Consider the following 57,671-nt stretch of genomic DNA (forward strand, 5'->3'; position numbering starts at 1 on the left):
GGTACCAGGACAAGGTAGCCAAAGAGGAAGAAGAAAGACAAATACAGCTGGGACTGGAAGGGTAGTGTTTAAGCCCCCTTTTAGGGGGCTGTGTCAAAGCCACCTGCTATGCAGGTGGTTTTTTACTTAGTCAGGCAATTTACTTCCGCAGTGGTTACAAAATTTCGCGCTGTGCTCATGCTGGGCCTGCTGGCATTGCGGGCATTTACGTTGCTGATTGCCTTTCTGAAAAGCCGTACTCATATGGGTGGTAATTAAACCGGTTGGAATCGCAATCACTGAATAGCCGATCAGGATCAGTACCGATGCCACGATCCTTCCCAGCGGCGTATGCGGCGTTATATCCCCATACCCGACGGTCGTCACTGTCACAATCGCCCAATAAACCGAAGCATTCAGCGTCGTAAAGCCATATTTCGGTCCCTCAATGAGATACATCAACGTTCCGAAAATAATCATGACGATGGCAATAAAACAATAAAACAAAATAAGCTGATGCCGGGCGCTCATTACCGCCTGCCAGAAAACACGCAGTGATGGCATAAAGCGCAGGAGTTTCAGGATCCGCAGAATACGAATAGATCGCATTGCCCGCCAGGCAAAAACATAATTGAGGCTCATTTCTGGCCACAACCACATGACATACAGTGGCAGTATGGTGATAAGGTCGATCATTCCCCAGAAACTGAACACATATTTCGCCGGATTTGGCCAGCTTAACAGCCGTAAAAAATACTCAATCGTGAAGACCGCGGTGACGATGAGTTCCAGCCAGACAAAAATATGCCATTCATCATAGGTCAGGTGATACTGCGTACCGAGACCCGATTCGATAAAAATAATCAGTACGCTGAGCAGCGCAAACAGTGCGCAGAATCCCTCTACCCGTCGTCCGGAGCGCGTATTTAAATCAAACAGACCATGATAAATTCGCCGGCGAAGCGATGATAATGAAAGCGACACGCTTAGTTTACCTCACTAACAATCAGGGCTGACACACTGTCAGCCCTTGCGATTATAACGGGTCTACTTTAAGGCAGGAAACCGCATGCCGGAAACTCCCCTCCAGTACCGGACGCGTTTTCGCACATTCTGGCCCGGCAATCGGGCAGCGGGTACGAAATACGCAGCCCGAAGGCGGATTAATTGGCGACGGAAGCTCCCCCTCCAGCAACTGAATCGTTTTGTTCTTTTCCAGATCGGGATCGGGAATTGGCACAGCAGACATCAGCGCTTTGGTGTAGGGGTGCAGAGGATTGTGATAAACCTCATCGTACGTCCCTAACTCCACCGCATGTCCCAGATACATCACCAGAACGCGATCGGAAATATGCTTCACGACGGCCAGGTCATGGGCAATAAAGATCAGCGACAACCCCATTTCCCGCTGCAGTTGTTGTAACAGGTTGACCACCTGGGCCTGAATCGACACATCGAGCGCGGAGACGGGCTCGTCACAGATAATCAGTTTCGGTTCCAGAATCAACGCTCGGGCAATGCCGATTCGCTGGCACTGACCGCCAGAAAACTCATGCGGATAACGGTTGATCAAATTTGGCAGTAACCCCACCTTCATCATCATCGCTTTCACTCTGTCACGTACTTCATGACGCGACAGTTTCGGATGATAAGTCCGCAGTGGCTCTGAGATGATTTCGCCGATGGTCATACGCGGGTTTAATGATGCCAGCGGATCCTGGAAAATCATCTGGATATCGCTGCGGACATCACGCCATTCATCGGGCTTCATGCCGAGCAGATCTTTCCCTAACCAGGCCACCCGCCCATCGGTTGCTTTGACCAGCCCAATAATCGCGCGGGCAAAGGTCGATTTTCCGCAGCCCGACTCCCCAACAACCCCCAGCGTCTCCCCTTCATACAGACGCAGCGTCACGCCATCAACCGCCTTCAGGGTTTTCGATGGTTGCCAGAACCACTGTTTGCCATCTTTAATATCGAAATGCACTTTGAGATCGGCGATTTCGAGGAGAACTTTTCGTTTTTCATCAACTGCGTTCATGCCAGATCCTCCACCGGTTTAAAGCACGCGCGCAGGCGGCCCGGACTGAACTCCTCCAGCGGCGGCGCACTACTGCATATCTCCATCGCATGCGGGCAGCGAGGCTGGAATGGGCAGCCTTTCGGCAGACGCAGTAAGTTCGGCGGGTTCCCCGGGATCGTCAGCATTTCTTCCCCCTCGCCGTCCAGACGAGGTACTGCATTAAGCAAACCAATCGAATAAGGATGAACGGGCTGATAAAAGACATCGCGCGCATTGCCGTACTCCATAGTACGACCGGCATACATCACCAGCACCTTATCGCAAATTCCCGCCACAACGCCGAGATCGTGCGTAATCATAATAATTGCGGTATTAAACTCACGCTTAAGCTCATTCAGAAGCGTCATGATTTGCGCCTGCACGGTGACATCCAGGGCCGTCGTAGGCTCGTCGGCAATCAGTAATTTTGGCCGACACAACAGCGCCATGGCGATCATCACACGCTGGCGCATACCGCCGGAAAATTCATGGGGGAACATCTTCATCCGCTTACGTGCTTCCGGCATTTTCACTGCATCCAGCATTCTGACCGACTCTTCAAACGCTTCAGCTTTGCTCATGCCTTTATGCAGCATCAACACTTCCATAAGCTGCTCACCGACACGCATGTAGGGGTTTAACGAGGTCATCGGGTCCTGAAAAATCATCGAGATCTGTTCGGCACGCAGCTTATTCAGCTCGTGCTCAGGCAGATTGAGGATTTCACGCCCACCAAACAGTGCTGAACCGCCAATCCGCCCATTTGACGCGAGCAGTCCCATCAGGGCAAACGCGGTTTGCGACTTGCCGGAACCGGACTCGCCAACGATACCCAGCGTTTCTCCCGCCCGCAGCGTGAAGTTCAAATCATTCACCGCCGTAACATCACCGTCCGGGGTGCTGAAAGTTACACGAAGATCTTTTACGTCCAGCAGTGCGCTAGCCCTTTGCTGCGCGAGCGGCGCGCTGGCCGTTTCAATTACGCTCATGGCTGCACTCCTTAACGGTCTTTCGGGTCGAGGGCATCACGCAGGCCATCGCCAATAAAGTTAAAACAGAACAACGTCACCACCAGGAAACCTGCCGGAAACAGCAGCAACCACGGCGAGACCTCCATCGAGTTTGCGCCATCGCTCAGTAATGCGCCCCAACTGCTCAAGGGTTCCTGTGTCCCCAGGCCAAGGAAGCTGAGGAAGGATTCAAACAGAATCATGCTCGGCACCAGTAACGAGGCATATACCACCACCACGCCCAGCACGTTTGGAACGATGTGGCGCAGAACAATACTGGCCGTCGATACGCCACCAACCTGCGCCGCTTCGATAAACTCTTTGCGCTTCAGGCTTAAAGTTTGTCCGCGCACAATACGCGCCATGTCCAGCCAGGAAACCATCCCAATAGCCACAAAAATCAACAGGATATTTTGTCCAAAGAAGGTCACCAGTAGAATGACAAAGAACATAAACGGGAAGGAGTTGAGGATTTCCAGCAAGCGCATCATCACAGAATCTATTTTGCCGCCCAGATAGCCAGACAGCGAACCGTACAAGGTCCCTACCACCACGGCCACCAGCGCAGCGGCGATACCCACCATCAGTGAAATACGCCCGCCAATTGCCACACGCACCAACAGGTCGCGGCCGGAGGAATCCGTGCCGAAATAGTGCCCGGACTCGATATCTGGCGCACTCGACATCATTCCCCAGTCGGTGTCGAAATAGGTAAACTGCGACAGCATCGGTGCCAGCGTTACAAACAGCGCAATGATGACCAGCACAACCAGACTGGCTACCGCTGCGCGGTTATGCATAAAACGACGGCGCGCGTCCTGCCACAAACTGCGCCCCTCGACCTCCAGCTTCTCACTGAAATTCTCCAGCGCGTCGCTATTTTTCTTACTTAACATCATCGCGAGCTCCAGTATCAGTAACGAATTTTCGGGTCGATCACGGCATACAGCACATCGACAATCGCATTAAAAACGATGGTCAATGTCCCCACCAGAATCGTCAGGCTAAGAACCAGCGAATAGTCACGGTTCAGCGCACCGTTAACAAACAGTTGGCCAATACCCGGCAGACCATAAATGGTCTCAATCACCATCGAACCGGTGATAATGCCGACAAATGCGGGTCCCATATAAGAAAGTACAGGGAGAAGTGCCGGTTTCAGCGCATGACGAAAAATGATACGACGCATCGGCAGCCCCTTGGCTCTTGCGGTGCGAATGAAGTTCGAGTGCAACACTTCAATCATCGAGCCACGGGTAATACGCGAAATGCTGGCGATATAAGCGAGCGATAATGCCACCATCGGCAGAATCATAAATTTCAGCGCCCCGCCGTTCCAGCCACCGCCCGGCAGCCATTTGAGAGTGATGGCGAAGATCATCACCAGCAGCGGCGCAACGACAAAACTCGGTATCACTACGCCGGTCATTGCCACCCCCATGACCGTGTAGTCCCAACGCGTGTTTTGCTTCAGCGCGGCAATCACCCCAGCGCTCACACCGAGGACAACAGCCAGCAAGAAGGCCGCGATGCCCAGCTTCGCAGACACCGGAAAGCTCGAGGCGACCAAATCGTTAACCGTATAATCTTTATATTTGAACGAGGGCCCGAAATCGCCGTGCGCCAGTTGTTTCAGGTAACTGAAATACTGGGTCATGATAGGGTCGTTCAGATGATATTTCGCTTCAATATTCGCCAGAACTTCTGGCGGTAGCGCGCGTTCCCCGGTGAAAGGACTTCCCGGCGCAAGACGCATCATAAAGAACGAAATCGTGATGAGAATAAACAGTGTCGGAATTGCTTCCAGACAGCGACGTATAATAAATTTCAACATTGCCCGTACCTTCTGGCGAGTGCCTTTACACCTTTTCACGCATCATTGCAGATGAGAGGTGTTAATAGTCGACGAAAAAGACACTGTGGGGCAACACTCGCTGCCCCACCCTTTGCCATTAATGCTTGATAATATACAAGTCTTTGACGTGGATATTATCCATCGGGTCTTTACCGGTATAACCACCCACCCACGGTTTCACCAGACGGGCGTTCACGTAGTAATACACTGGCACCATCGCGGAGTCTTTATCAAGCTGCTGTTCGGCTTTGGCGTACAGTTCAGTACGCTGAGCGTCGTCAGTAACTTTCAGTGTGTCAGCGATGATCTTGTCAAATGCCGGGCTCTTATAATGTGTTGTGTTGTTTGAACTGTCCGACAGCACCATGTTGAGGAAGGAAGTCGGTTCGTTGTAATCCGCACACCAGGCTGCACGCGCGACATCAAAGGTCCCCTGATGGCGCGTATCGAGGAAGGTTTTCCACTCCTGGTTTTCCAGTTTCACGTTTACACCGAGATTTTTCTTCCAGATAGAGGCGGCAGCGATAGCCAGCTTCTTATGTAAATCGGAAGTGTTATACAGCAGGTTAAAGGTCAACGGCTTATCCGCGGTATATCCAGCTTCGGCCAGCAGTTTCTTCGCTTCTTCGTTACGTTTTTCCTGGGTCCAGCCAAACCACTCAGGTTCAACCAGTTTCGCGCCGTCCGTGTACGGAGGTGTGAAGCTATAGGCGGGCAAATCGCCCTGGTTTTTCACCTTATTGACGATAATATCGCGGTCCAGCGCCAGCTTGAGCGCGGTGCGCACGCGAACATCTGTAAACGGTGCCTTCTGGTTATTAATTTCGTAATAGTAGGTGCACAGATACGGGTCGACATGAACTTCGTTCGGGATCTCTTTTTTCAGTTTCTGGAACAATTCAATCGGCATGTTGTTATAGGTCATGTCGATTTCACCACTGCGATAGCGGTTTACGTCCGTCACTTCAGACGAGATAGGCAGGTACGTTACCTGATTGATAACGGTTTTGGCGTTGTCCCAATAATTTGTATTACGCTCAAGCACAATGCGCTCATTGACCACCCAGTCTTTCAGCTTATAAGCACCGTTGGTCACAATATTGGCAGGCTGGGTCCATTTCTCACCAAATTTCTCAACCGCCGCTTTGGGAACCGGAGAAACGGATGAGTGAACCAGCAGCTTATAGAAATAAGGAACAGGCTCGCTCAGGGTCACTTCAAAGGTATTATCATCGATAGCTTTAACGCCCAGATCGGTGACAGGTTTTTTACCGGCGACGATATCGTCAATATTGACGATGTGACCGTACTGTAAATAGCTGGCGTACGGTGATGCGGTATTCGGATCGGCCAGACGCTGCCAGCTATAAACAAAATCATGGGCCGTAACGGGAGAACCATCGGACCATTTTGCATCTTTGCGCAGATGGAATGTCCAGACTTTAAAGTCTTTATTTTCCCATTTTTCCGCGACGCCCGGAGACGGTTTACCGTCAACGTCGCTGATTAATAAACCTTCGAACAGATCGCGGCTAACGTTAGATTCCGGTACGCCTTCGATTTTATGGGGGTCGAGGGACTGAACTTCCGAACCATTATTGCGCACCAGAGTCTGCTTTTCCGCCAGTTGAACGCCTGCCGGAACAACCGCCGCCGTAGCAACATTTCCGCCGATTAGCGCAGTGAGAATTCCTGCAGCCACTAAACTTTTTTTCGTGTTGGTCATTGTGTTTGTACTCCCTCATTATAATTACTGGTTTTATCACCAGCCTGTTAATCCCGTCCGGGATCTCTGAACAGCTCCGGAGACGTTCTGCTGTCAGATCGTTTACTGCCTGCTATCACCGACTTTATTTATTCTGACGATTCGAATGACCGCCTTACGTCGATTCTTGATGCCTCTCCCCTGCCGGAGACGCATTAAAAATGTGTCTTATTGCTTAGTTGATATTTATTCTCATCAACGTGCAATCTGCTGCAAAATGAACTGTCGGAAAGTAGCAAATGCGTTTCTGAACCGCCAATACAATTTACAGATTTGTTAAGCAATTCTCTTTTAGCGAAAAAAAACCGCTCCCCCTGGACGTTCCCGAAAAAGAATGTTTAAAACAATTCATTACTAATCATGCAATTAATAATCTCCTCTTCAGCCGAAGTCGTTCGAACCGTTGAAAAGCGCCAGAATGCACAAAAAATTAACAATTGGTTATTATTTAGCACATTCATCTAAGAGGTCATTGAAATAACTAATAACATTTCGATTATTCTTCATCAAGTCCAGGATCATGATGTGAACAATTTAACATGCTGGCGCATGTTGAGGATTTTAAAAATACAATAATATCAACGTGTTAATTATGGGATATTCCTGATGGGTATTCAGGTTTAATCGAAGGCTTTAGCTGAAAAGTAAGAAAGGTGACGTCCTGGGGCAGAAAACGGAGCCACGCACGACCCCGTTGACTGTTTCATATGAAAGGAAATTAACTCAGCAACCCGGGGAATATGGCCTTAATACCGGTTACGATAAACTCGATGCCCAGCGCCATTAATAGCAGACCCATGATACGCGTAATCACGTTAATTCCTGTCTGGCCCAACACGCGGACTAACCACGGCGCCATGCGGAATAGTCCCCAACAGCACAGGGCAAAAAGCGCAATAGCGACAAAGAAGCCAAGCAGATACATCACGCTGTGAAAACGCGTGCCCCAGACAATGGTTGAACTGATAGCCCCAGGCCCGGCCATCAGCGGTAATGCTAACGGAACGACCCCGACGCTTTCACGAATCGCGGTTTCTGATTTTTCCTGTTTGTTCTGCTTATCTTCACCCAGTTTTCCGCTAATCATTGACATAGCGATCGTCACGACGAGGATCCCGCCTGCAATCCGGAATGAGTCAATGGAAATGCCAAAAAGTTGAAGAATGCCATCGCCCAGAAATAAAGAAGTCCACAAAATAATGGCCACAGACAGGTTGGCAGTCAGGTTCGTTTTGTTACGCGCTGCCGCCGTCTGATAACTGGTCATACTGATAAAGACGGGAATAATCCCTACCGGGTTAACTAACGCAAACAACCCGATGAAAAATTTAAAATAAACAGGAAAATCGAAGAGCGTTTGGATCACGGTTAGCTCCGAAGCGTTAGCCGTATAAAGTTAGTCAAAGTTCACAGGTCAAAACCGTGCTGAAGATACGCCTTTTCGCAGCACATTTCACCTGGGCAAAGTTAAAATTGCCTCCACTTCCGGACGTTATTAATATGTTTTAATTATGATAATTTTAATTACATTCACTATTACAATTAATCCACACCTCGCATTTAGGGTGAAAAGCGCCTGCTGAAAGGTGTCAGCTTTGGAAAAATTTGATCTGCGTCACATAATATCTACTCAGAAGTGAGTAACCTTGCTTACGCCACCTGGAAGAAACGCGTTAGGGTGAGATAACGCTGACGCATAAGCTCTTTTAGTAAATCAGAGCGAACTGGACGTTAATTAACCATTTGATTTTCTGGCTGTTATACAAATTAGCGCCCGCTGTCTATACTCACGTATCGAGCAGATGATTTACTAAAAAAGTTTAACATTATCAGGAGAGCATTATGGCTGTTACTAATGTCGCTGAACTTAACGCACTCGTCGAGCGCGTAAAAAAAGCCCAGCGTGAATATGCCAGTTTCACTCAAGAACAAGTTGACAAAATCTTCCGCGCCGCCGCTCTGGCTGCTGCAGATGCTCGAATTCCTCTCGCCAAGATGGCCGTTGCCGAATCCGGCATGGGTATCATCGAAGATAAAGTGATCAAAAACCACTTTGCTTCTGAATACATCTATAACGCATACAAAGATGAGAAAACTTGTGGCGTTCTGTCTGAAGACGATACCTTCGGGACCATCACGATTGCTGAACCGATCGGTATCATCTGCGGTATCGTTCCAACCACTAACCCAACCTCTACGGCAATCTTCAAATCGCTTATCAGCCTGAAGACCCGTAACGCAATCATCTTCTCCCCGCATCCACGTGCGAAAGACGCGACCAACAAAGCAGCCGATATCGTGTTGCAGGCAGCCATCGCTGCGGGCGCGCCGAAAGATCTGATTGGCTGGATCGATCAACCGTCTGTCGAACTGTCTAACGCGCTGATGCACCACCCGGATATCAACCTGATTCTGGCAACCGGTGGTCCAGGCATGGTTAAAGCGGCTTACAGCTCTGGTAAACCTGCTATCGGCGTAGGCGCGGGTAACACCCCGGTAGTTATCGATGAAACAGCGGATATTAAACGTGCTGTTGCCTCTGTACTGATGTCAAAAACCTTCGATAACGGCGTGATCTGTGCTTCTGAACAGTCCGTAGTTGTTGTTGATTCTGTTTACGACGCAGTTCGCGAACGTTTCGCCAGCCACGGCGGTTACCTGCTGCAGGGTAAAGAACTGAAAGCCGTTCAGGATGTGATTCTGAAAAATGGCGCGCTGAACGCAGCTATCGTAGGTCAGCCGGCATACAAAATTGCCGAACTGGCAGGCTTCTCTGTGCCGGAAACCACCAAGATTCTGATCGGTGAAGTGAAAGTGGTTGATGAGAGCGAGCCGTTTGCTCATGAAAAACTCTCCCCTACTCTGGCGATGTACCGTGCGAAAGATTTCGAAGATGCGGTAGATAAAGCGGAAAAACTGGTCGCAATGGGCGGTATCGGTCATACCTCTTGCCTGTACACCGACCAGGATAACCAGCCAGAACGCGTTGCTTACTTCGGTCAGATGATGAAAACCGCGCGTATCCTGATCAACACCCCGGCTTCTCAGGGTGGTATCGGCGACCTGTATAACTTCAAACTCGCACCTTCCCTGACTCTGGGTTGTGGTTCCTGGGGTGGTAACTCCATCTCTGAAAACGTTGGTCCAAAACACCTGATCAACAAGAAAACCGTTGCTAAGCGAGCTGAAAACATGTTGTGGCACAAACTTCCGAAATCTATCTACTTCCGCCGTGGCTCACTGCCAATCGCGCTGGATGAAGTGATTACTGATGGCCACAAACGTGCGCTCATCGTGACTGACCGCTTCCTGTTCAACAACGGCTACGCTGACCAGATTACATCTGTACTGAAAGCGGCAGGCGTTGAAACTGAAGTCTTCTTTGAAGTTGAAGCTGATCCGACTCTGTCCGTCGTACGTAAAGGCGCAGAGCTGGCGAACTCCTTCAAACCAGACGTGATTATCGCGCTGGGCGGTGGTTCACCGATGGATGCCGCGAAAATTATGTGGGTTATGTACGAACATCCGGAAACTCACTTCGAAGAACTGGCGCTGCGCTTTATGGATATCCGTAAACGTATCTACAAGTTCCCGAAAATGGGCGTGAAAGCGAAAATGGTTGCTGTCACCACCACTTCCGGTACTGGTTCTGAAGTTACCCCATTTGCCGTGGTAACCGACGATGCAACAGGTCAAAAATATCCGCTGGCTGACTATGCGCTGACCCCGGATATGGCGATTGTCGATGCTAACCTCGTTATGGACATGCCGAAGTCTCTGTGTGCATTCGGTGGTCTTGATGCCGTCACTCACGCCCTGGAAGCTTACGTTTCCGTACTGGCTTCTGAGTTCTCTGACGGTCAGGCTCTGCAGGCGCTGAAACTGCTGAAAGAAAACCTGCCAGCATCCTATCACGAAGGGTCTAAAAACCCGGTAGCACGTGAGCGTGTTCACAGTGCGGCTACCATCGCCGGTATCGCGTTTGCGAACGCCTTCCTCGGTGTATGTCACTCAATGGCGCACAAACTGGGTTCTCAGTTCCACATTCCGCACGGTCTGGCGAACGCCCTGTTGATCAGCAACGTTATCCGTTATAACGCCAACGATAACCCGACCAAGCAGACGGCGTTCAGCCAGTATGACCGTCCGCAGGCTCGCCGTCGTTATGCTGAAATCGCTGACCATCTGGGTCTGAGCGCACCGGGCGACCGTACTGCCGCGAAGATTGAGAAACTGCTGGCGTGGCTGGAAAGCCTGAAAGCGGAGCTGGGTATTCCGAAATCTATCCGTGAAGCTGGCGTGCAGGAAGCTGACTTCCTGGCACACGTTGACAAACTGTCTGAAGACGCTTTCGATGACCAGTGCACCGGCGCTAACCCGCGCTACCCACTGATCTCCGAGCTGAAACAGATTCTGATGGATACCTACTACGGACGTGAGTTCAGCGAAGGCACTCCTGTGAAGAAAGACGCTGTTGCCGCTGCCCCGAAAGCAGAGAAGAAAGCGAAGAAATCCGCTTAATGTGATAACGCCTTAACATGACAAAAGCGGCCTCATTTGAGGCCGCTTTTTTGTGTGCGTTTCGCGGCTGTTTAGCGTGGCCATCCGCAAACGTGATTTAAGCTAATCCCGACGATGGCGCTCCTGAATCGCCGTGAGAGACCCCTCAGCCAGCGCTTCCTTATAATGCTTACGACAGACCGACACATAGCGCTCATTGCCGCCTATCACCACCTGCTCGCCTTCATTGTAAGGTCTGCCCGCCTGATCGAGGCGTAAAACCATACTCGCTTTGCGACCACAGAAGCAGATCGTTTTTAATTCGACCAGCTTGTCTGACCATGAGAGCAGATATTGGCTACCGATAAACAGCTCGCCGCGGAAATCGGTGCGTAATCCGTAACACAGTACGGGAATATCCAGTTGATCAACGACTTCCGATAATTCATAGACCTGTTGCCGGGTTAAAAACTGGCATTCATCCACCAATACGCAATGAACTGGCTGACGCGCATTGTCGGCAGCAATCTCTTCATACAGAGAGGAATTCTGGTTAAACAATTTGGCCGGCGAAGAGAGGCCAATACGCGAACTCACTTTGCCTGCACCATACCGGTCGTCTATTTCCGCCGTATATACGACGGTTCGCATCCCACGTTCCTGGTAATTGTATGAAGATTGCAGTAAGGCCGTCGACTTACCTGCATTCATTGCTGAATAGTAGAAATATAGTTGAGCCATTGGCCACAGACCCTCACCAAAGAGAAATTAAGACGTGAGAAGTGTATCATGATTTCCCCTGCTTTCAGCGCCCGGTTCTGCGCTAATGGGCAATATCCTTCAGCGCCAATGCGGGGTGTACAAAAATCGGTAACTGAAATTATCAGGAATCTCCGAATTAACAATTGAACAAACAATGCGCGACGAATCCCATTCTTGCCATATTGTGCGTTCGATATTCATCAACACCGCTTATCAACACTGACTAAATGGAAACCCCAGGCTTATTGTTACTGTTCTACATAAATCTCGCCTGGTAATAGACCCGGAGTGTCAGGAAAACTAATACAAAAGGTTGAAATCCCTGGAGTGTGAGGCTTTTTTTTCATGAAAAAATGTGACCTGAAACAGGATACATAAGCGCATTAAAAGGAGTAACCTCTCTGCCAATAAGCTCTTTTTTGTGCGTTTCTTCAAGAAAAATTTAAGTTCGGATATTTATTACTGGTAAAAAATAAAGTGCAATTTTGAATTCCTTACATTCCTGGCTATTGCACATCTGAATTTAAGGCTCTATTATTAGCTCAACAAACCACCCCCAATATAAGTTTGAGATTACTACAATGAGCGAAGCACTTAAAATTCTGAACAACATCCGTACTCTTCGTGCGCAGGCAAGAGAATGCACTCTGGAAACGCTGGAAGAAATGCTGGAAAAATTAGAAGTTGTTGTAAACGAACGTCGTGAAGAAGAAAGCGCAGCGGCTGCTGAAGTTGAAGAACGCACGCGTAAACTGCAACAATATCGTGAAATGCTGATTGCTGACGGTATTGATCCGAATGAACTGCTGAATAGCATGGCTGCTGTTAAATCTGGCACCAAAGCTAAACGTGCAGCGCGTCCGGCTAAATATAGCTATGTTGATGAAAACGGTGAAACGAAAACCTGGACCGGTCAGGGTCGCACACCGGCTGTCATCAAAAAAGCAATGGAAGAGCAAGGTAAACAGCTGGACGATTTCCTGATTAAGGAATAATCCGCATTTTACCTGTTCAAAATCCCGCATCTGCGGGATTTTTTTTACCCCTAATCTGTTGTGCTCCCGAAGTGGTAAGCATAAAAAACGGCGCAGGATGAGTGCGCCGTTTCAGTGCCTTAATTATAACGTCAGGTTACAGGTTACTTCTTAATACCCATCTCTTCTTCAAGCCAGGCCTTAAATTCCTTGCCAAGCGAATTATGACGAATGCCATATTCCACAAATGCCTGCATGTAACCTAATTTATTACCACAGTCATGGCTCTTGCCTTTCATATGGTAAGCTTCGACGGTTTCTTTTTCGATCAGCATATCGATGGCATCAGTCAACTGAATCTCGTCACCCGCTCCTGGAGGGGTTTTTGCCAGCAGTGCCCAGATGTCAGCGCTCAATACATAGCGTCCCACAATCGCCAGATTTGACGGGGCCACGTCTGCCTTCGGCTTCTCAACCACACCGACCATTGGGACACTTTCGCCCGGCGCCAGGGGCACACCTTTACAATCAACAACGCCGTAAGCGGTGACATCCTCAACCGGCTCTACCATGATTTGACTATTACCGGTCTCATCAAAACGACGGATCATTTCGGCCAGGTTATCCTGGGATAAATCAGACTCGAACTCATCAAGAATTACGTCAGGCAAAATGACTGCGACTGGCTCATTACCAACTACCGGGTGCGCGCACAATACCGCGTGCCCCAGACCTTTTGCCAGCCCCTGACGAACCTGCATAATTGTCACGTGCGGCGGGCAAATAGATTGCACTTCTTCGAGTAACTGGCGCTTAACACGTTTTTCCAGCATGGCTTCCAGTTCAAAACTGGTATCGAAGTGGTTTTCAATTGAATTTTTAGAAGAGTGCGTCACCAGCACGATTTCAGTGATGCCCGCAGCAATACATTCGTTAACGACATACTGAATTAATGGCTTATCAACCAGCGGCAACATCTCTTTCGGGATAGCTTTTGTCGCCGGTAACATCCTGGTTCCTAATCCCGCTACCGGGATAACGGCTTTTTTGACTTTCGAGTTAATGGCAGCCATTTAAATTCTCCTGGACTGTTCATGTATTGAACGTGTTCTTCAATCTGTATCGCATCGAGTATATCAGCACTGTTATATGTCTCAGGTCCGAAAAGGATGCGTGTTCATATAATTAAGAGTAATACGTATAAATCTGGCGCTGATAGTAACACCAGCAGAGAAAGGCTGGAAAAGCAATTTACACTCGCCCTTCCGATTGTTCATTCCGCAGACAACATCAGGCGAAGCCGCCCTCCAGCCCCCCAAATTTGACACTGCCATGCGTCACAACGCTGGCTAATTTGATTCAAATAAGTATTTCCTAACGTACCGAGCGGAACGCCATTACTGATCTGGACATTATGTGAGCCGGTATTGAGGGTTGCATTAAGCCCGGCAGAAACCAGTATCAGATTTTTAAGCTCACTATGATAATAGCCGACCAATAAGGGAAATTGTCCCGGTAAACTGGCCTGACGAAGCAGATGGTTCACCTGTTTCAATAATGCGCCCAGTTCAGGTAAACGCTGATTCTGGTGAGCCAGTTGCTCCTGCAATAAGCCATTAAATAATGCCCGAAGCAGTAATGCCGCCAGTACGCCATTATCCCCTGCGCGGGTGACATCCAGGCAATAAAAAGCCAGATCGTTATCCGAAAGCGACGCAATATCCAGAACCAGTCCCGGCTTGTCAGCCGAAACCAGTTGCCGGTAATTAACCCGACAATGCGAAATAACCTGTTGTACCGGAGGTTGAAGTTCCTGGAGCAACTTTGCGGCGGCGGTAGGGTTTTCCACCATCGCATCCCAGTCGCGAAACAGCCGTTCTTCCTCTTCGACCCGCGAATTAAACATATTCGGATAGAGGCAGGCAAAAACGGTTTCACGCAGGCGAGTCAGATCTTTAACTGGCTTAAGCAGAACGTCATCAACGCCCAGACGTAACGCTTTAGCGATATCGGCCATGTTCTCGGTCGCCGAAATCACCAGGATTGGCGTCTGGTCACCACGATTACGTAAATGCTCAACCAGCTTGAGGCCATTCATTCTCGGCATCGCGAGATCGCAAATCATGAGATCGGGGATGAAATTTGTTAACCGTTCCAGCGCCTCAATCCCATCCCCGGCCAGTGACGTTGTCGCCCCAAGAGAGGAAAACCACGAATCCAGAAGCGAGCGAAATACCGGCTCATCTTCAACGATTAGAATTTGTTTTCCGACCAATGGCTGCGTCATGTTTTCTCCCCTGACTGGCTTTACTCAATAGTGGCATGCTATTGCCACACTCGCCTGTCAGATTTTGCTTAAGTGTAGATAAAAATGGTGCATCAAACGCCAGCACGTACCAGAGGCAAAAGTTCATCCATCTTTTTTTCCACGGCCAGTTGACCTGCTGCAATGGCAGCATCGGCACGATGAAAATCCAGGGTGGAGATTTGTGGACAGAACGGTTGTATCAATATATCGGGCGGATCACCCGCCATACGGTTTCTTTTCAGGCGGTTTTCCAGTACCTGAATCGACGTGGTCATGATTTCCATCGCCGTCGGCGCTGTCGCAACGCGACGTGCGGTGATATTTCCCAACCGCTCCTTCAGGCGCGCGCGCCAGGAGAGGCTTTCGCTTTCCGTTTCAGTGCTGTCATCGCTGACATTCAGCGAAAGCAAATCCTGCTGCATCAGGTGCGCATCGTGTTGTAGATCAACCGCGATCACAATGTCTGCGCCTAAAGCGCGGGTCAGTGAAATGGGAACAGGATTGACAACCCCGCCATCCACCAGCCAATAACCATTATGAGCAACGGGAGACATCAGGCCAGGGATGCTGCAGGACGCGCGAACAGCGAGATGCAAATCGCCCTCAGTGAACCATAGCTCACGCCCGGTACTAAGATTGGTTGCCACTGTGGCAAAACGGCGAGTACAAAGCGCGATATCGTCTACCGGCATGACATTCCGGTACTGATTAAAGACTCGCTCGCCGCGTAGCAGTCCCCCCCGTCGCCAGGAAAGATCCATCAGACGAAGGACATCCCAATAGCTAAACGAGCAGACCCATTCTTCAAGCGCAGGCAATTTATTGCAGGCATAGGCGGCGCCAACCAGTGAACCGATGGAACACCCCGCGACAATATCCACCTCAATCCCCATATGTTTGAGGGCTTTGATGACCCCAATATGGGACCAGCCTCGCGCAGCACCTGAACCCAGCGCCAGACCTATTTTCATTTTTCTCATGTGAACCGCAGACTTCCCCTGGCTTACGGGCGTAGCAACAACGCCAACGCTCAGTTAACATAGTGCTACCCGCTTTTTATCCGCTTTTTTACCAGGGAGTTTTACGTGTCTCAACTTTGTCCCTGTGGTAGCGCTGTCGAGTATAGCGTATGTTGCCACCGATATCTGTCTGGTGAACAAGTAGCACCCGATCCGTCACACCTAATGCGCTCTCGCTATTGCGCTTTTGTGATGAAAGACGCAGATTATTTGATCAAAACCTGGCACCCATCGTGCCAGGCGGCCACCTTCCGGAACGAGATCGGCGCCGGTTTCGCCACTACCGAATGGCTGGGCCTGACGCTTTTCGAACATTCGGATACGGGCGATGTGGGTTACGTCAGCTTTGTCGCCCGTTTTCGTGAACATGGTAAAACAGGAGCGATCATCGAACGTTCTCGTTTTTTAAAAGAAAACGGTCAGTGGTACTATATCGACGGTACCCGCCCACAGTTTGGACGCAACGACGCCTGCCCTTGCGGGTCGGGTAAAAAATTCAAAAAATGCTGCGGCTAATCAATGCCCGACAGTATTAAAACCAGCAAACATCATCAACAGGATTACCGCTGCAATGCATTCTTTACAACGAAAAGTGCTTCGTACCATCTGCCCTGACCAGAAGGGCCTGATCGCGCGCATTACCAATATCTGCTACAAACATGAACTGAATATCGTGCAGAACAATGAGTTCGTGGACCACCGTACCGGGCGTTTCTTCATGCGCACGGAACTGGAAGGCATTTTTAATGACTCCACGCTGCTTGCCGATTTAGACAGCGCGCTGCCTGAGGGTTCTGTTCGCGAACTCAATCCTGCCGGTCGTCGTCGCGTGGTAATTCTGGTCACCAAAGAAGCACATTGCCTGGGCGATCTGTTAATGAAAGCCAATTATGGCGGACTGGATGTTGAAATTGCCGCGGTCATTGGCAACCACGATACGCTGCGTTCGCTGGTAGAACGTTTCGACATTCCGTTTGAACTGGTTAGTCATGAAGGCTTAACCCGCGAAGAGCACGATCAGCAGATGGCGGATGCCATTGACGCACACCAACCAGACTACGTGGTGCTGGCAAAATACATGCGCGTGCTGACCCCGGAATTTGTCGCGCGTTTCCCGAACAAGATTATCAATATTCACCATTCGTTCCTGCCAGCGTTCATTGGCGCGCGGCCTTACCATCAGGCTTACGAGCGTGGCGTTAAGATCATCGGCGCGACGGCGCACTATGTGAATGACAATCTGGACGAAGGTCCGATCATCATGCAGGACGTCATCCATGTGGACCACACCTACACAGCAGACGATATGATGCGTGCCGGACGAGATGTCGAGAAGAACGTCCTGAGCCGTGCGTTATATCAGGTGCTTGCCCAGCGTGTCTTTGTTTACGGTAACCGGACGATTATTCTTTAACCGATTGATTACTAAATTGGTTACCTTTATCTCTTTGCGCATAAAAATCAGGCAACCAGTTTAATTTTCTTCCCGGAATACTTTACAGGGGCGCGTCATTTGATATGATGCGCCCCGCTTCCCAACGCGGAAGCAGGCCAGTAATTAGCTTTCCCCGTGGTGGGGTTCCCGAGCGATCATAAGGTAGCTGACTGCAAACCTGCCGTCATCGACTTTGAAGTTCGACTCGAGCATAGCGAGAGAGCGTTACCGCAGGTAACGATAATCCTTCAAGCTATGAAACACCAAACCCTGTGGTGGGGTTCCCGAGCGGCCAAAGGGAGCAGACTGTAAATCTGCCGTCATCGACTTCGAAGGTTCGAATCCTTCCCCCACCACCATTTTTCGCTACAGCAATGTAGCAACCCCGATAAGCCATGTAGAAGTTTGCGCTTGCCGGGAAGGGTGAGAACCTTCGATTAAGGTTCGACTCGAGCGTAAGCGAGAGAGCGTTACCGTAGGTAACGACCCGAAGGGTGAGGAGCAAAGCGACGAATAATCCTTCCCCCACCACCATCTCATTCGAGATATCAAAGCATCACACCCCTGGCGGGGTTCCCGAGCGGCCAAAGGGAGCAGACTGTAAATCTGCCGTCATCGACTTCGAAGGTTCGAATCCTTCCCCCGCCACCATCACTTTTATATTGCACCCGCACACATCCCGACGCTTATGCCCTCTGTTCTGCCTGTCCGGGGAAGGATGAGAAGCTTCGACTAAGGTTCGATTCGAGCATAGCGAGAAAGCGTTGCCGCAGGCAACGACCCGAAGGGCGAAGCGCAACGCGCTGAGTAATCCTTCCCCCGCCACCATCACTTTTATATTGCATCCGCACACATCCCGACGCTTTGCCCTCTGTTCTGCCCGTCCGGGGAAGGATGAGAAGCTTCGACTAAGGTTCGATTCGAGCGTAGCGAGAAAGCGTTGCCGCAGGCAACGACCCGAAGGGCGAAGCGCAACGCGCTGAGTAATCCTTCCCCCGCCACCATCACTTATCTGTTGCACTTCAGCCACATCAACTTTCTGTATTCTCTATTTATTCTGTCCTGGCATGAAACATCGCCTTTGCCCGGTGGCACTTCGTTTACCGGGCCTACCAGATCGCCATTATGTAGGTCGGATAAGCGCAGCGCCATCCGACAATTCAGGTAGCTCCGTGCCCAATAAAAAACCCCGCCGAAGCAGGGTTTTAACCACATCACAGGCAGGCTCAGTGACGCGCGCGAACAATCTGGTATTTGCGTGTCAGATACTCAACCGGTGCGCTCCAGATGTGCACCAGGCGTGAGAATGGGAACAGCAGGAACAACGTCATCCCCAATACCAGATGCAGGCGGAAGATAAACGCCACGCCGTCCAGATGCGCTGATGCGCCGCCGTGGAAGGTCACCACAGATTGCGCCCATCCAACCAGCTTCATCATTTCGCTGCCGTCCATATGCTGGGCGGAGAACGGAATGGTCGACAACCCCAGCGCACACTGGATCACCAGCAGCGAGAGGATCAGGATATCCGCACCGGTGGTGGTCGCCCGAACGCGTGGGCTGAACAGACGACGTTTCAGCAGCAGGACGCCCCCGACGAGGCACATGAGCCCCGCCGCGCCGCCGCCGATCATCGCCATTTTTTGCTTCACTTCGATAGGTAGCCAGGCTTCATACATCCAGTGCGGAGTCAGCATACCGAGGAAGTGACCAGCGAAAATCCCCAGAATCCCGAAGTGGAACAGGTTTGAGGCCAGGTTCATCCCTTTGCGATCCAGCATCTGACTGGACGCGGCGCGCCAGGTGTATTGACCATAGTCGTAACGCAGCCAGCTTCCAATCAGAAACACGGACCCGGCAATGTACGGGTAAATGTCAAAGAAGAACATATTCAGGAAGTGCATTATTGCTGTCCTCCGGTGGTGATATTCAGATATTGCGGTGCGACGGCACCGGCAAAACGACGCTGGTGAGCGGAGATTTCAGACTCTCCGCAGCCCTGATCGGCAAAGAATTTCACCTGCTCTTCTTCCCAGACTGCATCCAGCGCTTGCGGCGTATCGTCACGCACTTCATCCGCGATTTTTTCCGCCACTTTATCGCTGTCGATTGCCGCATTCGCCAGCTTCAGCAGCAGATCGAACAGCACCGCATAGCGGCTTTCACGCTGTTGCAGGCGTGCGCTCAGCAGTGCCAGGATCGGGGCAATATCCTGCAACCCGCCCAGTGCGTCACTCTTCGGTAACTGCGCCAGATATTCCAGATACAATGGCAGATGATCCGGCAGTTCACAGCTGTCGAGCTCCAGGCCGTGCTGCTCATACTGCGCCATCAGATCGACCATCGCCTGGCCGCGATCGCGGGATTCACCGTGAACGTGTTCGAACAGCAGCAGCGAGGTTGCGCGCCCCCGGTCGAACAGTTCGCTGTAGTTGGCCTGCACATCCAGCATCTCCTGCGCGGTTAAATCGCGCAGGAAAACGCTGAGCTGATGCGCATCCTCTTTATCAAGATTTTCTGATGACGCGAGTGCATCGTATAGTTCCTGCTGATGCTGCCACAGGGCAGCATCCGGGTACTCGAGCAGACGCGAAACAATGACAAGTTCAATCATTGGTGCGGCTCCGTTTTGCTGGTCACATCAATGGCATCAATGCGACGGCTGTTAAACAGGTTGAATTTGCTGTCAGACCCGTGGCAACCGTCGCCGAAGGTAAAGCCACAACCACTTTTCTCCGGGAACGCATCACGTGCCAGTTCACGATGGCTGCTCGGTACCACGAAACGATCTTCGTAGTTGGCAATCGCCAGATAGCGATACATCTCCTGCGCCTGCGCTTCGCTTAACCCAACCTCTTCCAGCGCACGGGTGTCCACTTTACCGTCAACGGTTTCCGCGCGTTTGTAGTGACGCATCGCCAGCATCCGTTTCAGCGCCAGCAGAACCGGCTGGGTATCGCCTGCGGTGAGCAGGTTAGCAAGGTACTGAACCGGAATACGCAAACTGTCTACATCCGGCAGAATGCCGTTACTGCCCAGTTCCCCCGCATCCGCAGCAGACTGAATCGGCGACAGCGGCGGCACATACCACACCATCGGCAACGTGCGGTATTCCGGGTGCAGCGGCAGCGCCAGCTTCCAGTCCATCGCCATTTTATAGACCGGCGACTGCTGTGCAGCGTCAATCACGCTCAGCGGGATACCGTCTTTCAGCGCCTGTTCAATCACCGCCGGGTCGTTCGGATCGAGGAACACATCCAGTTGGCGCTGATAGAGATCTTTTTCATGCTCTGTGCTCGCCGCGTTCTCAATGGCATCGGCGTCATACAGCAGTACGCCGAGATAACGGATCCGGCCCACGCAGGTTTCGGAACAGACCGTCGGCTGACCGGCTTCGATACGTGGATAACAGAAGATGCACTTCTCGGACTTTCCGCTCTTCCAGTTGAAGTAGATCTTTTTGTACGGACAGCCGGTGATGCACATCCGCCAGCCGCGGCACTTATCCTGATCAATCAGTACGATGCCATCCTCTTCACGCTTGTAGATAGCCCCGCTCGGACAGGTCGCGACACAGGCCGGGTTAAGGCAGTGCTCACACAGGCGCGGCAGATACATCATGAAGGTGTTTTCGAACTGGCCGTACATCGCTTTCTGCATGTTCCCGAAGTTCTGGTCCTTGGCGCGTTTTTCAAATTCGCCACCCAGAATTTCTTCCCAGTTCGGACCGCTGGTGATTTTATCCATCCGCTTACCGGTTATCAGCGAGCGAGGACGGGCGATCGGCTGATGTTTGCTTTCCGGCGCAGAATGCAGATTCTGGTAGTCGTAATCAAACGGCTCGTAATAGTCGTCAATGCCCGGCAGATGCGGGTTGGCGAAGATTTTACCGAGCAGCATCGCACGGTTGCCCATGCGCGGCTGGAGTTTGCCGTTGATTTTGCGGATCCAGCCGCCCTTCCATTTTTCCTGATTTTCCCAGTCATTAGGAAAACCCACGCCTGGTTTGCTTTCCACGTTGTTGAACCAGGCGTATTCCATCCCTTCGCGGCTGGTCCAGACGTTTTTACAGGTTACGGAACAGGTGTGGCAGCCGATGCACTTATCGAGATTCAGCACCATGCCGACTTGTGAACGAATTTTCATTTTACGCTCTCCTGTACCTGGTCATTGCCTTCGCCATCCAGCCAGTTAATGTTCTTCATCTTACGTACCACGACAAACTCATCACGGTTCGAACCAACGGTGCCGTAGTAGTTAAAGCCATAAGCCAGTTGCGCATAGCCGCCAATCATGTGGGTCGGTTTCGGCGTGATACGGGTTACCGAGTTATGGATCCCGCCGCGCTGCCGCGTGATTTCAGAGCCCGGCAGGTTCACAATCCGCTCCTGCGCGTGATACATCATGGTCATCCCGGCCGGTACGCGCTGGCTTACTACCGCACGCGCCGTCAGGGCACCGTTACTGTTGAACACTTCGATCCAGTCGTTATCTTCAATGCCCAGATCGTTGGCGTCGGTTTCGCTCATCCAGACAATCGGACCACCGCGCGACAAGGTCAGCATCAGCAGGTTATCGCTGTAAGTGGAGTGGATCCCCCACTTCTGGTGCGGCGTCAGGAAGTTGAGCGCTTTTTCCGGATTGCCGTTGGATTTCTCACCCATCACCGCCTTCACCGAACGGGTGTCAATAGGTGGACGGTAAACCAGCAGGCTTTCGCCGAAATCACGCATCCACTGGTGATCCTGATACAGCGACTGACGACCGGTCAGCGTGCGCCACGGAATCAGCTCGTGTACGTTGGTATAGCCCGCGTTATACGAGACGTGTTCGTCTTCCAGACCGGACCAGGTTGGGCTGGAGATAATCTTACGCGGCTGCGCCTGGATATCGCGGAAGCGAATTTTCTCCTCTTCTTTATTGGTCGCCAGATGGGTATGGTCGCGGCCGGTAAACTCACTGAGCGCCGCCCAGGCTTTTACCGCCACGTGGCCGTTCGTTTCCGGTGCCAGCGTCAGAATCATCTCCGCCGCGTCAATGGCGGTGTTGAGCATCGGCTGGCCTTTCGCCGGACCGTCCGCTTTGGTGTAGTTGAGCTTACGCAGCAGATCCATTTCGCTCTGGGTGTTCCAGGCAATCCCTTTACCGCCGTTACCGATTTTCTCCATCAAGGGACCGATAGAGGTGAAGCGCTCATAGGTTGCGGGATAGTCACGTTCGACGGTCATAATGTGTGGCGCGGTTACGCCAGGGATCAGGTCGCATTCGCCTTTTTTCCAGTCCTTCACCTCCAGCGGCTGCGCCAGTTCGGCGGCGGAGTCGTGCTGGATGGGCAGCGTGACCACATCAGTTTCTTTACCGAGATGCCCCACGCAGACTTCCGAGAATGTCTTCGCGATGGCTTTATAAATTTCCCAGTCGCTTTTCGATTCCCAGGCCGGGTCAACGGCGGCAGACAGCGGATGAATAAACGGATGCATATCCGACGTATTCATGTCGTCTTTTTCGTACCAGGTCGCGGTCGGTAAGACGATGTCGGAATAGAGGCAGGTGCTCGACAGACGGAAATCCAGTGTCACCACCAGATCCAGTTTGCCGTCGAGACCGTTGTCCTGCCATTCCACCTCTTCCGGCTTCACACCGCCCTGCTGACCCAGATCTTTCCCCTGGATCCCGTTTTCAGTGCCCAGCAGGTATTTCAGCATGTACTCATGGCCCTTACCGGAAGACCCGAGCAGGTTAGAGCGCCAGATAAACAGATTACGTGGATGGTTTTTTCCGTTTTCCGGCTGCTCTGCGGCGAAACGGATTGACCCCTCTTTCAGCGACTTGACGGTGTAATCCACCACGGTCATTCCCGCTTTCTTCGCCTCTTCAGCGATTGTCAGCGGGTTCGTCCCCAACTGCGGTGCAGACGGCAGCCAGCCCATGCGCTCAGCACGCACATTGAAGTCAATCAGGTGACCGCTGTAGCGTGATTTATCCGCCAGCGGTGACAACAGTTCCTGGGCGGTGACCGTCTCATAGCGCCACTGGCTGGAGTGGTTATAGAAATAAGAGGTGCTGTTCATGTGACGAGCCGGACGCTGCCAGTCGAGGGCAAACGCCAGCGGCTGCCAGCCGGTCTGCGGACGCAGTTTTTCCTGGCCGACATAGTGTGCCCAGCCGCCGCCGCTCTGGCCGATGCAGCCACAAAACATCAGCATATTGATCAGGCCGCGATAGTTCATATCGAGGTGATACCAGTGGTTCAAACCGGCACCGACAATAATCATCGAACGACCGTGCGTCTTATCGGCGTTATCAGCAAATTCACGCGCAATTCGGGTGATCTGTGCGCGTGGTACGCCGGTAATCCGCTCTGCCCACGCCGGCGTGTAAGCCTTGACGTCGTCATAACTGGTGGCGCAGTTGGCGTCGTTCAGACCTCGCTCCAGCCCGTAGTTAGCCATGGTCAGGTCGTAAACGGTGGTAACCAGCGCGACGGTGCCGTCAGCCAGTTGCAGGCGTTTAGCTGGCAGTTTGTGCAGCAGCACATTCTCCAGCTCAACTTTATTGAAGTGCTCAGTGCCTTCACCACCGAAATACGGGAAGCCCACTTCGGCGATTTCGTCCTGGCTGCCCAGCAGACTCAGTTGCAGTTCAGTTTCGGCGCCGGTTGTGCCGTCGCGCTGCTCGAGGTTCCATTTGCCTTTCTCACCCCAACGGAAACCGATAGAACCGTTCGGCGCAACCATCTCGCCATTGTTGTTGATAGCAACCGTTTTCCACTCTGGGTTATTTTCCTGACCCAGCGAATCAACCAGATCGGCCGCACGCAGCAGTCGGCCTGCCGCATAGTAGCCATCACGTTCTTCCAACATGACCAGCATCGGCATGTCGGTATAACGGCGGACATAGTCGGTAAAGTACTGGCTTGGGTTGTCGAGGTGAAACTCGCGCAGCATGACGTGTCCCATCGCCAGCGCCATTGCCGCATCGGTGCCCTGCTTCGGTGCCAGCCAGAGATCGCACAGTTTGGCGATTTCAGCATAGTCCGGCGTCACCGCAACAGTTTTAGTGCCTTTATAGCGAACTTCGGTAAAGAAGTGCGCATCCGGCGTACGGGTCTGTGGCACGTTAGAGCCCCAGGCAATGATGTAGCTGGAGTTGTACCAGTCAGCGGATTCGGGTACGTCCGTCTGCTCACCCCACGTTTGCGGAGAGGCTGGCGGCAAATCGCAATACCAGTCGTAGAAACTCAGGCAGGTACCGCCAATCAGGGAAAGGTAGCGCGCGCCAGAGGCGTAAGAAACCATCGACATTGCCGGGATGGGCGAAAAGCCTGCCACGCGGTCCGGGCCGTAAGTTTTGACGGTATAGACGTTTGATGCGGCAATCAGCTCATTCACTTCCTGCCAGGAGGAACGCACGAAACCACCACGACCACGCGCTTGTTTAAAGCTTTTTGCTTTATCAGCGTCTTCGATGATGGACGCCCAGGCGTCAACCGGATCGCTGTGCAGTTTTTTCGCTTCACGCCACATCTTCATCAGGCGTTTGCGCATCAGCGGATATTTCAGACGATTAGCACTGTAGAGATACCAGGAGTAGCTCGCACCACGCGGGCAGCCGCGCGGTTCATGGTTTGGCATATCCGGACGGGTGCGCGGATAGTCGGTTTGCTGGGTTTCCCAGGTGACCAGCCCGTTTTTGACATAGATTTTCCAGCTACACGAGCCGGTGCAGTTTACCCCATGGGTTGAGCGCACAACCTTATCGTGCTGCCAGCGCTGACGGTAGCCATCCTCCCAGTCCCGGTTAGTGTCGAGAAGCTGGCCGTGCCCATCGGCAAAGGTTTCACCCTTCTGCTTGAAGTAGCGAAACCGGTCCAGGAATTTACTCATCGGTTCTCTCCTGTTGGAGCCTGACGGCTCTCTGATAAATCGACATTGCTAGATTGCTGCTGACGGTAACGCTCTGAAAGGGCGTGGGAATTGATAACGATCAAGGCAGACAGGGTTGAAAATGGAGGGCAAATTTTGACATACCCCTTTTGAGGGATTTAAGAGGATAGTTTATTACTATGATTTTATTGACTATTTTTATTTATCTGTTTTCAGTAAATGTTAAATTCTTTACCCGTGGGTATTAAGGGGTATGCCCCTGGAGACATCTTCGGATGAGAGACAAACAGAACGGCGCGGGTGATAAAACCGATAGTATGTTGTAACTAATCAAGGAACAAAAAAAGCGCGGTCTAACGCCGCGCAATGGATAATCAAACTACTGCTTTTTTACTTTTTAGAATGCCGTCCGTATACCGCCCAGGTGATCACCACACAGGCGATATAAAAGATCAGGAAGACTTTCATTGCGCCCACCGGCGAGCCGGTTAACGCCAGCGAAGTCCCAAACGCTTTCGGGATAAAGAACCCGCCAATCGCGCCGATTGCGGAGATAAAACCCAACGCCGCGGCCGTATCGGTTGCTGCTTCACGCATCGCTTTTTCTTCAGACCCGCCTTCTGCTTTCACGCGATCCATCGTCAGTTTACGGAAAATCACTGAGATCATCTGGAAGGTAGAACCGCTCCCCAGACCTGCCGTCATAAACAGCGCGAGGAACACAGCGAAGAACGCAATGAAGCTACCGCCCGTGCCGTTCGTCGGTAACGTCAGGAACAGCAGGCCGCTGAAAATGGCCATCAACACAAAGTTCACCAGCGTGACGCGGGTACCGCCTAAACGATCAGAAATTGACCCGCCCGCCGAACGCGCCAGCGCACCGATGAACGGGCCAAAGAACGCATAATGCAGGATTTGCACATCCGGGAACTGGGTTTTCGACAGCATGGCAAACCCGGCAGAAAACCCGATGAACGAACCAAACGTTGCCAGATACAGCAGACTCATGATCCACAAGTGACCGCGCCTGAGAACCGGCAATTGTTCTTTCAGTGACGCTTTAGAGGTCGCCAGTTCGTTCATGCCAAACCAGGCCGCGAGGGTAAAAATGGCAAGGAACGGCACCCAAATCCACGCGGCGTTTGCCAGATAAAGTTGCGTTCCATCCGGTTGTTCGACACCGTGGCTGCCAAAAATAGCGAAGATTGACAGGGAAACCACCAGCGGCGCAACCAGTTGCATCACGCTGACGCCCATATTGCCCAGGCCGCCATTCAGTCCCAGCGCACCGCCCTGCTTCTGCCTGGGAAAGAAAAAGCTGATGTTAGCCATGCTGGACGCAAAGTTTGCGCCCGCAAAACCGCAAAGCAGCGAGATCAGAATGAAGGTACTGAAGGGGGTGGAGGTATCCTGCACCGCAAAACCTAACCAGACGCAAGGAATAATCAGGATCCCGGTACTGAACGCGGTCCAGCGGCGCCCACCAAATACCGGCACCATAAAGGAGTAAGGCACTCGTAACAGCGCGCCGGAAACTGACGGTAACGCCGTCAGCATAAACAACTGATCGGTGGTGAAGTTAAAGCCGACTTTCGGCAAGTTCACCGCCACAGCACTGAACAACATCCATACGCAAAACGCCAGCAACAGACAAGGGACAGAGATCCACAGGTTGCGACTGGCGATATGTTGACCACGCTGTTCCCAGAATGCCGGATCTTCCGGTCGCCATTCTGTAATGACAGCCCCAGATGCCCTTTCGGGAACGGATGAGTGACTCATAAACACCTCTGATACTCGATTTGATGCCTGCCACATTAGGGTTTACAGCTTGAGGTAAGTTGATATAAATCAAAGGAAAAGCGGTCATTATGACGCACATAAAATGATGATCACCCTAAGTGAGTAGACCGTTTCAGTGAAAAAGATGTGGTTTTTCACCGCGCTGTTCTGCTCTGGTCTCCCCTTCGCAAATCCCCTCCTGACAGCGGCAATTAAGAGGTAACTCGTTTTAGGTATGGGTATACTCCAGGGGATAGCCGAGAATAACGCCACTGCCTGACTCTGCCCGGCATTCTCGTCATTCATTAAGGTTTCCCCCGCACTGTCAGGAAGCCTGAAGAAAGAAGGTTTTATGCTAAAACGCTGTCTCTCTCCGCTCACCCTGGTTAACCAGGTGGCACTTATCGTGATGCTTTCCACCGCCATCGGCGTGGCGGGCATGGCTGTCTCTGGCTGGCTGGTTCAGGGCGTACAGGGCAGCGCGCATGCCATTAATAAAGCGGGTTCGCTGCGGATGCAAAGTTATCGCCTGTTCGCCGCAGTGCCGTTGAGCGCTGACGACCAGAGGCTGATAGAGGAAATGGAACAGACGGCGTTCAGTCAGGAACTGACCCGCGCGGCGGAACGCGACGGTCAGCAGCGCCAGCTTAAGGCGCTACAGGACTACTGGCACAGCGAACTCGCGCCGGGTCTGCAGCATGCCAGCAGCAGAGAGGCTGTCGCAGCTGACGTCAACCGCTTCGTGACGGGACTCGACCAGCTCGTCTCCGCGTTTGATCACACGACTGAGATGCGCATTGAGCGGGTGGTGATGGTCCATCGGGTGATGGCGATCTTCATGGCCCTGCTGTTGGTTTTTACCATCATCTGGTTACGCGCGCGTTTGCTTCAGCCCTGGAGACAGTTACTGTCGATGGCGCGAGCAGTCAGCCAGCGCGATTTTACGCAACGCGCGCAAATCAGCGGACGCAATGAAATGGCAATGCTGGGCGATGCGCTTAATAACATGTCCGATGAACTGGCCGAAAGCTATTCCGTGCTTGAACAGCGCGTCCGGGAAAAAACTGCCGGACTGGAGCAAAAAAACCAGATCCTCTCTTTTCTCTGGCAGGCTAACCGACGCCTGCATTCGCCGGTGTCGCTGTGCGAACGCCTCTCCCCGGTGCTGAACGGCCTGCAAAATCTGACCCAGCTACATGACATCGAACTGCGGGTGTATGACCAGGAAGATGAAGACAATCACCAGGAATTTACCTGTCAGTCAGACCTGAGCTGTGATGATAAAGGCTGTCAATTGTGCCCGCGCGACGCACTGCCTGCGACGGAAGGTGGAATGACGCTGAAATGGCGCTTAACGGACACCCATACCCAGTACGGGATTTTGCTGGCCACCCTTCCCCAGGGGCGTCACCTGAGTCATGATCAACAGCAACTGGTGGATACCTTAGTCGAGCAACTCACCGCAACGCTGGCGCTGGACCGCAATCAGGAACGCCAGCAGCAATTGATTGTCATGGAAGAGCGTGCAACCATTGCGCGCGAACTGCATGATTCCATTGCGCAATCACTCTCCTGTATGAAGATGCAGGTGAGTTGCCTGCAAATGCAGGGCGACGCACTGCCGGACAATAGCCGTGATTTGCTCAGCCAGATCCGCAACGAACTGAACGCCTCATGGGCGCAACTGCGTGAACTGCTAACCACTTTCCGCCTGCAACTGACCGAACCAGGTCTTCGCCCTGCGCTGGAGGCCAGTTGCCAGGAGTACAGCGCCCGTTTCGGTTTTACGGTGAAACTGGATTATCAGTTGCCGCCGCGCCTGGTGCCTTCGCATCAGGCAATTCACCTGCTGCAAATTGCTCGCGAAGCCTTAAGCAACGCACTTAAACACTCGCACGCCAACGAGGTCGTTGTTACCGTGGCGCAGAAAGGCAAGCAGGTAAAATTGACCGTGCAGGACAACGGCTGCGGCGTTCCGGAAAACGCCGAACGCAGTAACCATTACGGCATGATCATTATGCGCGACCGGGCACAAAGCCTGCGCGGTGATTGCCAGGTTCGCCGTCGCGAGACGGGAGGCACTGAAGTCGCTGTCACATTCATTCCCGAACATTACTTCACAGAAGTTCAAGGAGATACCCATGAATAATCAGGAACCGGCTACCATCCTGCTCATCGACGATCACCCAATGCTGCGGACCGGCGTTAAACAACTTGTCAGCATGGCGGCGGATATTACTGTCGTTGGCGAAGCGAGTAGCGGCGAACAGGGTATCGAACTGGCCGAATCACTGGACCCGGATCTGATCCTGCTTGACCTCAACATGCCGGGCATGAACGGTCTGGAAACTCTCGACAAACTGCGGGAAAAAGCACTTTCCGGGCGCATTGTGGTGTTCAGCGTGTCGAATCATGAAGAAGATGTTGTCACGGCGCTGAAACGCGGAGCGGACGGTTATCTGCTGAAAGATATGGAACCGGAAGATCTGCTGAAGTCCCTGCAACAGGCCGCTGCCGGAGAAATGGTATTAAGCGAAGCGTTAACGCCAGTGCTTGCTGCCAGTCTGCGCGCCAACCGCGCCACCACCGATCGCGACGTTACGCAGTTAACGCCGCGTGAGCGCGATATTCTTAAGCTGATCGCCCAGGGGCTACCGAACAAGATGATTGCCCGCCGTCTGGATATCACGGAAAGCACGGTGAAGGTCCATGTGAAACATATGCTGAAGAAAATGAAGCTGAAATCGCGTGTGGAAGCTGCGGTGTGGGTGCATCAGGAACGCATCTTCTGATTACTCCTCCAGAAGCAATCTCCAGCGCGGATCGTCATCCGGCACTGCCATAAACGGTTCAGACAGCGAGAGCGTGATCTCATTGGAAGAGACACGCTGCCCTTTCTCATCTTCAATGACCACCGACAGCCGCCAGCGATTTTCGGCTCCTTCGCTGCTGTCCCAGGCTGGCATAATGATGGACCAGCCATCAATACTGTTGGCATTTGCGCCAGAGGTCAGGCTCAGCGCCTGTGTATCGCCTTGCCAGGTAATATGGCGGATGCCATGCAAACTGCGCACCTGTAATTTTAAGGGCACCGTCTCACTCGAATGCAGATCCCACAGCGGTGTCGCCAGAAAAACGTTCAGGGTTTTGCGCTGACGATACGCCATGGTTGGCAGGTTATTACGCTGCGGGGCATCATACCGGCTGCCGCGCAACGACTTGCTCTGCGCCACCTCGCTTGCGGCAAGCTGTTTTTTCAACGGGACGCCAAAGCGATAATTCAAATTCAGCCCGAGGTTGTTCTGACTGACGCCGCTCTCCCCTTGCTTATGCTGAGCCGTGACCGTGACCAGCGGAACCGGGGTGTAGCTAAGTCCTAACTTCACCGCCACCGGATTGTGATAGCCCGTACCGGAGTCAAACAGGTCGACACTGTCGCCAAAATACTGTTCCACGCTGACACGGGTATTGAGATATTCGTAAAACGGCAGGCGCATTTCTGCGGTCAGGTCGTAACCGCGCGCCATGCGTTGTTCCAGCGTATCCGTGTGCGTGCGCCACGAAGCAAACGGCTGATAGTAATTCGCCGACAGGCGTAAATGTTCGCCCCACGCTTCCGCCCCCAGACCGCCGCGCTGCAAATTTTCATCCAGCAGATTGTCGTAGAAAGTGTTATAGCCCAGCAGCCAGCCGTCCCGCGCCCAGCGTTGTCCAATACCCACATTACTCACCAGTCCGTCATCCTGCCGGGTGAGCCCCAGTTGACTCCAGGCGAGGTAACGTGCGTTATCCTGCCAGGGAATAAACCAGTTGCCCTGGCTCCCGTTGAAATGCCCTTCGTTATCCACCTGAACATTCACGCTGGCATTGCCCCACGGCGACAGCCACGACTCCAGATGCTGATTGACCTGCTCGCTGACCGCATCGCGCACCTGACCAAAGGCGAACTGCCTGGCCTGCTCGCCGGTATCCAGACCGTTGTCCGTCATGCTCGCTTCGCCAAAAGCTTTGACCATTTCGGCAAAATGTTTTTCACCGTCGTGGGATTCCGGGGCCAGCGCCAAATCCGGCAACCCGTCCTGATTGTTATCAAAAGGATTTTCTGCCTGATGCATAAATGAGGATTGTGCGCGGGCATGACCGCCTGCCAGCAGCAAGAGGAGATAAAGTGGTACTGGATGAGAGGCAAAACGAATCAAATCAGTGATGACTTCTTACGTCGGATGGTTAACAAAACACCCTAAAAGCTTAACTGACTCTCCCGCGTTTTGCAGGCTTTCTCGCACTTTCAGGAATATCCTGACTGTCAGCAGCTCTTGCGTTTATGCAGACTTTCATTGGTAACCCTGCGTGCACGGAGTAACATAACGGGATGACGAATCCCTCATCCCCGTATACAGGAGTCAACATGCAAAAGATTGTGATCATCGCCAACGGTGCGGCCTACGGTAGCGAATCGTTATTTAACAGTCTGCGTCTGGCGATTGCGCTACGCGAGCAGGCGACGGATCTCGACTTGCGTCTGTTTCTGATGTCGGATGCCGTGACGGCGGGGTTACGAGGCCAGAAACCGGCGGAAGGTTACAATATTCAGCAGATGCTGGAGATCCTTACCGCCCAGAGCGTGCCTGTCAAACTGTGTAAAACCTGCACGGATGGTCGTGGGGTAACCGCCCTGCCGCTGATTGACGGCGTGGAAGTCGGCACGCTGATTGAACTGGCACAGTGGACATTAGGTGCTGATAAAGTGCTGACCTTCTGAACCCACATCAGGCAAGCTCGCTAAAATTGCCGGTTATTTCCGAATTTAATCTTATCAGGACGCATCTTTACCCAAAGTTAGTGCGCCCGATCACGCTTTTCTCCGGCATTTTGTCACTATTGTTTAATCGTTATGCCATTTTTTGATCAAAATCAGCATCAGAAAACTCACTCTTTGGTGTTATTTCCCATGGGTAAAATGTGAACAACATCACGCAGTGCTGCCGTAAGGAAGTACGTTGTTTTCAAGAACGGGGTGAAAAATGGCATTAGTAAAAGCAAGCTTGAAGTTATTTGGCGGGGATACCGTGGTGGTGCGTTGTTCTGAGCGCTGCCACATTCATTTGATGAGCGAGAAAAAACACGTAAAAGACACGCAGGCAGACATTTTAAGCGTGCAGGATCGTGATAATGCGTGGTTAACCGTCCCGTATACTGGCGTCTGGAACGTACTGATCGACAGCCACAGCCAGTCGCTTGAGCATTCCATCAGTTATATCGCCGCCTGACCGATTTGCCCCTGTTTTCAGGGGCAATACTCAAAGAAAACCGGGCCGTAAGACGCCTTCCGGCAGAGGTTCTCCCAGCAAACTGCGCACGTTAGCCACCAGATCGTTCAGGCACTCATCCTGCATCCCCAGTTTCTGTAATTCCTGTTCGAGTGAAAACAGGTACTGCGCGTTAGTACCGAGCGGTCCACTGGCGGCGGCAATCAGCGGGGCGATAATTTGTGCGCGCGTGTCGGACTCATAGAGCGGATGGCGCGGATCCATAATGAACACCAGCGCATTGACCGTGCGGCCATCATCCAGCGCCAGTTGGCACCAGGTGGGTAAATAGCAGCCGGTAATCATTTCACGCTTCCACAGCAAGGTTAACTCCTGCTCAAGCGCGTTATCCGGCAGACGATAGGCTACCCCCGTGGTGCGTCCGCCCTCTTTGAGTGCAAGCATACGACCGGGCTGGCATGCCGTACCGCGACCTGCGGTAAGACGCAGACAAAATGCCCGATGCCACCCCACCAGCGTGCCGGTACAGGATTCTTCATATTCGAGTGCCGGGTTCCACATCAACGATCCATAACCGAAGATCCACACCGGTCCATCATCGGGTCTGCAGGCCAGCGTCGCGGCAAGGGACGCTGCACGCTGTTCTGCTGACCATAAGAGTGATTCTTCAATAGCACCAAATGCCGTTTTACAATCGGCATTCATCAAGAAATCACGCGTTAACACCTTACACCTCCGCCACTGCATACATCCCTGCGACAACTTTTTGACGCCTTCCGGGCATTTTAACTGCTCATTTTGAAACCAATAGCAGGACAATATGCAATTCACAGGCCGCTGGCAAGGCAGCTGCCGCCACGGGTAGCACGATTCGCCAACGCTGTCATCTCTGGCGAAAATTTAATCCTTACCCATTAAGTGGTTATGGTTTCTTGTGCCATTTGTCATCGTCACCTTTTTCGTAACCATTTTTCACCGCAGCCCACGCGACTTTATGTGCCGTCTCTTCGCGCGTGGCATCGTCACGGCGTTCGGCCTTCTCTTTATATTGCTCCCAGGCGCTGTTGAAGGCTTCTTTATAAATATCCTGAGCGTGAGCGGGTAATACGTGTTGGACGCTATCAGGCAGATCTTTTTTTGTTTTATAGGGCATCATTACCTCCTTTTTTTGGCTACACCTTAAGTGTGGCTAACAACGATCTTCATCGCCACTCGCGCAGCGATGATTAAGAATTTTCGTTTTATAAGGATCTGTTATTTAAATACTCTATAAACAAGAGTCCCTTTTATTCGCGTTTTGAGGAAAAATATCTGCAAAGCCGTAAAATTTCGTAAAACATGCCCAGTAAGCCCACATTTCTGTTATTTTTTACAATCTTTATTACATTTATAACTAAAATTGACCTGCAGAGATGGAGAGCATCAATGACACATGCACAAGAGGCGGTAAAAACCCGCCACAAGGAGACATCGCTTATTTTCCCGATTGTGGCGCTGGTAGTGCTGTTCCTTTGGGGAAGCAGCCATTCACTACCAGCGGTTATCGGCATAAACATTCTTGCCCTGGTGGGTATTTTAAGTAGTGCCTTCAGCGTCGTTCGCCACGCCGACGTATTAGCCCACCGTCTCGGTGAGCCCTATGGTTCACTCATTCTGAGCCTGTCAGTGGTTATTCTGGAAGTGAGTTTGATTTCCGCCTTAATGGCAACCGGCGACGCCGCGCCGACACTGATGCGCGACACGCTCTATTCCATCATTATGATTGTCACCGGCGGACTGGTTGGCTTCTCGCTATTATTGGGCGGGCGTAAATTCGCCACCCAATATATGAACCTGTTTGGCATTAAACAGTATTTAATTGCCCTGTTTCCGCTGGCGATTATTGTTCTGGTGTTTCCAATGGCGCTGCCCGGCGCGAATTTCACCACGGGTCAGGCGCTGTTAGTCGCCTTAATTTCCGCCGCGATGTATGGCGTGTTCCTGCTGATTCAGACCAAAACTCACCAGAGTCTGTTTGTTTACGAGCATGAAGATGAGAGCGATGACGACGACCCTCATCACGGTAAGCCTTCTGCACACAGCAACGTTTGGCACGCCGCCTGGCTGGTGATTCATCTTATCGCGGTGATTGCCGTGACCAAGATGAACGCGAACCCGCTGGAGACGTTGCTGACCGAGTTGAATGCTCCGGTGGCCTTTACCGGTTTCCTGGTGGCCCTGCTGATCCTCTCCCCTGAAGGTCTTGGCGCACTGAAAGCGGTACTGAATAATCAGGTGCAGCGAGCGATGAACCTGTTCTTTGGCTCGGTGCTGGCAACCATCTCTCTGACGGTGCCGGTGGTAACGCTGATTGCGTGGGCGACGGGTAATGACCTGGTCTTCGGCCTAGGCGCCCCGGAAATGGTCGTGATGGTGGCGTCACTGGTCTTGTGCCACATCTCATTTTCGACGGGGCGTACCAACGTACTGAACGGCGCTGCGCATCTGGCGCTGTTTGCCGCCTATCTGATGACGATATTTGCCTGATCCCTCATGCACAAAAAACCCCGCCGCGGCGGGGTTTTCTCGTTTAGTAACGCTTAGTTCTCGGTATCCAGTTCCGGGAAACTTTTCACCAGGTCGTCAATCGCTTTCATCTGAACGAGGAACGGCTCCAGTTTTGCCAGCGGCAGCGCGGACGGACCGTCACATTTCGCGTTAGCCGGATCCGGATGCGCCTCAATGAACAGCCCCGCCAGCCCCACCGCCATACCGGCACGTGCCAGCTCGGTAACCTGTCCACGACGACCGCCAGATGCGGCGCCAAACGGGTCACGGCACTGTAAGGCGTGCGTTACGTCGAAAATAACCGGGCTGTTGCCGGAGACTTTTTTCATCACGCTGAAACCCAGCATATCAACAACCAGGTTGTCATAGCCGAAGTTTGCCCCACGGTCACACAGGATCACCTTGTCGTTACCGCCTTCATGGAATTTATCCACGATATTCCCCATCTGACCTGGGCTCACGAACTGCGGTTTTTTCACATTGATGACCGCGCCGGTTTTTGCCATCGCTTCCACCAGATCGGTCTGACGCGCGAGGAAAGCCGGGAGCTGAATCACATCCACAACGTCGGCAACAGGCTGCGCCTGGCTCGCTTCGTGAACGTCGGTGATCACTTTTACGCCAAAGGTCTGTTTCAGTTCCTGGAAGATTTTCATCCCTTCTTCCAGGCCCGGTCCACGGTAAGAGTGGATAGAGGAACGGTTGGCTTTATCAAAAGAGGCCTTGAACACGTAAGGGATACCCAGTTTCTGGGTAACGGTCACGTAGTGCTCACAAATGCGCATCGCCAGATCGCGCGATTCCAGCACGTTCATACCGCCAAACAGCACGAACGGCAGATCGTTTGCTACCTTGATGTCGCCAATGCTAACCACTTTTTGTTTCATAGGATCGCCTTAATGATGAGTAAGAATATCAATAATTAATGCAGGACAATTTGCTTATGCGAGATGTTATTAATCTGCGCACGAATCATTTCGCTGATCGGGTCTTCCGGACACTGTTCAACGAAATAGCTTAAATCGGTCAGCGCGACATGTTCACATTCCAGTTGCGCATAAATTAATCCACGGTCGCGTATTTCATACGGATCTTCCGGGTTAAACTGTAATAATGCTTCACTTGCACGAAGCGCCAGCTCCATCTGCTGTTCTTCCATGAGAGAAGATTTCAGCGTATCCAGCAGTTTGCGGATCACCTCAGCGTTATCAGCTTCATCCAGGTCTTCGTTAAATAACTCCGCGACCGGGCTGATATTCCCCTTGAGCCACACTTCCAGCGTGTGCTCATTTAACGTTTCGCCGTTAAACGGATTGATGAGCCACATTTCACCATCCAGCGATTCAATACGCAAAATAAGCTGCGTCGGGAAAATCACCGGAACCAGCGGTAATGACAGACGGTTGGCAATCCACAGTAAAATTGCTCCGAGTGAAACAGCGCTGCCCTGACGGTTCTTCAGTACCTGGTCAAGCCATAATGCGTCGGATAAACGGTAAACGCCGCGGGTGTCCGAAAAACCCCACTCGCCGTAGAAAAGTGCCAGCAATTTTTCCAGTTGCTCATCCTGAGACAGGAGCTGGCTAATTTCTTCCCGCGCCAGGCTGACCAGACGTTCCAGCTCGTCATAGACAGTTTGCGAGGGAAAATCCAGGCGGATCGATTCCGATGCCAGGATCATTCCATCGCACAGTGGCGCTTTATTAAATTCGAAATCAGCTAACGACCTCATGACTTACCCCAGTAACGGTATTTTTGTGGTGGCGAGTTTAATGATGATGTACAGCACCACCAACGCCAGCAGAAATGCGCTATAGCGCACCTGCCGACTGCGCGCCTGACGGTAATCAAGCGCGATAAAACCCAAAACGATGTAAATGATAACCCCAAACAGCTTTTCAGTCAGCCATGTCCCCTGCTCCGTGAATGGCAGGATGTGCGTTTTAGCTATCAAACCGATGCCGCTGAGTAACAAAAGCGTGTCAATGAACGGCGGAACACGACGCGTCCAGCGTGCGTGAGCCTGTGGATTGTGCGTCTCACGCCACCCAAAACGCAGCACAAACAGACAAATGGAAAGCGCGATACTGATGAGGTGAGCGTAAATTAAGAGCGTAACGCTGTTCATACAGACTTACGTCCGAGCGTAATCCGCTCGTTACCGCCATAATCGCGGCAGGTTTCCACATTCTGATATCCCGCACGAGTAAACGCATCCCGCACGGCTTTCCCCTGCTGCCAGCCGTGCTCAAGAAGCAGAAAACCGCCTGCCTCTAACCGTTCGCGAGATTGTTCGATAATGTGCGCAATATCAGCCATCCCGTTATCTCCGGCGACCAGAGCGCTCAACGGTTCGAAGCGGACATCGCCCTGTGAAAGGTGCGAGTCCTGTTCGTCAATGTACGGCGGGTTGCTGACAATCATTGTGAACGGCGGCGGTCCCGACAACGCGCTAAACCAGTCGCTTTGCAGGATGCGGACATTCTTTATTGCCAGATGAGCAGCATTACGCCGCGCCAGTTCGACGGCATCCGGCATACGGTCTACCGCCGTGACCTCACAATCAGGACGCTCGGACGCCAGCGCCAGCGCAATCGCCCCGGTGCCGGTGCCGAGATCAAGAATGCGGCACGGTTCAGACGGCAATCGCGCGAGCGCCTGTTCCACCAGACACTCGGTATCCGGGCGCGGGATTAGCGTTGCCGCAGAGACAAACAGCGACAGCGACCAGAACTCACGCACGCCGGTTAAATGTGCGATGGGCTCTCCCTGTTTGCGGCGCGAAAGCAACGTCGCCAGTTGTGCTTGCTGTGCTTCGCTCAACGCGGTTTCGCCAAACGCCAGAATGTATGTACGCGGTTTTCCGGTCACATGTTCGAGTAAAATCTCAGCGTCACGACGCGGGCTTTCACTCTCCTGGAGCTGGCTTATCGCCTCACCTAACCAGTGCTGAAAATCCATTATTCCTGCTCGGACAGCGCCGCCAGTTGATCGGCCTGGTATTCCTGCACGATAGGCTCAATCAGCATATCCAGTTTCCCTTCCATGGCTTCATCCAGACGGTAAAGCGTCAGGTTGATGCGGTGATCGGTCACGCGTCCCTGGGGGAAGTTGTAGGTGCGGTTGCGATCGCTGCGATCGCCGCTACCCAGCAGGTTACGGCGCGTGGACGCTTCCGCCTGCTGGCGCTTTGCCACCTCAGCCGCGCGGATTCTCGCGCCAAGTACCGAGAGCGCTTTGGCTTTGTTTTTGTGCTGCGAACGCTCGTCCTGGCACTCCACCACAATGCCGGTCGGCAGGTGGGTAATACGGATGGCGGAATCCGTGGTGTTAACGTGCTGTCCGCCCGCACCGGAGGATCGGAAAGTATCGATACGCAGATCGGCCGGGTTAATGTCCGGCAGTTCAGCTTCCGGCAGTTCTGGCATGACCGCCACCGTACAGGCTGACGTGTGGATACGCCCCTGAGACTCCGTAGCCGGAACGCGCTGCACGCGGTGTCCACCCGATTCAAACTTCAGTCGACCGTAGACGCCGTCACCGCTGATTTTGGCGATAATCTCTTTATAACCGCCGTGCTCGCCTTCGCTGGCGCTCATGATCTCCACACGCCAGCGGCGTGTTTCAGCATAGCGGCTGTACATACGAAACAGATCGCCGGCAAATAACGCCGCTTCATCGCCGCCGGTCCCGGCGCGAACTTCCAGGAATGCGTTGCGCTCATCATCCGGATCTTTCGGCAGCAACAGAACCTGCAACTGCTGCTCCAGTTGTTCACTTTTATCTTTCGCTTCGCGCAGTTCTTCCTGCGCCATCTCACGCATTTCAGGATCGTCGAGCATCATTTGTGCGGTTTCGATATCGTCCTGAATCTGTTGCCAGTCCGTGAAACAGCGGGAAACATCGCTTAATTGTGCATACTCGCGCGACAGCGCGCGGAAACGATCCTGGTCTGCGATGGTTCCCGCATCACCCAGCAGCGCCTGAACTTCTTCATGGCGTTCATGCAGGGCTTCCAGTTTGGCAACGATAGAGGGCTTCATAGGCGTAAATGCACCTTGTAAAAAGAAAAGGGTGTGTGTTGCTACTCCAGCCCGAGGCTGTCGCGCAAGATATTCAGGCGTTCGTCATCCCCGTTACGGGCAGCCTGCTGAAGAGATTTGGTTGGCGCGTGAATCAGGCGATTGGTCAGTTTCCACGCCAGATCCTGCATAATGGCCTGCGCATCACCGCCCTGTTCAAGGGCCGCGAGCGCTTTTGCGGTCAGTTCATCACGTATCTGCTCAGACTGACTGCGGTATTCACGAATGGTCTCGCTGGCTCCCTGAGCGCGTAGCCAGGCCATAAACTCACTGGTTTCCTGCGCGACAATCGTTTCGGCTTCCACTGCCGCGGCTTTACGCTGCGCCAGATTGTGCGAAATGATGCTTTGCAGATCGTCAACGCTGTAGAGATAAGCGTTTGCCAGTTTGCCGACTTCCGGCTCAACATCGCGCGGAACGGCGATATCCACCAGAAGCATGGGCTGGTTACGGCGACTTTTCAGGGCGCGCTCCACCATCCCTTTGCCGATGACCGGCAGCGGGCTGGCGGTTGAACTGATAATGATATCGGCTTCCCGTAGACGTTCATCGATATCGCTGAGGGCAATCACTTCCGCCCCCACTTCATCAGCCAGCACCTGCGCACGCTCGCGGGTGCGGTTGGCGATTATCATTTTCTGTACTTTGTGTTCGCGCAGATGACGCGCCACCAGCTCAATGGTTTCGCCCGCTCCGACCAGCAAAACGGTGACTGTCGAGAGCGATTCAAAGATTTGGCGCGCCAGCGTACAGGCGGCAAATGCCACCGACACCGCGCTGGCGCCAATTTCGGTTTCAGTACGTACGCGTTTCGCGACGGAGAAGGATTTCTGGAACATGCGCTCCAGCGCGCTGGCGTTAAGGTGACCTTTCTGCGAATCCGCAAAGGCTTTCTTCACCTGACCGAGAATTTGCGGCTCGCCAAGCACCAGTGAATCGAGGCCGCTGGCGACACGCATCAGATGGCTGACGGCATCGTTATCCTGATGCCAGTAGAGACTACTGCGCAGATCGTCTTCGTTGAGATTATGGAAGTCGCAAAGCCAACGAATCAGCGCCTCTTGCAGATTGTCCTGCTCTTCAACGCTGAGATATAACTCCGTGCGGTTACAGGTTGACAGCACCACACCGCCCTGCACCATCGGCTGCGCAAGCAGGCTGTCCAGCGCCTGATCGAGCGTATCCGGCGAAAACGTTACACGTTCTCGCAGCGATACAGGTGCCGTTTTATGGTTAATACCGAGCGCTAAAAGGGTCATGTCTGCGGGAATAATACCAGCGTTGATATGGTTAGTCTGCTCGCATCATACAGGATGCGCGTAATCAATAAAAGAGAACGCCCCCTTTTGGAGTAATAGCTTGCTGTAAAAATTAAGATAACGTGAACGTAGACGATATACCCGCACGGCGCTAGCATTAAGGGTTATTATTGCAACGTATCACAAGGATTTGTCATCACTATGACCCTGCCTGATTTTCGCCTGATCCGCCTGCTTCCGCTGGCAAGCCTGGTTCTGACCGCCTGTACGCTCAATGCGCCGAAAGGCCCGGGGAAGAGCCCGGATTCACCCGAGTGGCGTCAACATCAGCAGGAGGTGCGCCAGTTAAACCAGTATCAGACACGCGGCGCGTTTGCCTATATCTCTGACGAGCAAAAAGTTTATGCGCGCTTTTTCTGGCAACAGACCGGGCAGGATCGCTATCGCCTGCTGCTGACGAACCCGCTTGGCAGCACCGAACTGGAACTCAATGCGCAACCGGGCAACGTACAGTTAATGGATAACAAAGGCCAGCGTTATACCTCGGACGATGCGGAAGAGATGATTGGCAAACTCACCGGTATGCCCATTCCACTGAACAGCCTGCGCCAGTGGATCCTCGGACTGCCGGGTGAGGCTACTGACTATAAACTCGATAGCCAGTACCGGCTGAGCGAAGTGAATTACAGCCAGGACGGGAAAAACTGGAAAGTGGTCTACAGCGCGTACGATGACAAAACCACTCCGGCGATGCCCGCCAATATGGAGCTTTCCGACGGTGCTCAGCGTATTAAGCTGAAAATGGATAACTGGATTGTAAAATGATGACCCAGTGGCCCTCTCCGGCAAAGCTGAATCTGTTTTTATACATCACCGGGCGGCGTGCGGATGGTTATCACACGCTGCAAACACTCTTTCAGTTCCTCGATTACGGCGACACAATCAGCATAACGCCGCGAACCGACGGCGAAATTCATCTCTTAACGCCCGTTGAAGGCGTTGAACATGAAGACAACCTGATTGTTCGTGCAGCGCGGCTGCTGATGAAGACAGCGGCAGACAGCGACCGTCTGGCAACCGGAAGCGGCGCCGATATCCGTATAGAGAAACGCCTGCCCATGGGCGGCGGTCTCGGCGGCGGTTCATCGAATGCCGCAACGGTGCTGGTGGCGCTGAACCACATCTGGCAATGCGGGCTATCGCTGGACGAGCTGGCGGCGTTGGGACTCACGCTTGGCGCCGACGTGCCGGTATTTGTCCGCGGACACGCCGCCTTTGCCGAAGGCGTGGGTGAAATCCTGACGCCAGTAGAACCCGCTGAAAAATGGTATCTGGTGGCACACCCCGGCGTCAGTATTCCCACGCCGTTGATTTTTAACGACCCGGACCTCCCCCGCAATACGCCAAAAAGGTCAACAGAAACGTTATTAAAATGTGAATTCAGCAATGATTGCGAGGTTATCGCAAGAAAACGTTTTCGCGAGGTTGATGCGGCGCTTTCCTGGCTGTTAGAATACGCGCCGTCGCGCCTGACTGGTACAGGGGCCTGTGTCTTTGCTGAATTCGATACAGAGTCTCGTGCCCGGCAGGTGCTTAAGCAAGCCCCGGAATGGTTTAATGGCTTTGTGGCTAAGGGTGTCAATCTTTCTCCACTCCATCAATCCATGCTTTAGCCGGGCAAGCTGAGTTTCGGTGACAACGTCACCTTGTTCCAGACGTTGCATCGCGCTCTTTAATACACCGCATGGAGAGAATCCTGCCTGGCCCGCACAGTTTTTGGCAGATTCTTTCCACCAATGGACGCATGCCTGAGGTTCTTCTCGTGCCTGATATGAAGCTTTTTGCTGGTAACGCCACCCCGGAACTAGCACAACGTATTGCCAACCGCCTGTACACTTCTCTCGGCGACGCCGCTGTTGGTCGCTTTAGCGACGGCGAAGTCAGCGTACAAATTAACGAAAATGTACGCGGTGGTGATATTTTCATCATCCAGTCCACTTGTGCTCCAACGAACGACAACCTGATGGAATTGGTCGTTATGGTTGATGCCCTGCGCCGTGCTTCCGCAGGCCGTATCACCGCCGTTATCCCCTACTTTGGCTATGCGCGCCAGGACCGTCGTGTCCGTTCCGCCCGTGTACCGATTACGGCAAAAGTTGTCGCGGACTTCCTGTCCAGCGTCGGCGTTGACCGTGTACTGACCGTTGACCTGCATGCTGAACAGATCCAGGGCTTCTTCGACGTACCGGTTGATAACGTATTTGGTAGCCCAATTCTGTTAGAAGATATGCTGCAGCTGAATCTGGATAACCCGATTGTGGTTTCTCCGGACATCGGTGGCGTCGTGCGTGCCCGCGCTATTGCTAAGCTGCTTAATGACACCGATATGGCGATTATCGACAAACGCCGTCCGCGTGCTAACGTTTCTCAGGTGATGCACATCATCGGTGACGTAGCGGGTCGTGACTGTGTGCTGGTTGACGATATGATCGATACCGGTGGTACGCTGTGTAAAGCGGCAGAAGCGCTGAAAGAGCGTGGTGCAAAACGCGTATTTGCTTACGCGACTCACCCGATCTTCTCAGGTAACGCGGCGAACAACCTGCGTAATTCTGTCATTGATGAAGTCGTTGTCTGCGATACCATTCCGCTGACCGACGAAATCAAGGCACTGCCAAACGTGCGTACGTTGACTCTGTCGGGTATGCTGGCCGAAGCGATTCGTCGTATCAGCAACGAAGAATCGATTTCTGCTATGTTCGAACATTAATCGAACCTGGCTCAAAAACCCGCTGCGGCGGGTTTTTTCGTCTCTAACCTTTATTTGTATGACTTATGCCTCCTTCACCTGCCAACCCGCCAATGAGTTGACAGATGATGCGCTCATGGATGAAACATTATTGTGAACAGAATTTTTTCCTCACATGTGATGCCTTTCCGCGCCCTCATCGACGCTTGCTGGAAAGAAAAATATACCGCCTCACGGTTTACCCGTGATGTGATAGCCGGGATCACCGTCGGGATTATTGCCATTCCGCTGGCGATGGCGCTGGCAATCGGGAGTGGCGTGGCGCCGCAGTACGGACTGTATACCTCCGCTGTGGCCGGGATCGTTATTGCCTTAACCGGGGGGTCGCGCTTTAGCGTTTCCGGCCCCACCGCCGCGTTCGTGGTGATCCTCTACCCCGTTTCGCAACAGTTTGGGCTGGCGGGTCTGCTCGTCGCGACGCTGATGTCCGGGGTGTTCCTGATCCTCTTTGGCCTGGCCCGCTTTGGCCGCCTGATTGAATACATCCCCGTGTCCGTGACGCTAGGATTTACGTCAGGGATTGGTATCACTATCGGTACCATGCAAATCAAAGATTTCCTCGGTCTGCAAATGGCTCACGTTCCTGAGCACTATCTGCAGAAAGTCGGCGCACTGTTCATGGCGTTACCTACGGTTAACCTGGGCGATGCCGCCATTGGCGTGGTCACGCTGGGCACGCTCATTATGTGGCCACGTCTGGGCATTCGCCTGCCGGGCCATCTGCCCGCGTTGCTGGCCGGCTGTGCCGTCATGGGCGTCGTTAATCTGTTTGGCGGTCACGTCGCGACAATTGGGTCCCAGTTCCACTATATTCTGGCTGACGGTTCGCAGGGTAACGGCATCCCACAACTGCTGCCGCAACTGGTGCTGCCCTGGGATCTGCCAGAGTCTGACTTCACATTGAGCTGGGATTCCCTGCGCGCGCTGCTTCCTGCGGCCTTTTCTATGGCGATGCTGGGGGCGATTGAGTCCCTGCTCTGCGCCGTGGTGCTCGACGGGATGACCGGCACGAAACACAAAGCCAACAGTGAACTGATTGGTCAGGGCCTGGGCAATATTGTCGCCCCCTTCTTTGGTGGGATTACTGCAACGGCAGCGATTGCCCGTTCGGCGGCAAACGTCCGTGCTGGCGCAACCTCCCCCATTTCTGCCGTGATCCACGCGCTTCTGGTGATCATGGCGCTGCTGGCGCTGGCACCGCTGCTCTCCTGGCTGCCACTGTCAGCGATGGCTGCGCTGCTTTTAATGGTGGCATGGAACATGAGTGAAGCCCACAAAGTGGTTGATCTGCTGCGTCATGCGCCAAAAGACGACATCATCGTGATGTTGATGTGTATGTCGCTGACCGTTTTGTTTGACATGGTGATTGCCATCAGCGTAGGGATCGTACTCGCGTCATTGCTGTTTATGCGCCGCATTGCACGGATGACGCGCCTTGCCGCCGTCAACGTCGACGTGCCAGACGATGTGCTGGTGCTGCGGGTCATCGGCCCCTTATTCTTTGCGGCGGCGGAAGGCTTATTTACCGATCTGGAGTCGCGCATTGCGGGTAAACGCATTGTCGTACTGAAATGGGATGCCGTGCCGGTGCTCGACGCTGGCGGGCTGGATGCCTTCCAGCGCTTTGTGAAACGACTGCCGCAAGGTTGTGAACTGCGCGTAAGCAACCTGGAATTTCAGCCCCTGCGCACCATGGCGCGGGCAGGTATTAAACCGATTCCAGGCCGTCTGGCATTTTTTCCCAACCGTGATGCGGCGTTAGCGGATTTGTAACCTCTTCCCGTGACCGGCCAGTTGTATACGGGTCGGTCACCCTTGCCACGATGATATTCCATCCACCCGCTCTTCCAGTCGCAACCTTTCTGGCGCAATAATGAAATAATTTTTTATGAGTGCAGTCTATTACTGGAAAGGAATGTGAGAAAAACGGAAGCGACGTCGACCAGTCAGCAGAATGCTAACTGGTCATCATATCGGGATGAACGAACGATTAACTATGGCGACGATTATCGTCGCGACGGCAGCGTCTGTCGAAGTGGCGAACCCACCAGTAACGATCGCTCACCTGTTCATGCCCGCCGACACGAGCGCCTGCCAGCCAGAGGATAGCGCCAACAAAGATACTCAGCACTGCGCCATGTGCGAAAAATTGTGGCAGGTTAAATTGCGGCAACTGATTTAAAATAGAATAACCCACGCCAACAACCATCACCACTAACCCCAACCCCATGAGCACATTACCGAGTAACGAAGCGTTTTTGCGTTTCATATGTCACCTCCGGAACTTTTGGGTTGTTTCAGGGAATACCCCTAATCCTTATGTGTAAAGTATAGACAACATCCCCTATGAGGTGTGCGCCTGTGATCACAATTACAACCCATTTTTCAACAAATCTTTACAAATAACCGCCTGAATATCTTGATTTACCAATAATCTACTGACGCAATTATTAACAAATTTGAGCGAAGCGCCGCAGTTTTTGTCAAGCGCGACCGCAGACAGTAAACTACGCGCCAGTTATTGACACTCTCAGGATAAAAAACGTGACGATTAAATTGATTGTCGGCCTGGCGAACCCTGGCGCTGAATATGCAGCAACCCGACATAATGCAGGCGCATGGTACGTCGATTTACTGGCAGAGCGCTTGCGAGCGCCTCTGCGCGAAGAGCCGAAATTCTTCGGTTACACCTCCCGGGTCAGCCTGGAAGGTGAAGACGTCCGTTTATTAGTCCCTACCACTTTTATGAATCTGAGTGGTAAAGCGGTCGGCGCAATGGCCAGTTTTTATCGCATCAATCCCGATGAGATTTTAGTGGCGCACGATGAACTGGATCTGCCTCCCGGCGTGGCGAAATTTAAACTCGGCGGCGGTCACGGCGGACACAACGGTCTGAAAGACATTATCAGCAAGCTGGGGAATAACCCGAACTTTCATCGCTTACGGGTTGGAATCGGTCATCCGGGCGATAAAAATAAAGTTGTCGGCTTTGTGTTAGGCAAACCGCCTGTTTCTGAGCAGAAGTTAATTGACGAGGCGATTGACGAAGCGGCACGTTGCACTGAGCTGTGGTTCAAAGATGGCCTGACCAAAGCAACGAACCGCTTGCACGCCTTCAAGGCACAATAAGCAGCGATGTGCGGCATTTTTGCCATACGCTGTGTATAATAGGCAGAGTTATTTCCATTTCTACAATCTGTTTTCCACAACAGGTTGATTATTAAGATATTAAGGTGATTTAAATCATGGGATTCAAATGCGGTATCGTCGGGTTGCCCAACGTCGGGAAATCCACCCTGTTCAACGCACTGACCAAAGCCGGTATTGAAGCGGCAAACTTCCCGTTCTGTACGATTGAACCGAATACCGGTGTCGTCCCTATGCCTGACCCACGTCTGGAACAACTGGCTGAAATTGTTAAACCCCAGCGCATCCTGCCAACGACGATGGAATTTGTCGATATCGCCGGTCTGGTTAAAGGGGCTTCAAAAGGCGAAGGCCTCGGTAACCAGTTCCTGACCAACATCCGTGAAACCGAAGCGATTGGTCATGTTGTCCGTTGTTTTGAAAACGACAACATTATCCACGTTTCCGGCAAAGTGAACCCGGCTGAAGATATTGACGTTATCAACACCGAGCTGGCGCTGGCGGATCTTGATACCTGTGAACGCGCCATTCACCGCGTGCAGAAGAAAGCCAAAGGTGGCGATAAAGATGCGAAAGCTGAACTGGCGGCGCTGGAAAAATGTCTGCCGCAACTGTCTGAAGCGGGCATGCTGCGTTCTCTGGATCTGACTGATGAAGACAAAGCCGCCATCCGCTACCTGAGCTTCCTGACGCTGAAGCCGACCATGTATATCGCGAACGTCAACGAAGACGGTTTCGAGAACAACCCGTACCTCGACCAGGTCCGTGAGATTGCGGCCAAAGAAGGTTCCGTCGTGGTGCCTGTATGTGCTGCCGTTGAAGCGGATATCGCCGAGCTGGATGACGAAGAGCGTGATGAGTTTATGCAGGAGCTGGGGCTGGAAGAACCGGGCCTGAACCGTGTGATCCGTGCGGGCTATAAGCTGCTGAATCTGCAAACCTACTTCACCGCAGGGGTGAAAGAAGTGCGCGCGTGGACCATTCCTGTCGGCGCAACCGCTCCGCAGGCAGCCGGTAAAATTCATACCGACTTTGAGAAAGGTTTTATCCGTGCGCAGACCATCGCCTTTGATGACTTCATCACCTACAAAGGTGAACAAGGCGCGAAGGAAGCCGGTAAAATGCGCGCCGAAGGGAAAGACTACATCGTTAAAGACGGCGATGTGATGAACTTCCTGTTTAACGTTTAACGTCTTTGTCTTATGAGCGCTTATTGAGTGCTCATGACTGACTGGAGATGTCAAAATCCACGCCATGGCGTGGATTTTTTTATTTATCGATGTCTGGTTTATGTCAGAAGCGGAGGTTAAAAGTTGCCTGTCAAGCATAGGCTATGAAGTGACCAGGATAAAAGCCTGTCGCGATCGATAAGCACTGTGGCTGCGCTTAACGGATATTTTTTGCCTGGATTATCCTTTTTGTTTCTCATGTCTTATTTATTAATGCTGTGGATCACTTATTAACCATAAAACCCCAATAATCAGAATAAATTTCAGAAATAGCCCACCCACAATATTAATCATTGATTAAATAAAAGTTAAACCATGTAACAGGTGGATATTTTTATTTTCAATAGACGGGGATTTAGATATCATGATATAATACGGCGGAAAAATGTACAGGTTATTAATCTGTCAGTAACGTAAATAAATTTTCGAGGGGATTATTCCAGTGGGACGTAAATGGGCCAATATTGTTGCTAAAAAAACGGCTAAAGACGGTGCAACGTCTAAAGTATATGCAAAATTCGGTGTAGAAATCTATGCTGCTGCTAAACAAGGTGAACCAGACCCGGAATCCAACTCATCTTTAAAATTCGTTATCGAACGAGCAAAACAGGCACAAGTTCCAAAACACGTTATTGATAAAGCGATTGATAAAGCCAAAGGTGGCGGAGACGAAACCTTTGTACAGGGGCGTTATGAAGGCTTTGGCCCCAATGGTTCAATGGTCATCGCTGAAACCCTGACCTCAAATGTTAACCGTACGATTGCTAATGTCCGCACAATTTTCAATAAAAAAGGCGGAAGTATCGGCGCGGCAGGTGCTGTCAGCTATATGTTTGACAATACTGGCGTAATTGTATTTAAAGGAACAGACCCTGACCATATTTTTGAAATTTTGCTTGATGCTGAAGTTGATGTTCGTGATGTAACCGAAGAAGAAGGAAACATCGTTATTTATACCGAACCTACAGACCTGCATAAAGGCATTGCAGCACTGAAAGCAGCGGGAATTACTGAATTTTCAACAACTGAATTAGAAATGATTGCTCAATCAGAAGTTGAACTTTCACCAGAGGATTTAGAAATCTTTGAAGGACTTGTTGATGCCCTTGAAGATGACGATGATGTTCAAAAAGTATATCATAACGTTGCCAATCTCTAATTATACATTAAAGAAATCTGTCATTATGGCAGATTTCTTTAATCTCCTGTGTTTGTTATACAAAGAGTATATCTGGTCAGATAAATTGATTATAAAAATAGATAAAAAACTTCCCATCACATCATGAACCTCAATCGCTTTTTCTATTTGCTCCTGCTCTCTTTGGCAATCGGCAGTCTCTTTACCTCTTCTCCCGTTGCAATCTGGTGCTTGCTCATCAACGTACTGACGCTGATGATTTATGGCGTAGATAAAATGGCGGCACGTAAGGCATGGCGCAGGGTGCCGGAATCGACTTTGCTTGTATTTGGCGTTGTGGGTGGTTGGCCTGGCGCGATTGTCGGTCAACAACTTTTTCGTCATAAAACGCAAAAGCAGCCATTTAAAACCTATTTTTTCATCAGCGTGATAGTAAGTGTTTCAGTGATGGTAGCGGTATACCACCTTTATCCTTTTTCTCCGTTCTGAGCGCTTCTCACGTACGTAATAACAGGAACACCGTCCTTTCGTTTTTATTAACCTGAACCTTAGCGACTGATTTTATACAGCCCGGCGTCGATTCCATATTGCTTCATTTTGCGCCACAGCGTTGTCCGGCCAATTTTTAGCAGGCTTGCCATCTCCTGAATACGTCCTCCGGTCACTCTGGCGGCGTGAATAATCGCGTCCTTTTCGATGTCAGTAAAGGCTACGCTGGCAGAAAAACGGTCGGCAACGGGATCGACGACCCGATGTTCATGGAAGAGATATTCCGGCAGGTGGTTAAGATGAATATGACCGTTTTCACTTCTCAGCGCGGTATTTTCGATAACGCTGTTAAGTTCGAAATCATTGCCCGGCCAGTCACAGGCGATCAGTTGCGTTAACACCTCCTCGTCCATATAAAGCCGGGTCGAGAACCGTTTTTCCAGACGGCGCAGGCGGTTATTCACCAGCGATGGAATGCTGTTCCGCCGCTGGCGTAGCGGCGGAATGGTAATTTCAAAGGCATGTAATGCATACCAGAGCTGGCGGCTAAAGCGGTTTTGCTCCACCAGCAGAGCCAGATCCACCGTGGTGGCGGCAATGACTTTGACATCGACGGGGATCACGCGCCGTGCGTCAAGACGGGTAATAACGCCTTGTTTGATCACCTGCAACAACGCCGACTGCAACTCCGGCGCAAGGTACTCGATCTTCTCAAGATATAACGTTCCGCCGTGCGCCAGTTCCAGCCGGCTTAACCGGCTCTCGTTATTGTCATCCAGCGTGCTGGCGATAAAATCCCGCACCTGGTCGGCATAAAGCTGGCAGTTCACCGCAATGTACGGACCTTCCGCTCGATCGCTGGCATTATGAATCGCCTGACTGAGCAGCTCCTTACCTACCCCTTCTTCGCCGCATAGCAACACCGGAAAACTACCACGCGCCGCCTGACGGCCAAAATGGACGATGCGTTGCGTTTGCGGATCGTCCCGCGCCATTTGCGCAAACGTATGGCTGACTTTACCCAGTTGACTGGTCATTAACTGGCGCATTTTTTCGATCGGGTGCAACAGTAGAATAAAGCTCGTTCCCTGCGCTTCCACGATGGGTTTGAGGGTGATCACCGCGTCGACAAACTGGTGCTGGCTTTCAAATGTCGCTTCCACATGATGAAGCGGACGTTGCTGGCTGATCGCGCGCATTAGCACCGTGGGCATTGTCAGCAGTTCATTGATATTTTTGCCCTGCGCCGCTGTTGCATCGAGATGCAGCCATCGCGCCGCCTGAGCGTTAATAAACTGCAAATTCCCCTGCGCGTTCCAGGTCATAACACCGTCATCCATGCTTTCCAGTAAACCGTAGAGTTGATTCAGATGTCGGTTCGACTCGCTCAGCAGGCTGTCGGTCAACAGAGAATTTCCCACCTCGCGCGAGATGGCCAGGGTAAGAGGCAAATCCGCAGGCGATACAGCGTCAGCCGGACAGCACAGAGCAATCGCTCCTGAGAGGCGTCCGTGGTTATCAAAAATCGGGGTTGCGCAAAAACACCATCCCGAGAGCACGTGCTTAAAATGATGATCGGGCAACGTTTTTACCGGCTGCCCCAGCATTGAGGAGAGCGAGAGCGCACAACTTCCGATAATGCTCTCTGCACAGTAGGTTCCGTCGACAAACCCGAGTTCCGCCAGTTGCCGGAGTGTTTCAGCATCACCACAGCGACTCAGTACGCACGCGCTCTCGTCAAGAATAAACAGCGCGCACTGGCGCGGCGCCATGTATTCCCACGCATCTTCCAGCGCGGCCTGTCCGAGAGTGAGCATCGCCGTCTTGCGCCGACAAATCGAGGCAAAGGTCAGCCCCTGCGCCCGGTGCGGCGGCGCCCAGAAGTCGCGTTGCATTATCTTTCCGCAGCGCAACCACGAGGCGCGAATAAATTCAGGAGCATCCGGTTTATGAGGCATTTTTACACTGTCCTTCATTGTCAGTTTTCCCGCCGTTGAAAGTGCGGTCGCTCGCAAATCTGGCTTATTGCGTGCTTTTACGTTCCGTTGTGAAACATTTATCAGGATTAATGTTCTTTTGTGAAACATAACATCGATGAATTTTATTTTTCGCGCGCTGGGGCACAATTGCGCTATCGGCAGCGAGTGGTCGCCGTGACGTTGAACACAACCGATCCCTGGAGCCAAATACCCGGAGTAAAAGAATGAAAAAGCTGATTAACCGTGTGGAAGACGTACTGAGTGAACAACTGGCAGGCCTCGCAAAAGCACATCCGTCCCTGAGACTGCATCAGGATCCGGTGTACGTGACCCGTTCGGATGCCCCTGTTCAGGGTAAAGTCGCCCTGCTTTCCGGCGGCGGCAGCGGACATGAACCGATGCATTGCGGCTATATTGGTCAGGGCATGTTGTCTGGCGCCTGCCCAGGCGAGATTTTTACCTCACCCACCCCGGACAAAATGTTCGAATGCGCGATGCAGATAGATGGTGGCGAAGGGGTGTTGCTGATTGTGAAGAACTATACCGGCGACATCCTCAATTTCGAAACCGCCACTGAGCTTTTGCATGACAGCGGCGTGAAAGTCACCACCGTTGTGGTGGATGATGACGTTGCCGTTAAAGACAGCCTCTATACCGCCGGACGACGCGGGGTGGCCAATACGGTGCTGATTGAAAAACTGGTCGGGGCGGCGGCGGAGCGTGGCGATTCGCTGGAAGCCTGCGCTGAGCTTGGCCGTAAACTGAATAATCAGGGGCATTCGATTGGTATCGCCCTGGCCGCCTGTACTGTGCCTGCGGCCGGTAAACCCTCTTTCACCCTCGCCGATAATGAGATGGAATTTGGCGTGGGGATCCACGGTGAACCCGGCATTGATCGCCGCGCCTTCTCTTCACTTAATCAAACCGTTGATGAGATGTTCGATACCCTGCTGGAAAACGGCGCTTACCAGCGCACGCTACGCCATTGGGAGCCCGCACAGGGCATCTGGCAGGAAGACAAACAGAGTAAACACCCTCTGCAACGTGGCGATCGGGTCATTGCGCTGGTGAACAACCTCGGCGCGACACCGCTTTCTGAACTGTACGGCGTTTACCACCGCCTTGATGAGCGTTGCCAGCAGGCGGGTATCGTTATTGAACGTAATCTGATTGGTTCATATTGTACGTCACTGGACATGACCGGCTTTTCGATCACCCTGCTAAAAGTGGATGACGAAACGCTGGCATTGTGGGACGCACCGGTGCACACCCCTGCCCTGAACTGGGGCCATTAAGGAGAGAGTTATGTCGCTCAACAGATCGCAGATGGTGAGTTGGCTTTATCGCTGTGGGGAGATTTTCAGCAAAGAGAGTGATTATCTCACCGGGCTGGATCGTGAAATTGGCGATGCGGACCACGGTCTAAACATGCATCGCGGCTTTAGCAAAGTGGTCGAAAAACTGCCGTCCATTGCCGATAAGGATATCGGATTTATTTTAAAAAACACCGGGATGACGCTGCTGTCGAACGTGGGCGGCGCCAGTGGACCGCTGTTTGGCACCTTTTTTATCCGGGCGGCGCAGGTCACTCAGGCCCATCAAAGTTTATCGCTGGATGAACTTTACCAGATGATGCGCGAAGGTGCCGACGGCGTGGTTAGCCGGGGCAAAGCCGAACCGGGTGATAAAACGATGTGTGATGTCTGGCTGCCAGTGGTGGAGTCTCTGCGCCAATCCAGCGAGCAAAATCTGTCGGTGCCTGCCGCGCTGGATGCCGCTGCGGTTCAGGCCGAAGCCGCAGCGCAAAGTACAATCACCATGCAGGCGCGCAAAGGGCGTGCCAGCTATCTGGGCGAGCGCAGCATTGGTCATCAGGATCCCGGTGCCACTTCCGCCATGTTTATGATCCAGATGCTGGCCGCAGCCGCAAAAGAGTAAGGACGTAAGATGGTAAACCTGGTCATTGTCTCTCACAGCGCCCGTCTCGGTGAAGGCGTTGGCGAGCTGGCACAACAGATGTTAATGGGCGGTAGCTGCAAAATTGCCATCGCCGCCGGGATCGACGATCCGCAAAACCCCATCGGCACAGATCCGATTAAGGTGATGGACGCTATTGAGTCGGTTTCGGACGCCGATCATGTGCTGGTGATGATGGACATCGGCAGCGCATTGCTCAGTGCAGAAACGGCACTGGAATTGCTTGACCCCGCCATTGCCGGCAAAGTCCGCCTGTGCGCCGCGCCGCTGGTGGAAGGCACGCTGGCGGCAACCGTCAGTGCCGCGACAGGCGCGGATATCGAAAAAGTGATTGCCGACGCAATGAGCGCCCTCGAAGCCAAGCATGAACAACTGGGTTTACCCTCCGCCACTCCTGAACCGCACAATGCGCCAGCCTTAAGCGCGCCGAATGCGCAAGCGAAGTCGGTTTCCGTGGTGATTAAAAATCCTAATGGTCTTCACGTTCGCCCGGCCTCCCGGCTGGTAGCGACGCTCTCGGCGTTTAAGGCAGACCTGCTGCTGGAAAAAAACGGGAAGTGCGTCACTCCGGATAGCCTCAACCAGATTGCGCTGTTGCAGATACGCTGTAACGACACCGTGCGATTACTGGCGAGCGGTGAACAGGCGGATGAAGCCCTTGCTGCTTTCAGTCAACTGGCTGCCGGGAATTTCGGCGAATCGCAGGAAGATGCGGAGGTCGCACCGGCTTCCACGACAGAGGTTGCAGGTATCGCATTCTGGTATACGCCTGAATTACCGCCGGTAAACAAAGCCTCCGCGCGCAGTCCCACAGAAGAACAGGCGCGACTGCGTAATGCGCTGGATCTCACCCTGCTCGACCTGATGGCGCTGACCACCCGCGTTGAGGAGAACTGGCCGGGGGATTTAGCGGCGATCTTCTCCGGTCACCATATGTTGCTGGACGATCCCGAGTTGTTTGATACCGCCTGCGCAACGCTTCGCAGTGAACGCTGCACGGCAGAGTATGCCTGGCTGCAGGTGTTAAACAGCTTAAGCGAACAGTATCGCCAGTTGGATGACGCTTACTTGCAGGCACGTTATATCGATATCGACGATCTGTTACAGCGAACGCTGGGCCATTTACTGCAAAACCCTCTGACACTGCCGGATTTTAACGCGCCTGCAGTGCTGGTCGCCGATAACCTGTATCCCTCCACGGTGCTGGAACTCGATCCGCAAATCGTGAAAGGTATCTGTCTGCGCGCGGGCAGTCCGCTTGCCCATGGCGCAATCATCGCGCGCGAAATGGGTATCGGCTGGGTATGTCAGCAAGGTGATGTGCTGAAGGGTCTGCACACGGGCGAACGGTTAACGCTGGATGTGGCGCACAACCGCATCATCAGGAAACAGAATTCGTTGTAAGGTCGCAAAATAAAAGGGTAACGACGCGCCGGGGACGATCCTGGACTACGATTTTCTCATGGTAAATGCCGTCATTCGGTACGCACTAAGGAGATGAATCAATGCATACCCCTGCTTTTCGCACTTCCGGCTCGTTGTCGTTCGCTATAAAACTCGCGGTTTCCGGCACGCTTCTGACCTTCGCCTCTCTGACCGTTCACGCAGAGGAAACGCCGGCCACCGCGTTGCAGCCGCCTGATATTTTGCTCGGCCCGCTGTTTAACGATGTACAGAATGCCAGGCTGTTCCCCGACCAGAAAACCTTTGCAGATGCCGTTCCAAACAGCGACCCGTTGATGATCCTCGCGGATTACCGGATGCAGAAAAATCAGTCCAGTTTTGATTTACGCCACTTCGTGAACGTCAACTTTACGCTACCTGAAGAGGCAGAAAAATATGTTCCACCCAAAGGGCAGTCGCTGCGTGAGCACATAGACGGGCTGTGGCCGGTGCTGACACGCTCCACAAAAAGCGCCGGAAAATGGGATTCGCTGTTGCCGCTGCCTGAACCGTATGTGGTGCCCGGCGGGCGCTTCCGGGAAGTCTATTACTGGGACAGCTATTTCACCATGCTGGGACTTGCCGAAAGCGATCGCTGGGACAACGTTGCCGATATGGTAGCGAACTTTGCCTGGGAGATTGATTCCTTCGGCCACATCCCTAACGGAAACCGCACCTATTATCTCAGCCGTTCACAACCGCCGTTTTTCTCCCTGATGGTGGAGTTACTGGCACAGCATGACGGCGACGATGCGCTGAAAAAATACCTGCCTCAGTTGCAAAAAGAGTACGCTTACTGGATGGAAGGGGTAGAGACATTGCAGCCCGGCCATCAGAACAAGCGGGTGGTGAAACTCAACGATGGCACCATTTTGAACCGCTACTGGGACGAGCGGGACACGCCGCGACCGGAGTCCTGGGTTGAGGATATCGCCACGGCAAAAAGTAATCCGAACCGTCCGGCAACCGAAATTTATCGTGACCTGCGTGCGGCCGCGGCATCCGGCTGGGATTTCAGTTCACGCTGGATGGATAACCCACAGCAGCTCGGCACAATCAGAACTACCCATATTCTCCCGGTCGATCTTAACGCCCTGCTCTATAAAATGGAGAAAATTCTCGCCCGCGCCAGTAAAGCCGCCGGTGATGACGCGCAAGCAAAACGCTACGATGCGCTGGCAAATGACCGTCAGAAAGCCATTGACCACTATCTGTGGAATGACAAAGCGGGGTGGTACGCAGACTACGATCTGAACAGCAAGCAGGTGCGCAATCAGTTGACCGCTGCCGCCCTCTTCCCGCTGTACGTCAACGCGGCGTCGAAAGATCGCGCCAGCAAAATGGCGGCGGCCACCCGTGCCCATCTGTTGCAGCCGGGGGGGCTTGCCACCACCTCAGTGAAAAGCGGGCAACAATGGGACGCGCCTAATGGCTGGGCGCCGCTACAATGGGTAGCCACGGAAGGATTACAGAACTACGGGCAAAATGACGTGGCGATGGAGGTCACCTGGAGTTTTCTGACAAACGTTCAGCACACCTACGATCGCGAGCAGAAGCTGGTGGAAAAATACGATGTCAGCAGCACCGGAACCGGCGGTGGCGGCGGCGAATACCCGTTGCAGGATGGCTTTGGCTGGAGTAACGGCGTGACGCTGAAAATGCTTGATCTTATCTGCCCACAAGAAAAAACCTGTGACAGCGTGCCGGAAAACCGCCCTGCGGTGAACGCAACACCAGCGCAAAAAGGCCCCTCATCCTGATACCTTTCTGGCCTGGTCATGCCGGGCCAGGTCATGGCGGGCCAGGTCAGGCTATCAGCACTGTGTCACGGTGTAGAAACTTATGGTTTCGCAGGAGTATTGCTGGTCAGTTAAGCTCCGCAGGTTGTTCCGTTCACCTTATGACCTGTCTTTTCTGTTGCTTCACATCACGTTAACGGGATAAGGGGACCACCACGGCTCCCTTATCCATCTCCGTGGCCCCGCAGAGAAATCGGTGCTTCGCACTACGCTCACCTCCCGACCGTCTGCCTGCGGTCGGCTCTGATCGACATCCTGTCTCATGTCGCCTCTCTCGCCCTTAGTGGTATCCAGACCTTGCCATCCGGTCTCCGGTTCGCCGATTTCAGCGGGAACTCACACCCGCGCCCGATTCAGGCGATGAAGAAGCCGGAAGGAACGCAAGGTCCGGCTGAAAACCGCCGGGACGTTTGCGGCTGGCCGGGACCGCCCGCCGGGAGCGGGCGGAGGGTGCGCGGCACAGGGATGTGACGTCGTACCCGACCCGAAAGCCAGACGCAATAAGTCCAGGGGACCGCGAAGCGGCGGTTTTCCTTGCCGGGAGCCGGGATTGTAAAGGGCGTGGCGGAGAACGCCCTTTACACGTTCACCGCAGCGAAACTGACAGGAAGCAGAGGAGTTATAGTGAACGGAACCATTCCACTGCTTTTTCAGAGGGCGGATTGTAAAGCACCACAATGGCGCCAGCCATCCACCGACGACAGCACCGACAATACCGAGTATACAGGTGAGGATGAATCCGCCGCCGTCACGTCCAGGCATGACAAGTTTGGCGATAACACCGGCAATCAGACCAAATACAATCCAGGCAATAATTCCCATGTTCAGGCCCTCTTTTCCAGGGAAACCACACGCAACACATTCTTGCGCTTGTAGATTAAGTATAGGCAAGTCCTTGATCCTCGTCGGTTCCCGGAGGCTGAATTATTAGCCTTTGGGTTAAAAAGTCATTCGTTTGTCTTAAGTTCTTCTGCGTTTTGCCGATAACCGTTCGACAGTCTGTCAGGCAGCCAGGAGTCATTCCGCGTGAGTCATTACAATGAGCAGTTCCTGAAGCAAAACCCGTTGGCGATATTGGGCGTTCTTCGCGATTTAAACCGCAACCAGGTGCCCCTGCGCGTCTCCTGGTCCGGCGGGCAATTTATCAGCAAGATCCTTGATGTCTC

The 57,671-nt window shown here is 52.6% G+C and carries 49 protein-coding genes, 2 tRNA genes, 3 other RNA genes and 1 pseudogene (1 of these 55 running past the window's edge); 27 read left to right on the forward strand and 28 right to left on the reverse strand.

Features of this window, described 5'->3' with window-relative positions; all coding sequences use genetic code 11:
* Positions 1–126: 126 nt before the first annotated feature.
* The 7 genes from WB371_RS14430 to ychE form a co-directional block, all read right to left on the reverse strand.
* The gene (locus WB371_RS14430) at positions 127–963 is read right to left on the reverse strand and encodes an ion transporter (RefSeq protein WP_336220743.1); all 837 of its coding nucleotides are present in this window, start codon (positions 961–963) and stop codon (positions 127–129) included.
* A gap of 52 nt (positions 964–1,015) precedes the next feature.
* Entirely contained in the window at positions 1,016–2,020 is a 1,005-nt protein-coding gene (gene oppF, locus WB371_RS14435) for a murein tripeptide/oligopeptide ABC transporter ATP-binding protein OppF (protein WP_336220744.1), read from the reverse strand.
* A complete protein-coding gene (oppD, locus tag WB371_RS14440; protein WP_336220745.1) occupies positions 2,017–3,030 on the reverse strand; it encodes a murein tripeptide/oligopeptide ABC transporter ATP-binding protein OppD in 1,014 nt (337 codons plus the stop codon). The genes oppF and oppD overlap by 4 nt, the downstream gene beginning before the upstream one ends.
* Positions 3,031–3,041: 11 nt before the next feature.
* Positions 3,042–3,950, reverse strand: coding sequence for an oligopeptide ABC transporter permease OppC (oppC, locus tag WB371_RS14445; RefSeq protein ID WP_336220746.1), 909 nt, complete (start codon positions 3,948–3,950; stop codon positions 3,042–3,044).
* Between the two features lie 14 nt (positions 3,951–3,964).
* Entirely contained in the window at positions 3,965–4,885 is a 921-nt protein-coding gene (gene oppB / locus WB371_RS14450) for an oligopeptide ABC transporter permease OppB (RefSeq protein WP_336220747.1), read from the reverse strand.
* Positions 4,886–5,003: 118 nt separating this feature from the next.
* Entirely contained in the window at positions 5,004–6,632 is a 1,629-nt protein-coding gene (gene oppA / locus WB371_RS14455; protein ID WP_336220748.1) for an oligopeptide ABC transporter substrate-binding protein OppA, read from the reverse strand.
* 757 nt (positions 6,633–7,389) lie between these two features.
* On the reverse strand, positions 7,390–8,037 hold the full coding sequence (gene ychE, locus WB371_RS14460) for an NAAT family transporter YchE (protein ID WP_336220749.1): 648 nt from the start codon (positions 8,035–8,037) through the stop codon (positions 7,390–7,392).
* Positions 8,038–8,513: 476 nt separating this feature from the next.
* Between ychE and adhE the strand changes: the two genes are divergently transcribed.
* A complete protein-coding gene (gene adhE, locus WB371_RS14465; protein WP_336220750.1) occupies positions 8,514–11,192 on the forward strand; it encodes a bifunctional acetaldehyde-CoA/alcohol dehydrogenase in 2,679 nt (892 codons plus the stop codon).
* 102 nt (positions 11,193–11,294) lie between these two features.
* Here adhE and tdk read toward each other — a convergent pair whose 3' ends face one another.
* Complete coding sequence (gene tdk, locus WB371_RS14470; protein ID WP_336220751.1) at positions 11,295–11,912, reverse strand: thymidine kinase; 618 nt, start codon at positions 11,910–11,912, stop codon at positions 11,295–11,297.
* A gap of 602 nt (positions 11,913–12,514) precedes the next feature.
* Between tdk and hns the strand changes: the two genes are divergently transcribed.
* Positions 12,515–12,928, forward strand: a complete 414-nt coding sequence (gene hns, locus WB371_RS14475; RefSeq protein ID WP_042318627.1) for a histone-like nucleoid-structuring protein H-NS — start codon at positions 12,515–12,517, stop codon at positions 12,926–12,928.
* A gap of 143 nt (positions 12,929–13,071) precedes the next feature.
* Here the strand turns inward: hns and galU are convergent, their stop codons facing one another.
* The 3 genes from galU to rssA all read right to left on the reverse strand — a co-directional run bounded on the left by galU (position 13,072) and on the right by rssA (position 16,195).
* On the reverse strand, positions 13,072–13,980 hold the full coding sequence (gene galU / locus WB371_RS14480; protein ID WP_336220752.1) for a UTP--glucose-1-phosphate uridylyltransferase GalU: 909 nt from the start codon (positions 13,978–13,980) through the stop codon (positions 13,072–13,074).
* A gap of 200 nt (positions 13,981–14,180) precedes the next feature.
* Complete coding sequence (rssB, locus tag WB371_RS14485) at positions 14,181–15,194, reverse strand: two-component system response regulator RssB (RefSeq protein ID WP_336220753.1); 1,014 nt, start codon at positions 15,192–15,194, stop codon at positions 14,181–14,183.
* Between the two features lie 92 nt (positions 15,195–15,286).
* Positions 15,287–16,195 (reverse strand): patatin-like phospholipase RssA, encoded by a 909-nt coding sequence (rssA, locus tag WB371_RS14490; RefSeq protein ID WP_336220754.1) that lies wholly within the window; start codon positions 16,193–16,195, stop codon positions 15,287–15,289.
* A gap of 105 nt (positions 16,196–16,300) precedes the next feature.
* Between rssA and WB371_RS14495 the strand changes: the two genes are divergently transcribed.
* The 7 genes from WB371_RS14495 to WB371_RS14525 all read left to right on the forward strand — a co-directional run bounded on the left by WB371_RS14495 (position 16,301) and on the right by WB371_RS14525 (position 18,673).
* A complete protein-coding gene (locus WB371_RS14495; RefSeq protein WP_336220755.1) occupies positions 16,301–16,750 on the forward strand; it encodes a YchJ family protein in 450 nt (149 codons plus the stop codon).
* A 55-nt stretch (positions 16,751–16,805) separates the two neighbouring features.
* Positions 16,806–17,648, forward strand: coding sequence for a formyltetrahydrofolate deformylase (gene purU, locus WB371_RS14500; RefSeq protein ID WP_336220756.1), 843 nt, complete (start codon positions 16,806–16,808; stop codon positions 17,646–17,648).
* Between the two features lie 295 nt (positions 17,649–17,943).
* Positions 17,944–18,028, forward strand: a tRNA-Tyr gene (locus WB371_RS14505).
* A 43-nt stretch (positions 18,029–18,071) separates the two neighbouring features.
* Positions 18,072–18,203, forward strand: a non-coding RNA gene (locus WB371_RS14510) — RtT sRNA.
* Positions 18,204–18,235: 32 nt separating this feature from the next.
* Positions 18,236–18,320 (forward strand) — tRNA-Tyr (locus tag WB371_RS14515).
* 46 nt (positions 18,321–18,366) lie between these two features.
* A non-coding RNA gene (locus tag WB371_RS14520) (RtT sRNA) lies at positions 18,367–18,497 on the forward strand.
* 45 nt (positions 18,498–18,542) lie between these two features.
* Positions 18,543–18,673: non-coding RNA, RtT sRNA (locus tag WB371_RS14525), on the forward strand.
* A gap of 222 nt (positions 18,674–18,895) precedes the next feature.
* On the opposite strand, the gene narI is transcribed toward WB371_RS14525, so the two are convergent.
* From narI to WB371_RS14550, 5 genes are all read right to left on the reverse strand, one after another.
* Positions 18,896–19,573, reverse strand: coding sequence for a respiratory nitrate reductase subunit gamma (gene narI, locus WB371_RS14530; protein WP_336220757.1), 678 nt, complete (start codon positions 19,571–19,573; stop codon positions 18,896–18,898).
* Positions 19,573–20,283 carry a nitrate reductase molybdenum cofactor assembly chaperone gene (narJ, locus tag WB371_RS14535; RefSeq protein ID WP_336220758.1) on the reverse strand — a complete coding sequence of 237 codons (711 nt, stop codon included), beginning with the start codon at positions 20,281–20,283 and terminating at the stop codon, positions 19,573–19,575. Before narJ ends, narI begins: the two co-directional genes overlap by 1 nt.
* Complete coding sequence (gene narH / locus WB371_RS14540) at positions 20,280–21,815, reverse strand: nitrate reductase subunit beta (protein ID WP_336220759.1); 1,536 nt, start codon at positions 21,813–21,815, stop codon at positions 20,280–20,282. Before narH ends, narJ begins: the two co-directional genes overlap by 4 nt.
* The gene (locus tag WB371_RS14545) at positions 21,812–25,555 is read right to left on the reverse strand and encodes a nitrate reductase subunit alpha (protein ID WP_336220760.1); all 3,744 of its coding nucleotides are present in this window, start codon (positions 25,553–25,555) and stop codon (positions 21,812–21,814) included. The genes narH and WB371_RS14545 overlap by 4 nt, the downstream gene beginning before the upstream one ends.
* A gap of 390 nt (positions 25,556–25,945) precedes the next feature.
* Positions 25,946–27,337: a NarK family nitrate/nitrite MFS transporter gene (locus WB371_RS14550; RefSeq protein WP_336220761.1), complete on the reverse strand. Its 1,392-nt coding sequence runs from the start codon at positions 27,335–27,337 to the stop codon at positions 25,946–25,948.
* A 352-nt stretch (positions 27,338–27,689) separates the two neighbouring features.
* Between WB371_RS14550 and narX the strand changes: the two genes are divergently transcribed.
* Positions 27,690–29,486: a nitrate/nitrite two-component system sensor histidine kinase NarX gene (gene narX / locus WB371_RS14555; RefSeq protein ID WP_336220762.1), complete on the forward strand. Its 1,797-nt coding sequence runs from the start codon at positions 27,690–27,692 to the stop codon at positions 29,484–29,486.
* Positions 29,479–30,129: a two-component system response regulator NarL gene (gene narL, locus WB371_RS14560; RefSeq protein ID WP_336220763.1), complete on the forward strand. Its 651-nt coding sequence runs from the start codon at positions 29,479–29,481 to the stop codon at positions 30,127–30,129. Before narX ends, narL begins: the two co-directional genes overlap by 8 nt.
* On the opposite strand, the gene WB371_RS14565 is transcribed toward narL, so the two are convergent.
* Entirely contained in the window at positions 30,130–31,536 is a 1,407-nt protein-coding gene (locus WB371_RS14565; protein WP_336220764.1) for a YchO/YchP family invasin, read from the reverse strand.
* 209 nt (positions 31,537–31,745) lie between these two features.
* Between WB371_RS14565 and WB371_RS14570 the strand changes: the two genes are divergently transcribed.
* Both WB371_RS14570 and WB371_RS14575 read left to right on the forward strand, forming a co-directional pair.
* The gene (locus WB371_RS14570) at positions 31,746–32,099 is read left to right on the forward strand and encodes a DsrE/DsrF/TusD sulfur relay family protein (RefSeq protein WP_336220765.1); all 354 of its coding nucleotides are present in this window, start codon (positions 31,746–31,748) and stop codon (positions 32,097–32,099) included.
* 262 nt (positions 32,100–32,361) lie between these two features.
* A complete protein-coding gene (locus tag WB371_RS14575) occupies positions 32,362–32,607 on the forward strand; it encodes a DUF1883 domain-containing protein (RefSeq protein ID WP_336220766.1) in 246 nt (81 codons plus the stop codon).
* A gap of 30 nt (positions 32,608–32,637) precedes the next feature.
* Here the strand turns inward: WB371_RS14575 and WB371_RS14580 are convergent, their stop codons facing one another.
* Entirely contained in the window at positions 32,638–33,333 is a 696-nt protein-coding gene (locus WB371_RS14580; protein ID WP_336220767.1) for a gamma-glutamylcyclotransferase, read from the reverse strand.
* Between the two features lie 196 nt (positions 33,334–33,529).
* Positions 33,530–33,760, reverse strand: coding sequence for a putative cation transport regulator ChaB (gene chaB / locus WB371_RS14585; RefSeq protein WP_336220960.1), 231 nt, complete (start codon positions 33,758–33,760; stop codon positions 33,530–33,532).
* A 272-nt stretch (positions 33,761–34,032) separates the two neighbouring features.
* Between chaB and chaA the strand changes: the two genes are divergently transcribed.
* Complete coding sequence (gene chaA / locus WB371_RS14590) at positions 34,033–35,133, forward strand: sodium-potassium/proton antiporter ChaA (protein ID WP_336220768.1); 1,101 nt, start codon at positions 34,033–34,035, stop codon at positions 35,131–35,133.
* A 53-nt stretch (positions 35,134–35,186) separates the two neighbouring features.
* On the opposite strand, the gene kdsA is transcribed toward chaA, so the two are convergent.
* Genes kdsA through hemA form a run of 6 tightly spaced genes read right to left on the reverse strand, consistent with a single transcriptional unit; the run spans position 35,187 to position 40,495 of the window.
* The gene (gene kdsA, locus WB371_RS14595) at positions 35,187–36,041 is read right to left on the reverse strand and encodes a 3-deoxy-8-phosphooctulonate synthase (RefSeq protein WP_336220769.1); all 855 of its coding nucleotides are present in this window, start codon (positions 36,039–36,041) and stop codon (positions 35,187–35,189) included.
* A gap of 35 nt (positions 36,042–36,076) precedes the next feature.
* Positions 36,077–36,886, reverse strand: a complete 810-nt coding sequence (gene sirB1 / locus WB371_RS14600; protein ID WP_336220770.1) for an invasion regulator SirB1 — start codon at positions 36,884–36,886, stop codon at positions 36,077–36,079.
* A 3-nt stretch (positions 36,887–36,889) separates the two neighbouring features.
* Positions 36,890–37,282, reverse strand: coding sequence for an invasion regulator SirB2 (sirB2, locus tag WB371_RS14605; RefSeq protein WP_336220772.1), 393 nt, complete (start codon positions 37,280–37,282; stop codon positions 36,890–36,892).
* Positions 37,279–38,115 carry a peptide chain release factor N(5)-glutamine methyltransferase gene (prmC, locus tag WB371_RS14610; RefSeq protein ID WP_336220773.1) on the reverse strand — a complete coding sequence of 279 codons (837 nt, stop codon included), beginning with the start codon at positions 38,113–38,115 and terminating at the stop codon, positions 37,279–37,281. Before prmC ends, sirB2 begins: the two co-directional genes overlap by 4 nt.
* The gene (gene prfA, locus WB371_RS14615) at positions 38,115–39,197 is read right to left on the reverse strand and encodes a peptide chain release factor 1 (protein WP_336220774.1); all 1,083 of its coding nucleotides are present in this window, start codon (positions 39,195–39,197) and stop codon (positions 38,115–38,117) included. Before prfA ends, prmC begins: the two co-directional genes overlap by 1 nt.
* Before the next feature lie 41 nt (positions 39,198–39,238).
* On the reverse strand, positions 39,239–40,495 hold the full coding sequence (gene hemA, locus WB371_RS14620; RefSeq protein ID WP_336220775.1) for a glutamyl-tRNA reductase: 1,257 nt from the start codon (positions 40,493–40,495) through the stop codon (positions 39,239–39,241).
* A gap of 201 nt (positions 40,496–40,696) precedes the next feature.
* Here hemA and lolB point away from each other — a divergent pair, with 201 nt between their 5' ends.
* The 4 genes from lolB (at position 40,697) to dauA (ending at position 45,077) form a co-directional block, all read left to right on the forward strand.
* A complete protein-coding gene (lolB, locus tag WB371_RS14625) occupies positions 40,697–41,320 on the forward strand; it encodes a lipoprotein insertase outer membrane protein LolB (protein ID WP_336220776.1) in 624 nt (207 codons plus the stop codon).
* Complete coding sequence (ispE, locus tag WB371_RS14630) at positions 41,317–42,168, forward strand: 4-(cytidine 5'-diphospho)-2-C-methyl-D-erythritol kinase (protein WP_336220777.1); 852 nt, start codon at positions 41,317–41,319, stop codon at positions 42,166–42,168. The genes lolB and ispE overlap by 4 nt, the downstream gene beginning before the upstream one ends.
* A gap of 149 nt (positions 42,169–42,317) precedes the next feature.
* Positions 42,318–43,265 (forward strand): ribose-phosphate diphosphokinase, encoded by a 948-nt coding sequence (gene prs, locus WB371_RS14635; protein ID WP_001518537.1) that lies wholly within the window; start codon positions 42,318–42,320, stop codon positions 43,263–43,265.
* A 132-nt stretch (positions 43,266–43,397) separates the two neighbouring features.
* Positions 43,398–45,077, forward strand: a complete 1,680-nt coding sequence (gene dauA / locus WB371_RS14640) for a C4-dicarboxylic acid transporter DauA (protein WP_336220778.1) — start codon at positions 43,398–43,400, stop codon at positions 45,075–45,077.
* Between the two features lie 217 nt (positions 45,078–45,294).
* Here dauA and ychH read toward each other — a convergent pair whose 3' ends face one another.
* Positions 45,295–45,573, reverse strand: coding sequence for a stress-induced protein YchH (ychH, locus tag WB371_RS14645; RefSeq protein WP_336220780.1), 279 nt, complete (start codon positions 45,571–45,573; stop codon positions 45,295–45,297).
* Positions 45,574–45,848: 275 nt separating this feature from the next.
* Between ychH and pth the strand changes: the two genes are divergently transcribed.
* From pth to WB371_RS14665, 4 genes are all read left to right on the forward strand, one after another.
* Positions 45,849–46,433, forward strand: coding sequence for an aminoacyl-tRNA hydrolase (gene pth, locus WB371_RS14650; RefSeq protein WP_336220781.1), 585 nt, complete (start codon positions 45,849–45,851; stop codon positions 46,431–46,433).
* Between the two features lie 116 nt (positions 46,434–46,549).
* Positions 46,550–47,641, forward strand: a complete 1,092-nt coding sequence (gene ychF, locus WB371_RS14655) for a redox-regulated ATPase YchF (protein WP_336220782.1) — start codon at positions 46,550–46,552, stop codon at positions 47,639–47,641.
* Between the two features lie 481 nt (positions 47,642–48,122).
* A complete protein-coding gene (locus WB371_RS14660; protein ID WP_336220783.1) occupies positions 48,123–48,839 on the forward strand; it encodes a YebC/PmpR family DNA-binding transcriptional regulator in 717 nt (238 codons plus the stop codon).
* 123 nt (positions 48,840–48,962) lie between these two features.
* Positions 48,963–49,307 carry a DUF1294 domain-containing protein gene (locus WB371_RS14665; protein ID WP_336220784.1) on the forward strand — a complete coding sequence of 115 codons (345 nt, stop codon included), beginning with the start codon at positions 48,963–48,965 and terminating at the stop codon, positions 49,305–49,307.
* 59 nt (positions 49,308–49,366) lie between these two features.
* On the opposite strand, the gene dhaR is transcribed toward WB371_RS14665, so the two are convergent.
* A complete protein-coding gene (dhaR, locus tag WB371_RS14670; protein WP_336220785.1) occupies positions 49,367–51,265 on the reverse strand; it encodes a dihydroxyacetone kinase operon transcriptional regulator DhaR in 1,899 nt (632 codons plus the stop codon).
* 245 nt (positions 51,266–51,510) lie between these two features.
* On the opposite strand from dhaR, the gene dhaK reads away from it, so the two are divergent.
* The 4 genes from dhaK (at position 51,511) to WB371_RS14690 (ending at position 56,466) form a co-directional block, all read left to right on the forward strand.
* On the forward strand, positions 51,511–52,581 hold the full coding sequence (gene dhaK / locus WB371_RS14675) for a dihydroxyacetone kinase subunit DhaK (protein WP_336220786.1): 1,071 nt from the start codon (positions 51,511–51,513) through the stop codon (positions 52,579–52,581).
* Positions 52,582–52,591: 10 nt separating this feature from the next.
* On the forward strand, positions 52,592–53,224 hold the full coding sequence (gene dhaL / locus WB371_RS14680; RefSeq protein WP_336220787.1) for a dihydroxyacetone kinase subunit DhaL: 633 nt from the start codon (positions 52,592–52,594) through the stop codon (positions 53,222–53,224).
* Positions 53,225–53,233: 9 nt separating this feature from the next.
* Positions 53,234–54,667: a dihydroxyacetone kinase phosphoryl donor subunit DhaM gene (dhaM, locus tag WB371_RS14685; protein ID WP_336220788.1), complete on the forward strand. Its 1,434-nt coding sequence runs from the start codon at positions 53,234–53,236 to the stop codon at positions 54,665–54,667.
* 101 nt (positions 54,668–54,768) lie between these two features.
* Positions 54,769–56,466, forward strand: coding sequence for an alpha,alpha-trehalase (locus tag WB371_RS14690; protein WP_336220789.1), 1,698 nt, complete (start codon positions 54,769–54,771; stop codon positions 56,464–56,466).
* Between the two features lie 711 nt (positions 56,467–57,177).
* On the opposite strand, the pseudogene WB371_RS14695 reads toward WB371_RS14690, so the two are convergent.
* A pseudogene (locus WB371_RS14695) lies at positions 57,178–57,327 on the reverse strand (GlsB/YeaQ/YmgE family stress response membrane protein); the annotation flags it as partial.
* Between the two features lie 204 nt (positions 57,328–57,531).
* On the opposite strand from WB371_RS14695, the gene ycgR reads away from it, so the two are divergent.
* Positions 57,532–57,671: the start of a flagellar brake protein YcgR gene (ycgR, locus tag WB371_RS14700; RefSeq protein ID WP_336220790.1), read on the forward strand. Its footprint extends 595 nt past the window's final position; the window shows 140 of its 735 coding nt (coding positions 1–140); it begins with the start codon at positions 57,532–57,534; the stop codon falls past the right edge of the window.

It is taken from the genome of Citrobacter amalonaticus, from assembly GCF_037053465.1.
GTDB lineage: Bacteria > Pseudomonadota > Gammaproteobacteria > Enterobacterales > Enterobacteriaceae > Citrobacter_A > Citrobacter_A amalonaticus_H.

Coding starts and splice junctions, on each gene's coding strand:
- ychH (WP_336220780.1), bottom strand. CDS start 45,573: ATGAAACGCAAAAACGCTTCGTTACTCGGTAATGTGCTCATGGGGTTG.
- rssB (WP_336220753.1), bottom strand. CDS start 15,194: ATGACGCAGCCATTGGTCGGAAAACAAATTCTAATCGTTGAAGATGAG.
- ispE (WP_336220777.1), top strand. CDS start 41,317: ATGATGACCCAGTGGCCCTCTCCGGCAAAGCTGAATCTGTTTTTATAC.
- WB371_RS14570 (WP_336220765.1), top strand. CDS start 31,746: ATGCAAAAGATTGTGATCATCGCCAACGGTGCGGCCTACGGTAGCGAA.
- dhaM (WP_336220788.1), top strand. CDS start 53,234: ATGGTAAACCTGGTCATTGTCTCTCACAGCGCCCGTCTCGGTGAAGGC.
- sirB2 (WP_336220772.1), bottom strand. CDS start 37,282: ATGAACAGCGTTACGCTCTTAATTTACGCTCACCTCATCAGTATCGCG.
- dhaR (WP_336220785.1), bottom strand. CDS start 51,265: ATGCCTCATAAACCGGATGCTCCTGAATTTATTCGCGCCTCGTGGTTG.
- WB371_RS14690 (WP_336220789.1), top strand. CDS start 54,769: ATGCATACCCCTGCTTTTCGCACTTCCGGCTCGTTGTCGTTCGCTATA.
- dhaL (WP_336220787.1), top strand. CDS start 52,592: ATGTCGCTCAACAGATCGCAGATGGTGAGTTGGCTTTATCGCTGTGGG.
- oppA (WP_336220748.1), bottom strand. CDS start 6,632: ATGACCAACACGAAAAAAAGTTTAGTGGCTGCAGGAATTCTCACTGCG.
- prfA (WP_336220774.1), bottom strand. CDS start 39,197: ATGAAGCCCTCTATCGTTGCCAAACTGGAAGCCCTGCATGAACGCCAT.
- oppF (WP_336220744.1), bottom strand. CDS start 2,020: ATGAACGCAGTTGATGAAAAACGAAAAGTTCTCCTCGAAATCGCCGAT.
- narX (WP_336220762.1), top strand. CDS start 27,690: ATGCTAAAACGCTGTCTCTCTCCGCTCACCCTGGTTAACCAGGTGGCA.
- narL (WP_336220763.1), top strand. CDS start 29,479: ATGAATAATCAGGAACCGGCTACCATCCTGCTCATCGACGATCACCCA.
- WB371_RS14575 (WP_336220766.1), top strand. CDS start 32,362: ATGGCATTAGTAAAAGCAAGCTTGAAGTTATTTGGCGGGGATACCGTG.
- adhE (WP_336220750.1), top strand. CDS start 8,514: ATGGCTGTTACTAATGTCGCTGAACTTAACGCACTCGTCGAGCGCGTA.
- oppD (WP_336220745.1), bottom strand. CDS start 3,030: ATGAGCGTAATTGAAACGGCCAGCGCGCCGCTCGCGCAGCAAAGGGCT.
- ychF (WP_336220782.1), top strand. CDS start 46,550: ATGGGATTCAAATGCGGTATCGTCGGGTTGCCCAACGTCGGGAAATCC.
- lolB (WP_336220776.1), top strand. CDS start 40,697: ATGACCCTGCCTGATTTTCGCCTGATCCGCCTGCTTCCGCTGGCAAGC.
- WB371_RS14665 (WP_336220784.1), top strand. CDS start 48,963: ATGAACCTCAATCGCTTTTTCTATTTGCTCCTGCTCTCTTTGGCAATC.
- narI (WP_336220757.1), bottom strand. CDS start 19,573: ATGCACTTCCTGAATATGTTCTTCTTTGACATTTACCCGTACATTGCC.
- narJ (WP_336220758.1), bottom strand. CDS start 20,283: ATGATTGAACTTGTCATTGTTTCGCGTCTGCTCGAGTACCCGGATGCT.
- oppB (WP_336220747.1), bottom strand. CDS start 4,885: ATGTTGAAATTTATTATACGTCGCTGTCTGGAAGCAATTCCGACACTG.
- prmC (WP_336220773.1), bottom strand. CDS start 38,115: ATGGATTTTCAGCACTGGTTAGGTGAGGCGATAAGCCAGCTCCAGGAG.
- WB371_RS14550 (WP_336220761.1), bottom strand. CDS start 27,337: ATGAGTCACTCATCCGTTCCCGAAAGGGCATCTGGGGCTGTCATTACA.
- sirB1 (WP_336220770.1), bottom strand. CDS start 36,886: ATGAGGTCGTTAGCTGATTTCGAATTTAATAAAGCGCCACTGTGCGAT.
- oppC (WP_336220746.1), bottom strand. CDS start 3,950: ATGATGTTAAGTAAGAAAAATAGCGACGCGCTGGAGAATTTCAGTGAG.
- purU (WP_336220756.1), top strand. CDS start 16,806: ATGCATTCTTTACAACGAAAAGTGCTTCGTACCATCTGCCCTGACCAG.
- galU (WP_336220752.1), bottom strand. CDS start 13,980: ATGGCTGCCATTAACTCGAAAGTCAAAAAAGCCGTTATCCCGGTAGCG.
- hemA (WP_336220775.1), bottom strand. CDS start 40,495: ATGACCCTTTTAGCGCTCGGTATTAACCATAAAACGGCACCTGTATCG.
- tdk (WP_336220751.1), bottom strand. CDS start 11,912: ATGGCTCAACTATATTTCTACTATTCAGCAATGAATGCAGGTAAGTCG.
- chaB (WP_336220960.1), bottom strand. CDS start 33,760: ATGCCCTATAAAACAAAAAAAGATCTGCCTGATAGCGTCCAACACGTA.
- narH (WP_336220759.1), bottom strand. CDS start 21,815: ATGAAAATTCGTTCACAAGTCGGCATGGTGCTGAATCTCGATAAGTGC.
- kdsA (WP_336220769.1), bottom strand. CDS start 36,041: ATGAAACAAAAAGTGGTTAGCATTGGCGACATCAAGGTAGCAAACGAT.
- hns (WP_042318627.1), top strand. CDS start 12,515: ATGAGCGAAGCACTTAAAATTCTGAACAACATCCGTACTCTTCGTGCG.
- chaA (WP_336220768.1), top strand. CDS start 34,033: ATGACACATGCACAAGAGGCGGTAAAAACCCGCCACAAGGAGACATCG.
- WB371_RS14545 (WP_336220760.1), bottom strand. CDS start 25,555: ATGAGTAAATTCCTGGACCGGTTTCGCTACTTCAAGCAGAAGGGTGAA.
- dhaK (WP_336220786.1), top strand. CDS start 51,511: ATGAAAAAGCTGATTAACCGTGTGGAAGACGTACTGAGTGAACAACTG.
- rssA (WP_336220754.1), bottom strand. CDS start 16,195: ATGAGAAAAATGAAAATAGGTCTGGCGCTGGGTTCAGGTGCTGCGCGA.